This is a genomic window from Hydrogenophaga sp. (assembly GCF_041913525.1).
In the GTDB taxonomy this organism is placed as follows: domain Bacteria; phylum Pseudomonadota; class Gammaproteobacteria; order Burkholderiales; family Burkholderiaceae_C; genus Hydrogenophaga.
This window is the reverse complement of record NZ_JAYSFD010000019.1, coordinates 1-54,066: the sequence shown is the minus strand read 5'-3', so window position 1 is coordinate 54,066 and position 54,066 is coordinate 1. Positions and strand designations below refer to the sequence as shown.

Genomic DNA, 54,066 nt, shown 5'->3' with positions numbered 1-54,066 from the left:
GCGTGGTGGATGCGGACAGGGGGGAGGCGTCGTCCGGACGGCGCCGCCCGCCGCCACGCAGGAAGCGGTTGCGGTGATCGGGCTTGGGCAGGTATCGCGACAACTCGGTCAGCGCCATCTCGTAGACGCCTCGCTTGAACTCGACCACCACGTCCAGCGGCACCCAGTAATCGTTCCAGCGCCAGGCGTCGAACTCCGGATGGTTGGTGGCGCGCAGGTTGAGGTGCCAGTCTTGTGCGACCAGCCTCAGCAGGTACCAGATCTGTTTCTGGCCCTTGTAATGACCGCGCGCATCCCGACGGATGAAGCGGTCTGGCACTTCGTAGCGCAACCAGTCCCGCGTGCGGGCGACGATGGTCACGTGCTCGGGCAAAAGCCCCACCTCTTCGTGCAGTTCGCGGTACATGGCCTGTTCAGGCGTTTCACCGCGGTCAATGCCCCCTTGCGGGAACTGCCAGGAGTGGGAGCGGATGCGCTTGCCCCAGAACACCTGATTTCGCTGGTTGAGCAGAATGATGCCGACATTGGGCCTGAAGCCTTCTCTGTCAAGCATAATCAACCCCAAATTTTGAACTGTGGTCATTATGCATCGCCCCTCCCGCGAAGCGAAGTGACGATTGGCGGTAGACGGCCCTCGCAGCCCAGGGGTTTCCCCGCACCCCGCCCGGTTCAAGACCCAACGCCACCCCCTTTCACCTTCTTTTCTTGCCCTGCGCACCCAGGGCAACGCGCCTGCATGAAAGCCTCGCAATTCCTCATCAGCACCCTCAAGGAAGCCCCGGCCGATGCCGAGGTCGTCAGCCACCGGCTGATGACGCGCGCCGGCATGATCAAGAAGCTGGGTGCTGGCATCTACAACTACATGCCCATGGGGCTGCGCGTGATCCAGAAGGTGGAGCGCATCGTGCGCGAGGAAATGAACCGCGCGGGGGCCGTGGAGCTGACCATGCCGGTGATCCAGCCGGCTGAGCTTTGGCAAGAGACCGGCCGCTTCGACAAGATGGGTCCCGAGCTGCTGCGCATCAAAGACCGCCACGACCGCGATTTCGTGGTGCAGCCCACCAGCGAAGAGGTCATCACTGACATCGCTCGCCAGGAACTCCGCAGCTACAAGCAGCTGCCCAAGAACCTGTACCAGATCCAGACCAAGTTCCGTGACGAGCGCCGTCCGCGCTTTGGCCTGATGCGCGGGCGCGAGTTCATCATGAAGGACGCCTACAGCTTTGACCGCGACGAAGCAGGCGCCAAGGCGAGCTACCAGGTGATGGCCGCTGCCTACCGCCGCATCTTTGACCGCTTTGGCTTGACCTACCGCGCGGTGGCCGCCGACAGCGGCGCCATTGGTGGTGACCTGAGCGAGGAATTCCAGGTGATCGCGGCCACGGGCGAAGACGCCATCGTCTATTGCCCCACCAGCGATTACGCCGCCAACATCGAGAAGGCCGAGGCCCTGGCGCCGGCAGGCCCGCGCCCGGCTGCCTCCAACGCGCTCACCAAGACGCCCACCCCTGGCAAGAGCACCTGCGCCGACGTGGCCGAACTGCTGGGCGTGCCGCTGGCGACCACGGTGAAGTCGCTGGTGCTGGCCACCGATGAGCTGAACGAGGCGGGCGAAGTCGTCAAGACCCAGGTCTGGCTGCTGCTGCTGCGCGGCGACCACGACATGAACGAGGTGAAGGTGGGCAAGGTGCCGGGCTTGAGCGCTGGCTACCGTTTCGCCACCGTGCCCGAAATCGAGGCCCACTTCGGCTGCAAGCCGGGCTACCTGGGCCCCATTGGCCTGAAGCTGCCGGTGAAGCTGGTGGTGGACCGTGAGGTGGCGGTGATGGCCGACTGGATTTGCGGCGCCAACGAGGTGGACTTCCACCTCACCGGTGTGAACTGGGGCCGCGACCTGCCCGAGCCCGAGGTGGTGGCCGATATCCGCAACGTGGTCGAGGGCGACCTGTCGCCGGACGGCAAGGGTGTGCTGGCGATCGAGCGCGGCATCGAAGTGGGCCATGTGTTCTACCTCGGCACCAAGTACAGCAAGGCCATGAACGCCACCTTCCTTGACGAAGATGGCAAGCCCAAGGCCTTCGAGATGGGCTGCTACGGCATCGGCGTCACGCGCCTGCCGGCCGCCGCCATTGAGCAGAACCACGACGAGCGCGGCATCATCTGGCCCGACGCCATCGCGCCCTTCACCGTGGTGCTGTGCCCCATTGGAATGGACCGTTTCCCCGACGTGAAGACCGCCGCCGAGAGCCTGTACGCCGAGCTGGTGGCCGCAGGCGTGGACGTGCTGCTGGACGACCGAGGCGAGCGCCCCGGTGCCATGTTTGCCGACTGGGAGCTGATCGGCGTGCCGCACCGGGTCACCATCGGCGACAAGGGCCTGAAAGAGAGCGTGCTGGAGTACCAGCACCGCCGCGACACGGCCGCCACCAAGGTGGCCGTGGCTGAGGTCGTGGCCTTTCTGAAGGGCCGCATTCAGGCATGAGCCCAGTCGGGTGGTCTCGCCGTGATGCCCTGGCCGGGCTGGCGGCGCTGGGGCTGCCCAGCTTGGGGCAAGCGGGCGGGCAGATCGAGGAGCCGCTGGCCGACTCGGTGCGCAGCGCCCTGAGCGCCGCCATCGCCAATGACGCGCCGCCCGTGCCCGAGTTCACCGACCTGAACAAGCGCCTGGCCTACCTGCGCTGGCTGGGCGCCATGGGCGACCGGTTGAAGAAGCGCAAGCCCGATTTCCAGACCCGGGTGGAGTTTTTGCAGACGGTCTGGTACGAGTCGCGCCGCGCTGGCCTGGACACCACCATGGTGCTGGGCCTGATTCAGGTGGAGAGCGCCTTCCGGAAATTCGCCATTTCCCGCGTGGGCGCGCGTGGCTACATGCAGATCATGCCCTTCTGGGCGCGGCTGATCGGCAATGGCGACCCGGGCAGCCTGTTCCACATGCAGACCAACATCCGCTTTGGCTGCGTGATCCTGCGGCATTACCTGGACCGCGAGCGCGGCGATACCTTCCTGGCGCTGGGCCGCTACAACGGCAGCCGTGGCCGCTCGGAATACCCCAACGCGGTGTATGCCGCGCAAAAGAATTGGGTACACCCGGACGCTTGAGCGCCCGGGGTGCCCCTCATTGCAGGAAGCCGATTCGGCCCTTGCCCAGGCCGGGGCGAGGCAGGTCTTGCGGCTCTACCGTGTCGCGGTGGTCGAGGCGGGCGTTGCCGAAGGCGGTGAGCAGCGCGCGGCGCATCTCGCGCGGCGCGAGGGTGGCCAGTTGATCGAGCACGTCGTCGCTGAGTTCGGGGTCGAAGCGCTGCCCCCAGTCGTGTTCGGTCCGAATGCCCCGGTAGAGGTGCGCCGCGATTTTCCGGGCGGCTTCCAGCGAGGGCGGTGCGATCTCAAACACGTTCATGCGGTTCAGGATGGGCTCGGGAATGCCGCGCTCGTCGTTGGCGGTGGTCACCCAGATCACCTGGCTGGCGTCGATGGGCACCTCGGCGAACTCGTCGATGAAGTGTTGGGCGGTGTCGTGTTCCAGCAGGCTGTAAAGGGCGCCTAGCGGGTCGTATTGGGCGTCGGCGCTGGCCTTGTCGATCTCATCGACCACGATCACGGGGTTGGCGTACTGGCCGTCCACCAGCGCCTCGAATACCTTGCCCGGCTTGGCGCCTTTCCACTGCGATGACGAGCCCGAGAGCAGCCAGCCGGCGGTCATGCTGCTCATGGGCACCAGGTTCATGCCGGTGCCCAGCAGGTCGGCAAGCTGGCGGGCAAAGTGGGTTTTGCCCACGCCGGGCGGGCCCAGCAGCAGCATGGGCGTCACTTCGAGGCTGTCGCGGCTGTCCTGGCTGAGGGCCACGTGGCGCTTCACGTCGTCGAGCACTTCCCCAAAGTTGGGCAGCAGCTCGTACAGGGGCTCCATGTCGGGGATGCCGGATGGCTTCACGGCGAAGCGGCCGGGGCCGCGCTCCAGCATGCGCTGCCAGGTGGCCCGCAGGCCTTCGTGATCGCGCTCGTGGCCGCTGGCCTGCAGGTTGGCGAGCTTGCGCTCGACTTCGTCGGCATTGAACACGTTGCGCACCTGGGCGATGGGAAGGCCCAGGGAGGAGGGTGCGACCAGGCTGCGTGAGTGGCTCATGCGGTTCTCCGGTGACCAATGACGCTTTCATTCAAGCACAAGGTGTGCCCAGCCTCAACGTCGGGAATGCCCCGAAAAGCACCGAAAGCCGGGCGCTTGTCGCACGCTTGCCACGGGCGTGAAAAAAGCCACCCGAGGGTGGCTTGTGTGTGCGGGCGGTCTGTGGCTCAGGCCTTGGCGTCGAGCACCTGCTGCAGCTCACCGGACTGGTACATCTCCATCATGATGTCGGAGCCGCCGATGAACTCGCCCTTCACGTAGAGCTGGGGGATGGTGGGCCAGTTGCTGTAGTCCTTGATGCCTTGGCGAATTTCGTTGTCTTCCAGCACGTTCACCGTGTGGATGGCCTTGGGGTCGACGCCGCAGGCCTTGAGGATCTGCACCGCACGGCCTGAGAAGCCGCACATGGGGAAGCTGGCGCTGCCCTTCATGAACAGCACGATGTCGTGGGATTTGACCAGTTGGTCGATGCGGGTTTGCGTGTCGCTCATGGTGTCTGCGTCCTCATGGAGAAGGGACGGCGTGGCGTCCCGGAAGCTGGCGATTATCGCGCCGCTGGCCAGCGCCCGCCGGTGCAGCGCGCGATGCCCGCCAGGTCGGTGCGGCTGCTCACGTCGACAAAGCCCGCCTGACGCAGCAGGGCTTGCACGGCGGGGGCCTGGTCGTGGCCGTGTTCGAGCAACAGCCAGCCGCCCGGGTGCAGGTGGGCGGGGGCTTGGGCCACCAGGGTGCGGATGTCGTCCAGGCCGTCGGGGCCCGCGGTGAGGGCGCTGATGGGCTCGTGGCGCAGGGCGGGCAGGTGCGGGTCGCCTTCGGCGATGTAGGGCGGGTTGCTCACGGCCAGGTGAAAGCGCTGGCCGGGCACGGCGGCAAACCAATGGCCGGCGGCCAGTTGCACGGCCAGGCCCAGGCGCTCGGCGTTCTGGCGGGCCACGGCCAAGGCGGCTTCACTGGCGTCGGTGGCGGTGATCGCCAAGCCCGGGCGCTGGCTGGCCAGGGCCAGGGCGATGGCACCGCTGCCGGTGCCCAGGTCGATGGCGCTGGCGTTGTTAATGGGCAAGGGCAGCGCGTCCAGCACCTCCAGCGACCACTGCACCAGGGTTTCGGTGTCGGGGCGCGGCACCAGCACGCGGGCGTCCACCCGCAGGGGCAGGCCGAAGAACTCTTGCTCGCCGCGCAGGTAGCCCATGGGCTCGCCGTCGCGGTGGCGTTGCACCAGGGTTTGCAGCCGGGCATTGGCCGATTCGTCGAGCGCGTCCGTGTCGTGGGCCAGCAGCCAGGCGCGGTCGTGCGGGTCTCGGCCCAGCGCCATGAGCAGCAGGTTCTGGGCCTCCAGGCGCGGCATGCCTGCCTGGGCGAGCGAGTGGAGCGCGTCGGTGAGGGTCATCGGGCGGCCTGCTCCAGTTCGGCCAGCAGCTCGGCGCCGCGCGCCACGCGCAGGGCGTGGATCACGTCGTCCAGCTCGCCTTCCATCACCGCCAGCAGCTTGTAGAGCGTGAGGTTGATGCGGTGGTCGGTGAGGCGGCCCTGGGGGAAGTTGTAGGTGCGGATGCGGTCGCTGCGGTCGCCGCTGCCGATCAGGCCCTTGCGCGTGGCGGCCTCTTTGGCGGCGCGTTCGGCTCGATCTTTTTCTTGCAGCCGCGCGGCCAGCACCTGCAGGGCCTTGGCCTTGTTGCTGTGCTGGCTGCGGCCGTCCTGGCACTCGGAGGTGATACCGGTGGGCAGGTGGGTGACGCGCACGGCCGAGTCGGTTTTGTTGATGTGCTGGCCGCCCGCGCCGCTGGCGCGGAAGGTGTCGATGCGCAAATCGGCCGGGTTGAGCTGAATGGCCTGGGCCTCATCCGGCTCGGGCATCACCGCCACCGTGGCGGCGCTGGTGTGGATGCGGCCCTGGGTTTCGGTGGCCGGCACGCGCTGCACCCGGTGGCCGCCTGACTCGAAACGCAGCAGGCCGAAGGCGCCTTCGCCCTCAATGCGCAGCACCACCTCTTTGTACCCGCCCAGGTCGCTGGGCGAGGCGCTCACCACTTCCACCCGCCAGCCCTGGCGCTCGGCGAAGCGGGTGTACATCCGCGCCAGGTCGCCGGCGAACAGGGCCGATTCGTCGCCGCCGGTGCCGGCCCGAATTTCCACGAAGGCGTTGCGGTCGTCGTCGGGGTCGCGCGGCACCAGGCGCTGCTGCAGGTCGGCGTCGAGCGCGGCCATGTCTTGTTCGCACAGGGTGATCTCGTCGCGCGCCATGTCGGCCATGTCGGGGTCGCGCAGCCATTCCTGTGCGGTGGCCAGATCGGCTTCGCGCTGCAGGTAGCGATCGAACACCTCGATCAGCGCGCTGGCGTCGGCGTGCTCGCGGCTCAGGGCGCGAAAGCGGGCGATGTCGTCCACCACGTCGGGGGCGCAGAGCAGGGCGTCCAGCTCGTGGAGGCGGGCGCGTTGGCGCAGCAGGGTGTGGCGAACAAAGGGTTTCATGCGGGGCGGCCGCGGGCGGCCGATGGGCGCGCAGGCGCCTAGGAGCGCTGGCCGCGGGTGGGGTTGCCTTCGCGCAGGAAGAGGCGCGAGACGGTCTCGGCGGTGGCCGCACGGGTTGGCGCGTCGCCGGTGTGCAGCTCGGCCAAGGCGCCGTGCAGCATCTTTTGCGTGAGGCCTTTGGCCAGGGCGTCGAGCACCGCGTCCACTGGCTCACCCTTGGCCAGCAGTCGTTTGGCGCGGGCCAGCTCTTGGGCGCGCCAGGCGTCGGTCTGGGCGTTGAGCTGCTGGATCAGCGGCACGATGCCCTTGGAGGGGTCGCGCTGCTCCATCCAGTGCATGAAGCTGAGCACGCCCGCGTCAATGATGGCCTCGGCCTGCGCCACGGCGGCCTGGCGGTGGTCTTTGCCGGTCTGCACCACGGCGGCGAGGTCGTCCACGGTGTAGAGGTAGACGTCGTCCAGCTCTTTCACCTCTGCCTCGATGTCGCGCGGCACGGCCAGGTCGACCATGAACAGGGGACGGTGGCGGCGTTTTTTCAGGGCCCGCTCTACCGCGCCCAGGCCGATGATGGGCAGGGTGCTGGCGGTGCAGCTCACGATGGCGTCGAACTCGTGCAGGTGGTCGGGGATGTCGGCCAGGCGCATGACCTGCGCCCCGAAGCGCGAGGCCAGGGCCTCACCACGCTCCAGCGTGCGGTTGGCGATGGCCATGGACTTGGGCGACTTGGCGGCGAAGTGCGTGGCCGCCAGCTCGATCATTTCGCCCGCGCCCACGAAGAGCACGCGGATGTCGCGCAGGTCTTCAAACAGTTGCGAGGCCAGGCGCACGGCCGCGGCCGTCATGCTGATGGAGTGGGCGCCGATCTCGGTGGAGGTGCGCACCTGCTTGGCCACCGCGAACGAGCGCTGGAACAGTTGGTGCAGCGTGGTGCCCAGGGCGCCGGCCTCGTCGGCGGCGCGCACGGCGTCTTTCATCTGGCCCAGGATCTGCGCCTCGCCCAGCACCATGCTGTCCAGGCCACTGGCTACGCGGAAGGCATGGCGGGCTGCCTCGTCGCCCTTGAGGACGTAGGCATGGTCGCGCAACACCTGCGGGTTGACGCCACCGGTCTGGGCCAGCCAGGCCAGCGTGGGTTCCACGGCCGAAAGATCGCCCGCGCCATACAACTCGGTGCGGTTGCAGGTGGACAGCAACGTGGCCTCGGGCTGGCGCGGCAGCGACTGGCGCAAACCCTGCAGCGTGGGCTGGATCTGGTCGAGCGCAAACGCGAACCGCCCGCGCAAATCGAGCGGGGCGGTGTGGTGGTTGATGCCCAGGGTCCAGACGGCCATGACCCGGATTATAAAATCGACCGCTTATAGACGCGCCAAGGCAATCTTCGATGACACCATTGGGTTTTGTGCTGCACATCGCCGGCTTCGTGATGCCGGCCTTCGGTGTGGCCCTGGTGTTGTGGCTGGGCCTTCGCGTGCGGCGTGCCGGGCGCCAGTCGGCGGCAGTCCAACTGGGCTGGCTGTTCGCGGCCGGTTGTGTGGTGTTGCTGGCTGGGCTGGCCTACTTCGGGCGCGACGGCAAGATGGCCACCTACGCCGCGCTGGTGCTGGCGCAGGGCAGCGTGGCCTGGTGGCTGCGCGGGCGCTGAGGCTCAGTTCTCGGGCACGAAGCCGTCCACCCGGTCGGTGATGATGCCGTCCAGGCCCAGCGCCAGCAGGCGCGCGGCGCTGCTCTCTTCGTTCACCGTGTAGGCTAGGCGGCGCATGCCGGCGGCCTGCACCTGGGCCGAGGTGTCCTCGGTCCACAGGTCTTGCTGGCAGACGATGGCCGCGCAGCCCAGTTCGCGGGCCGCGTCCAGCCAACCGTCCCAGAGCTTGTGCAGCAGCAGGCCCCGGCGCAGTTCGGGCGCCGTCTCCAGTGCGCCGCGCAGTGAGTCGGGCTGGAACGAGGTGAGCAGTGGTGGCCTGTCCACCTGCGCCGCCCAGAGCCGGCGGGCCTCGGCGGCCACCGCCCGCCCGGTCTCGCGCTCCAGCCCTGGGGTGGGCTTGATCTCGATGTTCAGCCAGTGCCGGTGGGCCTGGCAGTGGCGCGCCACCGCTTCCAGCGTGGCCGGGGGCTCGCCTGCGTAGGCGCGCGAGTGCCAGGCGCCAGCGTCCAGGCGGCTCAGGGCGCTCCAGGCTTGGTCGCCGCCACGGCCGCTGCCGTTGGTGGTGCGCTCCAGCGTGTCGTCGTGCAGCAGGAAGACCACGCCGTCGGCGCTGAGCTTGGCGTCGCATTCGTACATGCGGTAGCCGTGGTGCGCGCCCAGGCGGAAGGCGGCCAGGGTGTTTTCGGGCGCGAGCTTGCCGGCGCCGCGGTGGGCGATCCAGCGGGGGTAGGGCCAGGGGGTGGTCATGGCGGTGGTGTTCAGAGGCGCTGGCCGGTGGTGGCGTCGAAGGCGTGCAGGCGGTCTTGGCGCGGGCGGACCGTCAGGGTGCTGCCCACGGCGGGCGCGCCTTCGCCTTCGTGCAGGCGCACGATCAGGGCCTCGTCGCCCAGGCGGGCGTGCACCAGGCGCTCGGCGCCCAGCAGTTCCACGGTTTCCACCTGCACGGGCCAACCGTCGCTGGCCACGTCCAGGTGCTCGGGGCGGATGCCCAGAATTTGCCCCGGCCGGTTGCCGGGCGCGTGGTGCAACAGGTTCATGGGCGGCGAGCCGATGAAGCTGGCCACGAAGGTGGTGGCCGGGCGGTTGTAGACCTCTTCGGGCGTGCCGAACTGCTCCATGTGGCCGGCGTTCATCACGATCATGCGCTGGGCCAGGGTCATGGCCTCGACCTGGTCGTGCGTGACGAAGAGGCTGGTGATGCCCAGTTCGCGGTGCAGCTTCTGGATTTCCAGGCGGGTTTGCGCGCGCAGCTTGGCGTCCAGGTTGGACAGGGGCTCGTCGAACAGGAAGATTTGTGGCTGGCGCACGATGGCGCGGCCCATGGCCACGCGCTGGCGCTGGCCGCCCGAGAGCTCGCGCGGCTTGCGCTCCAGCAGGTGGCCCAGCTCCAGGATCTTGGCGGCCTTGTCCACCCGCGTCCTGATTTCGTCCTTGGGCACCTTGGCGATCTTCAGGCCGTAGGCCATGTTGTCGAACACGCTCATGTGCGGGTAGAGCGCGTAGTTCTGGAACACCATGGCGATGTCTCGCTCGGCGGGCTCCAGCTGGTTGACCACGCGCGGGCCGATGGCGATCTCGCCACCGCTGATTTCCTCGAGCCCGGCCACCATGCGCAGCAGCGTGGACTTGCCGCAACCCGAGGGGCCGACGATGACGACGAACTCGCCATCGGCGATTTCGGCGTTCACGCCGTGGATGACCTGCAGCTCGGTCTTGCCGGTGCGGTAGCGCTTGATGACCTGGCGCAGCGAAAGTGATGCCATGTTGGTGCGGTGCTTATTTTTCGGTGTCGACGAGGCCCTTGACGAACCACTTCTGCATGAGGATGACGACGATGGCCGGCGGCAGCATGGCCAGGATGGCGGTGGCCATCACCACGTTCCATTCCACGTAGACCTCGCCAAAGATGGCGCGTTTGATGCCCAGCACCACCGGGTACATGTCTTCGCTGGTGGTCACCAGCAGGGGCCAGAGGTACTGGTTCCAGCCGTAGATGAACTGGATCACGAACAGCGCGGCGATGCTGGTGCGCGACAGCGGCAGCAGCACATCCCAGAAGAAGCGCATGGGCCCGGCGCCGTCGATGCGCGCGGCCTCCACCAGTTCGTCGGGCACGGTGAGGAAGAACTGGCGGAACAAAAAGGTGGCGGTGGCCGAGGCGATGAGCGGCACCGTGAGGCCGGCGTAGGTGTTGAGCATGCCCAGGTCTGACACCACCTCGTAGGTGGGGCCGATGCGCACCTCCACCGGCAGCATCAAGGTGACGAAAATCATCCAGAAGACCAGGTTGCGCGCCGGGAAGCGAAAGTAGACGATGGCAAACGCCGACAGCAGCGAGATGGCGATCTTGCCCACGGCGATCACCATGGCGCTCACGAAGCTCACCCACAGCATGGGCGCCACCGGCGCGATGGTGGAGCCGCCGCTGGTCTTGCCGCCGAAGAGGGCCAGGCGGTAGCTCTCCAGGACGTTGCTGCCGGGCATGAGCGACAGCGGGTTGCTGCTGGCGATCTGCTCGGCCGTCTGGGTAGAGCCGATGAAGGTGACAAAGACCGGGAACACGATCACCGCCACCCCGAGGATGAGGATGAAGTGGGCCAGCAGGGTGAGGCCGGGGCGGCGTTCAATCATGGTGCACGTTCTCGCTAATGCCGACGAGGGGGGACTCAGTACTGGACCTTCTTTTCCACAAAGCGGAACTGCACCACCGTCAGCGCAATGACGATGGCCATCAGGATCACCGACTGCGCCGCTGAGCCGCCCATGTCCAGGGCCTTGAAGCCGTCGTAATAGACCTTGTAAACCAGGATGGCGGTCTCCTTGCCCGGCCCGCCGTGGGTGGCGGCGTCCACGATGGCGAAGGTGTCGAAGAAGGCGTAGACCACGTTGATCACCAGCAGGAAGAAGGTGGTGGGCGAGAGCAGGGGGAAGACGATGGTCCAGAAGCGGTGCCAGGGCGAGGCGCCGTCGATGGTGGCGGCCTCGATCAGCGACTGCGGAATGGACTGCAGCCCGGCCAGGAAAAACAGGAAGTTGTAGGAAATCTGCTTCCACACCGCCGCCATCACGATCAGGGCCATGGCGTGTTGCGGGTTGAGCAGGTGGTCCCACGAAATGCCCAGCCAGCGCAGGGCATAGGCCACCACGCCGTAGGGCGAGGCGAACATCAGCAGCCACAACACGCCGGCCACCACCGGGGCCACGGCGTAAGGCCAGATCAGCAAGGTCTTGTAGACAGTGGCGCCGCGCACCACGCGGTTGGCCATTACCGCCAGCAGCAGCGCCAGCGTCAGGCCAATGGTGGCCACCAGCACCGAGAAGATGGCGGTGGTCTTGAAGGAGGCGAGGTAACTCTCGTCGGCGAACAGGCGGCGGAAGTTCTCCAGGCCCACGAACTCGGTGGCCATGCCAAAGGCGTCTTGCTGCAGCACGCTTTGGTAAAGCGCCTGGGCGGCGGGCCAGAAAAAGAACACCAACACGATGGCCATCTGCGGGGCCACCAGCAGCCAGGGCAGCCAGGCAGAGCGGAATCGGACGCGCTTTTCCATGTGGGAGTGGGCGGGGCGGCCCGGCAGGGGTCAAACAAGGGCGATGGACCGGCCCTCGGGTCGGCCCATCGCGTCAGGCCTTAACGGGCGACGGTCTTCTGGAATCGCTCCAGTTGCTCGTTGCCACGGCGCACGGCGGCGTCAAGCGCCTCTTTGGCGGTCTTGCGACCGGCCCAGACCTGCTCAAGTTCTTCGTCGTTGATGGTGCGGATCTGCACGAAGTTGCCCAGGCGAATGCCGCGCGACTTGTCGGTGGTCTTGCGGATCATCTGCTCCACCGACACGTCGGTGCCGGGGTTTTGCTTGTAGAAGCCCGACTTTTCGGTCAGCTCGTAAGAGGCCTTGGTCAGCGGCAGGTAGCCGGTGCGCTGGTGGCTCTTGGCGGCCTCTTCGGCTTTGGACAGGTGCGCGAAGAACTGGGCCACGCCCTTGTAATCGACGTCCTTCTTGCCTGCCATCACCCACAGGCTGGCACCGCCAATCACGGTGTTCTGAGGCGCGCCGGCGACATCGGGGTAGTAGGGCAGGGTGCCGATGCCGTTGGCGAACTTGCCGTTGCGCTTGACGTTGCCGTACAGCGCCGAGGAGCCGGTGATCATGGCGCACTCGCCCGACACGAAGGTGGCGTCGGCGGCATTGCCACGGCCCTTGTAGACGAACAGTCCGGTCTTGGCCATGTTGGCCAGGTTTTCGATGTGGCGCACGTGCAGCGGGCTGTTGAAGGTCAGGCGGGCGTCGAAGCCGCGCATGCCGTTGCCCTTGGTGGCGAATTCGGTGTTGTGCCAGGCCGAGAAGCTCTCCAGTTGTGTCCAGCTCACCCAACTGGTGGTGAAGGGGCACTTGTGACCGCTGGCCTTGAGCTTGCCGGCCGCTAAGGCCACCTCGGGCCAGGTGCGCGGGGGCTTGTCCGGGTCAAGCCCGGCGGCCTTGAAGGCGTCTTTGTTGTAGTGGAAGACGGTGGTCGAGCTGTTGAAGGGGAAGCTCAGCATGCGGCCGTCAGGCGCGGTGTAGTAGCCGGCCACCGCGGGCACATAGGCGTTGGGGTCGAAAGTGACGCCGGCTTTCTTCATGACGTCACCCACGGGGACGATGGCGCCCTTGCTGGCCATCATGGTGGCGGTGCCCACCTCGAACACCTGCAGCACGTGGGGGGCATTGCCGGCGCGGAAGGCGGCGATGGCCGCCGTCATGGACTCGTCGTAGCTGCCCTTGAAGGTCGGCACGATCTTGTAATCCTTCTGGCTGGCGTTGAAGTCCTTGGCCAGGTCGTTCACCCATTCGCCCAGGGCGCCGCCCATGGAATGCCACCACTGGATCTCGGTCTGGGCGTGCGCGGGCACGTGGGCCAGTGCCGCCAGGGCGAAGGCGGTGCTCAAGGCAAGAGAGGGTGTCTTCATGGGGGGCTCCTTGGGGTTGTCGTTGGAAAGGTCGCAGGCTATCGACCAATTGTGTGCAATCCATTACATGAAGATGGCCCTTCCATGACAACCGGGGTTTCCATGACTGGGGTGTGTGTATGGTGCGCTGCGGTACCATTCCGCGTTCTGCGCAGCAGTCCACAGCCGGCCGCCTCCATGAACGCACCCACCCCGCTTCCGCTCCTCACCGCCCACGACGAAACGCCCCGGCTTCGCGAAATTCCGTACAACTACACCTCGTTCTCGGATCGCGAAATCGTGATCCGATTGCTCGGTGAGCGCGCCTGGTCCCTGCTGGACGGGTTGCGCGGCGAGCGCCGCACCGGCCGCTCGGCCCGCATGCTCTATGAAGTGCTGGGCGACATCTGGGTGGTGCAGCGCAACCCCTATCTGCAAGACGACCTGCTCTCCAGCGCCAAGCGCCGCCAGCAACTGGTTGACGCCCTGCACCACCGCCTGGGCGAGGTGCAAAAGCGCCGCACCCCTGAAGACGACGCCGCTCGCGACGCCTTGGTGGCCGAGCTGCTGCAGGCCGCCCGCGGCGCGGTGGAGCGCTTTGCCCAGTCGTTTGACGACATGGCGGCCCTGCGCACCCGGGCCACGCGGGCCCTGCGCAAGCTCACCGCCAAGGACAACATCAAGTTCGATGGCCTCTCGCGCGTGTCGCACGTGACCGATGCCACCGACTGGCGCGTCGAGTACCCCTTCGTGGTGCTCACGCCCGACTCGGAAGAAGAAATGGCTGGCCTGGTCAAGGGCTGCGTCGAATTGGGCCTGACCATCATCCCCCGGGGGGGCGGCACCGGCTACACCGGCGGCGCCATTCCCCTGACCTGGAAGAGCGCGGTCATCAACACCGAAAAGCTCGAGACCATGACCGAGGTCGAGTGGGTGAAGGTGCCCGGCCACGACGAGCCGTTGCCCACCATCTGGACCGAGGCGGGCGTGGTCACGCAGCGCGTGTCGGACGCGGCCGAGCGCGCCGGGTTCGTCTTCGCGGTGGACCCGACCAGCGCCGAGGCCTCGTGCATCGGCGGCAACATCGCCATGAACGCCGGTGGCAAGAAGGCCGTGCTCTGGGGCACCGCGCTGGACAACCTGATCAGCTGGCGCATGGTCACGCCGCAGGCCGAGTGGCTGGAGGTCACCCGCCTGGACCACAACCGCGGCAAGATTCACGACGCCGAGGTGGCCACCTTCGAGCTGAAGTTCTTCAAGGCCGACGGCAAGACCTTCCTGCGCACCGAGACGCTGAGCATTCCCGGCAAGACCTTCCGCAAGGAAGGCCTGGGCAAGGACGTGACCGACAAGTTCCTCAGCGGCCTGCCGGGCATTCAGAAAGAAGGCTGTGACGGCCTCATCACCAGCGCGCGCTGGCTGGTGCACCGCATGCCCGACCACACCCGCACCGTGTGCCTGGAGTTCTTCGGCAACCCGAAGGACGGCGTGCCCAGCATCGTCGAGATCAAAGACTTCATGTTCGCCGAGCAGAAGCGCTCGGGCACCTTGCTGGCCGGCCTGGAACACCTGGACGACCGCTACCTCAAGGCGGTGGGTTACGCCACCAAGAGCAAGCGCGGCACCCTGCCCAAGATGGTGCTGATCGGTGACATCGTGGGCGACGACCCCGACGCCGTGGCCCGCGCCACCAGCGAGGTGATCCGCCTGGCCAACTCGCGCAGCGGCGAAGGCTTCGTGGCCATCAGCCCCGAGGCGCGCAAGAAGTTCTGGCTGGACCGCAAGCGCACGGCGGCCATCAGCAAGCACACCAACGCCTTCAAGATCAACGAAGACGTCGTGATCCCGCTGCCGCGCATGGGCGAGTACACCCTGGGCATCGAGCGCATCAACATTGAGCTGTCGCTGCGCAACAAGCTCAAGCTCTGCGAGGCACTGGAGGCCTTCTTCGAGAAGGGCAGCCTGCCCCTGGGCAAGACCGACGACGCCAACGAACTGCCCAACGCCGAGCTGCTGGAAGACCGCGTGCAGCAGGCCCTGGCGCTGGTGCGCGAGGTGCGCGCCCAGTGGCAGCAGTGGCTGGACGGCATCGAGCAGTTCTTCCCCGGCCTGCAAGACCACAGCCTGCGCGCGAGCTGGAAAACCCAGATTCGTGGGCCCCTGCAGCAGATCTTCACCGGCTCTGCCTTCGCACCCATCCTGGCCGAGTGCAATGCCATTCACAAGCGCGTGCTCAAGGGCCGGGTGTGGGTGGCGTTGCACATGCACGCCGGCGACGGCAACGTGCACACCAACATCCCGGTCAACAGCGACGACTACGAGATGCTGCAGACCGCGCACGAGGCCGTGGCCCGCATCATGGTGCTGGCGCGCAGCCTGGACGGCGTGATCTCGGGTGAGCACGGCATCGGCATCACCAAGCTCGAATTCCTCAGCGACGACGAGCTGAAGCCCTTTGCCGACTACAAGGCCAAGGTGGACCCGGAGGGCCGCTTCAACAAAGGCAAGCTGCTGCGCGGCGCCGAGCACCAGGCCCTGGTGGCCCAGGACGCCAGCGTGCGCCAGGCCGATCTGGCCCACGCCTACACGCCCAGCTTCGGCCTCATGGGGCACGAGTCGATCATCATGCAGCAGAGCGACATCGGCGCCATTGCCGATTCGGTCAAAGACTGCCTGCGCTGCGGCAAGTGCAAGCCGGTGTGCGCCACCCACGTGCCGCGCGCCAACCTGCTCTACAGCCCGCGCAACAAGATCCTGGCCACCTCGCTGCTGATCGAGGCCTTCCTGTACGAAGAGCAGACCCGCCGCGGCATCAGCATCCAGCACTGGCAAGAGTTCGAAGACGTGGCCGACCACTGCACCGTGTGCCACAAGTGCGTGACGCCCTGCCCGGTGAAGATCGACTTCGGCGACGTCACCATGAACATGCGCAACCTGTTGCGCAAGATGGGCCAGAAGAGCTTCCGCCCCGGCAACGCGGCGGCCATGTTCTTCCTCAACGCCACCAACCCCGAGACCATCAAGTTCGTGCGCTCGGCCATGGTGGACGTGGGCTTCAAGGCCCAGCGCATGGCCAACAACCTGCTCAAGGCGGTCGCACGCAAGCAGACCAGCGCGCCGCCGGCCACCCTGCGCGCCGCGCCGGTGAAAGAGCAGGTGATCCACTTCATCAACAAGAAGATGCCGGGCGGCCTGCCCAAGAAGACCGCGCGCGCCCTGCTGGACATTGAGGACAAGAACTACGTCCCCATCATCCGCAACCCGCACACAACCACGGCCGACACCGAGGCGGTGTTCTATTTCCCCGGTTGCGGCTCCGAGCGCCTGTTCAGCCAGGTGGGCCTGGCCACCCAGGCCATGCTGTGGCACGCCGGCGTGCAGACCGTGCTGCCGCCGGGCTACCTGTGCTGCGGCTACCCCCAGCGCGGCTCGGGCCAGTTCGACAAGGCCGAGAAAATCATCACCGACAACCGGGTGCTGTTCCACCGCGTGGCCAACACGCTGAACTACCTCGACATCAAGACCGTGGTGGTGAGCTGTGGCACCTGCTACGACCAGCTCCAGGGCTACGAATTCGAGAAGATCTTCCCTGGCTGCCGCATCGTGGACATCCACGAGTTCCTGCTGGAGAAGGGCGTGAAGCTCGAAAGCCAGGGCGCCTACCTCTACCACGATCCCTGCCACAGCCCCATGAAGCTGCAGGAGCCGATGAAGACGGTGAAGGCCCTGGTGGGCGACGGCGTGGTCGAGAGCAAGCGCTGCTGTGGCGAATCGGGCACGCTGGGCGTGACCCGCCCCGACATCTCCACCCAAATCCGCTTCCGCAAGGAAGAGGAAATCCGCAAGGGCGAGGCCGCTCTGCGCGCCGCTGGCGGTGTGGGTCCGCAGGACAACGTGAAGATCCTCACCTCCTGCCCCAGCTGCCTGCAAGGCCTGACCCGCTACCAGGACGACCTCAACAGCGGTCTGCTGGAGGCCGACTACATCGTCGTGGAAATGGCCCGCCAGATCCTGGGCGAGCAGTGGCTGCCCACCTACGTGGCGCAGGCCAACCAAGGTGGCATCGAACGCGTGCTGGTCTGACGCATCACCAAGGACATTGACATGGCTGGACTGAACAAAGACACCCCGACGCCGCAGGACATCACCGTGCATGGCGCCTCGCGCGTGCTGGAGGTCGCCTTCTCCGACGGCCAGACCTTCCGCATCCCCTTCGAGCTGATGCGCGTGTACTCGCCCTCGGCCGAGGTGCAGGGCCACGGTCCGGGCCAGGAGGTGTTGCAAACCGGCAAGCGCGAGGTGGGCCTGCTGGCGCTGGAGCCTGTGGGCAACTACGCGGTGCAACCCACCTTCGACGATGGCCACGACTCGGGCATCTTTTCCTGGGACTACCTCTACTTCCTGGGCTCGCGCCAAGCCGAGCTCTGGGCCGATTACGAGGCCCGCCTGAAGGCGGCCGGGGTCGATCGCGACGCCCCCATGGCACCCAAGGCCGGCGCTGGCTGCGGCCACCACTGATCACCGGACACGCCATGGCCAATACCCATTTCGGCTTCAAGACCGTCGACGAGAACGAGAAAGCGCGCCACGTGCGCAGCGTCTTTGACTCGGTGGCGCCCAAGTACGACGTGATGAACGACCTCATGTCGGCCGGTCTTCACCGCCTCTGGAAGCGCTACACCATCGCCGTGGCCAACCCGCAGCCGGGCCACCAGGTGCTCGACATCGCGGGCGGCACGGGCGACCTGTCGCTGGCCTTTGCCCGCAAGGTGGGCGCCACCGGGCGCGTGGTGCACACCGACATCAACGAGGCCATGTTGCGCGAAGGCCGCACCCGCCTGCTCGACCTGGGCGTGGTGCTGCCCACCATGGTGTGCGACGCCGAGAAGCTGCCCTTTGCCGACAACAGCTTCGACATCGTCACCGTGGCTTTCGGCTTGCGAAACATGACGCACAAGGAACTTGCGCTGGCCGAAATGCATCGCACGCTCAAGCCTGGCGGCAAATTGCTGGTGCTGGAGTTTTCCCGGGTCGCCAAACCCCTGGAAAAAGCCTATGACTGGTATTCCTTCAACATCCTGCCAAAGATCGGCAAATGGGTGGCCAACGACGAGGAAAGCTACCGCTACCTCGCAGAGTCCATCCGCATGCACCCGGATCAGGAAACGCTTCGGCAGATGATGAAGGCCGCGGGCTTCGGCCACGTGGACGTGCACAACCTCACTGGTGGTGTGGTGGCGCTGCACGTGGGCATCAAGTGCTGATTGATTGGCGTGTGTTTTTGTCTTGACGAGGAGACTCAGAATATGAACAAGTTGTGGTCGGTACTGCTGGCCGTTTCCATGGTGCTCGGCTCGAGTGAGGCCTGGGCCAAGCGCCTGGGCGGGGGCTCCTCCATCGGCAAGCAGTCCAGCAATGTGACGCAGCGAAGCACCGCGCCGAGCCAGCCGGCGCCCACCCAGGGCACCCAGGCCGCGCCTGCCCAGGCGCCGGCCACCGCCGCCAACCGCCCGGCCACCACGGCACCGGCCCAGGCGCCCAAGCGCCCCTGGGGCGCCATGCTCGGCGGCCTGGCCGCCGGTCTGGGCCTGGCCTGGCTGGCCTCGTCCTTGGGCTTTGGTGAGGGCTTCGCCCAGTTCCTGCTGATCGCCTTGCTGGTGGTCGTGGTCGCTGCCGTCATCGGCGCCGTGCTGCGCCGCCGTGCGCCCGCCGCCCAGAGTGGTGGCCTGGCCTACCAGGGCGCCGGCGCCACCCCCGCCGAGCCCGTGACCCCGCGCAGCTACAGCCCCAACAACGTGGGCAACGATGCCTCGGCCCGCCCGTGGGAGCGCAGCGCGCCTGCTGCGCTGGATAGCGGCGCCAGCACCGGTGGTTCCATGATCGGTTCGGCCCTGAGCGGCAGCCAGAGCTGGGGCGTACCCGCCGGCTTTGACGTGGACGGTTTCCTGAAGGCCTCCAAGGCCAACTTCGTGAGCCTTCAGGCCGCCTGGGACCGTGGTGACATCGCCAGCCTGCGCGCCATGATGACCGACGGCATGCTCGAAGAGGTGAAGAGCCAACTCGCCGAGCGCGAGCGCCACACGGGCGCCGCCACGAACAAGACCGAAGTCGAAATGCTGGAAGCCCAGTTGCTGGGCATCGAGGAAACCGCCGACGAGTACATGGCCAGTGTCGAGTTCTCCGGCATGATCCGCGAAGACGAGTCCGCCGGTCCGAGCCCCTTCCGCGAGGTCTGGAACATCACCCGTCCCAAGCAGGGCGCGGGCGGCTGGCTGGTGGCGGGCGTGCAAGCCCTACAGTAATCCTCACGAATGTCACCCCGGTGCCGTGCCGGGGTGCCTATCCCTCAGAATCGGGTGGTCATGAAACATGAACCACCCGATTTTTCGTCCAGTGGCGCTTCGCCTTCTTCCCCCATGTCCTCACTTTTGAACGCCCTGCGTCCCCCCGAGTGGGTGGTGGACGAGCTGCAAAACCGGGTGGTGCTGTTCCTCAACCACGTGCTCCAGCAAGAACCTGTGGCCATGGAGCGCCTCAAGCGCCAGCAGGGCAAGCCGGTGCGGGTGCGCTGGACCGATGTGCACCTGACGCTGGCGGCCACGCCCGCCGGGCTGCTGGAGCGCTGCGCGGCCGATGCTGTGCCCGAGCTCACCGTCACCCTCACCGACACCTCGCCCCTGGCCCTGGCGCAATCCCTGCTCACTGGCCAGAAGCCCGCCACCGAGATCCAGGGCGACGTGCAACTGGCGGCTGAAGTGGCCTGGCTCAGCGACAACGTGCGCTGGGACGTGGAAGAAGACCTCGCCCGCCTGCTGGGCGATGCGCCCGCCCACACCCTGACCTCGGTGGCCCGCCGTGCGGTGGAGGCGGCCAAGGCGTTTGCTGCCCGGGTGCCTCGCCCGGGACAAGGTGAAGGCAACGCCAGCGGGCCTGGCGCATGAGGCAGGTGTTTCGCGGGGCGTTCATCGTCTGGGTGGTGTTGCGACACGGCCTGGACGAACTGGTGCTGTCCAGCTTTCAGCACCCCGGCATCCGGTTGCTGGGGCGCATCGTCTCCATCGGCCGCAACCTGGACACCCCACGCGGGCAGCGCCTGCGCGAGGCCCTTGAGCGCCTGGGCCCCATCTTTGTGAAGTTTGGTCAGGTGCTGTCCACCCGGCGCGACCTGATGCCGCCCGACATCGCCGACGAGCTGGCCAAGCTGCAGGACCGGGTGCCCCCATTCCCCAGCGAGGTGGCGGTGGCCACCATCGAGCGGGCGTTCGGCAAGCCGCTGGACGAGGTGTTCAGCCAGTTCGACCGCGTGCCGGTGGCCAGTGCGTCTATTGCCCAGGTGCACTTCGCCACTTTGCGCAGCGGGCAGCACGCCGGCCGCGAGGTGGCCGTCAAGGTGCTGCGCCCGGCCATGGGCACGGTGATCGACAAAGACCTGAGCCTGATGCGCCTGATGGCCGGCTGGGTGGAGCGCCTCTCGGCCGACGGCAAGCGCCTCAAGCCGCGTGAGGTGGTGGCCGAGTTCGACAAGTACCTGCACGACGAGCTGGACCTGCTGCGCGAGGCCGCCAACGCCGCCCAACTGCGCCGCAACATGGCCGGGCTGGACCTGGTGCTGATTCCCGAAATGGTGTGGGACTACTGCCGCACCGAGGTGATGGTGATGGAGCGCATGCACGGTGTGCCCATCAACCGCGTGGACGAGTTGCGCCGCCGCGGCGTGAACATCGCCAAGCTGGCGCAGGACGGCGTCACCATCTTCTTCACCCAGGTGTTCCGCGACGGCTTTTTCCACGCCGACATGCACCCGGGCAACATCCAGGTCAGCACCGACCCGGCCACCTTCGGCCGCTACATCTCGCTCGATTTCGGCATCGTCGGCACCCTGACCGAGTTCGACAAGGAATACCTGGCGCAGAACTTCACGGCCTTCTTTCGTCGCGACTACAAGCGCGTGGCCGAGCTGCACATCGAATCGGGCTGGGTGCCGCCACAGACGCGGGTGGACGAACTGGAATCGGCCATCCGCGCGGTGTGCGAACCCTACTTCGACCGGCCGCTGAAGGACATTTCCCTGGGCATGGTGCTCATGCGCCTGTTCCAGACCTCGCGTCGCTTCCAGGTGGAAATCCAGCCCCAACTGGTGCTGCTACAGAAGACCTTGCTCAACATCGAGGGCCTGGGCCGCGAACTGGACCCCGACCTGGACCTCTGGGCCACGGCCAAGCCCTTCCTGGAGAAGTGGATGGTCGACCAGATTGGCCCGAAGCGCCTGTGGGAGCAGCTCAAGGCCGAGGCGCCGCAATACGCCAAGCTGCTGCCGGCCTTGCCGCGACTGTTTCACGACTACCTGCAGCACCGCCCGAACGACCTGCGCCGCGAGCTGGACGCTCTCATGGCCGAGCAGCGCCGCACCAACCGTTTGCTGCAAGCCATCGTGTACGGCGGTGTGGGCTTCCTGCTGGGCCTGATCGTCACCCAGGTGCTGGTCCGCGTGCGCCTCTGGTGAAGGCGCCTGGCCGCTCGGCCCCTTGAAATCGGGGGGTGAGGGCCGAATTTATAATGACCGGTTTTCTTCAACCCGCCGGCGGCCCCAGGGGCGGCCGGTGGCATCGGTCCCCCCATCCCGCATTCCAGGTTCAAGCCATGCCCATCTATGCCTACAAGTGCGAGTCCTGTGGCCATGCCAAGGACGTGCTGCAAAAAGTCTCCGACGAGCCCCTGAGCACCTGCCCTGCCTGCGGTGCAGCCAGCTTCCGCAAGCAGATCACTGCCGCGGGTTTCCAGCTCAAAGGTTCCGGCTGGTACGTCACCGATTTCCGGGGCGGCTCGGGTGGCAGCACGGGTGCCGCCGCGCCGGCCACGGCGGCCGCTGCCACCGCTGTCAGTGACGGCGCCTCGGCCTCGGCCGGCGGCGACGCGGGCCCGGCCGCCCCCGCTGGCGGCTGCGGCGCCTCCTGCGCCTGCCACTGAGCCCCGCCGATCCATGGGCGCCCTGCGCAAATGGCTGTTCTCGGGCCTGCTGGTCCTGGTGCCGCTCATCATCACCCTGTGGGTGCTCGACTGGGTGGTCGGCACCCTGGACCAGACCCTGAGAATCCTGCCCACGAGCTGGCAGCCTGACCAACTGCTGGGCATGCACATTCCCGGCCTGGGCGTGGTGTTCGCCCTGGTGGTGCTGCTGTCCATCGGCGCACTGGCGTCCAACATCATTGGCAACCGCATCGTCACCTGGTGGCACGCGCTGCTGCACCGCATTCCCGTGGTGCGTTCCATCTACTCCGGGGTCAAGCAGGTGTCCGACACCCTGTTCTCGGAGAAGGGCAACGCCTTTCGCAAGGCCGTGCTGGTGCGCTGGCCGCATGACCAGATGTGGACCATCGGTTTTCTCACCGGCACGCCCGCGGGCAATGTGCTGGAGCACCTGCAAGCCCAAGGCGGTGACGAGGCGTTCGTGAGCGTCTATGTGCCCACCACCCCCAACCCCACCGGGGGCTATTTCGTCATGGTGCGCCAGCGCGACTGTGTCGAGCTGTCCATGAGCGTGGACGAAGCCCTCACCTACATCGTCTCCATGGGCGTCATCGTGCCCGGCGGGCCGAAGAACCCGGCGGTCAAGGCCGCCATCGCCACCCCCTGATCGACCACGCGGGCCTGCCCGCGACACCCAAGAAAGAAGTACCGAAATGGCCATGCGCTCCCACTACTGCGGTCTGGTGACCGAAGCCCTGATGGGCCAAACCGTCACGCTCGCCGGCTGGGTGAACCGCCGCCGCGACCACGGTGGTGTCATCTTCATTGACCTGCGCGACCGCGAAGGCACGGTGCAGGTGGTGTGCGACCCCGACCGCGCCGAGATGTTCAAGACCGCCGAAGACGTGCGCAACGAGTTCTGCGTGCAGGTGGTCGGTCTGGTGCGTGCGCGCCCCGAGGGCACCACCAACGACAACATCAAGAGCGGCAAGATCGAGGTGCTGTGCCACGAACTGAAGGTGCTCAACCCCTCGGTCACGCCGCCCTTCCAGCTCGACGACGATCACCTGTCGGAGACCACCCGCCTCACGCACCGCGTGCTCGACCTGCGCCGCCCCTACATGCAGCGCAACCTGATGCTGCGCTACCGCGTGGCCATGGAAGTGCGCAAGTTCCTCGACGCCGAAGGCTTCGTGGACATCGAAACCCCCATGCTCACCAAGAGCACGCCCGAAGGCGCGCGCGACTACCTGGTGCCCAGCCGCGTGCACGACGGCCAGTTCTTCGCGCTGCCGCAGTCGCCCCAGCTGTTCAAGCAGCTGCTGATGGTGGCCGGCTACGACCGCTACTACCAGATCACCAAGTGCTTCCGCGACGAAGACCTGCGCGCCGATCGCCAGCCCGAATTCACCCAGATCGATATCGAGACCTCCTTCCTCACCGAGGAAGACATCCGCGCGATGTTCCAGGGCATGATCAAGACGGTGTTCCACAACACCATGGGCGTTGACCTGGGCGACTTCCCCGTGATGCCCTTCGCCGAGGCCATGCACCGCTTCGGCTCGGACAAGCCCGACCTGCGCGTGAAGCTGGAGTTCACCGAGCTCACCGACGTGATGGGCGACGTGGACTTCAAGGTCTTCAGCGCCCCCGCGCAGATGAAGAACGGCCGCGTGGTGGCCCTGCGCATTCCCGGTGGCGGCGAGATGAGCCGCAGCGAGATCGACGCCTACACCGAGTTCGTCAAGATCTACGGCGCCAAGGGCCTGGCCTGGATCAAGGTGAACGACGTGAGCAAGGGCCGTGACGGCCTGCAAAGCCCGATCGTGAAGAACCTGCACGACAAGGCCATCGCCGAGATCCTGTCGCGCTCGGGCGCGCAGAACGGCGACATCCTGTTCTTCGGTGCCGACAAGGCCAAGGTGGTGAACGACGCCATCGGCGCCCTGCGCGTGAAGATCGGCCACGGCGAATTCGCCAAGAAGACCGGCCTGTTCGAAGACCGCTGGGCCCCGCTGTGGGTGGTGGACTTCCCCATGTTCGAGTACGACGAAGAAGCCGACCGCTGGACCGCCGTGCACCACCCCTTCACCGCGCCCAAGGACGGTCACGAAGACCTCATGGACACCGACCCGGGCCAGTGCATCGCCAAGGCCTACGACATGGTGCTCAACGGCTGGGAACTGGGTGGTGGCTCCATCCGCATCCACCGCGCCGACGTGCAGAGCAAGGTGTTCTCGGCCCTGAAGATTGGCCCCGAGGAAGCCCAGCTCAAGTTCGGCTTCCTGCTGGACGCGCTGCAGTACGGCGCGCCCCCGCACGGTGGCCTGGCCTTCGGCCTGGACCGCCTCATCACGCTGATGACCAAGGCCGAGTCGATCCGCGACGTGATCGCCTTCCCCAAGACCCAGCGCGCCCAGTGCCTGCTGACCCAGGCCCCCAGCCCGGTGGACGAGAAGCAACTGCGCGAACTGCACATCCGCCTGCGCAACGTGCAGCCCGCGGCCTGACCGGCCTTTGGCTTTGCGTCAGAATGAAAAGGCACCTTCGGGTGCCTTTTTGCATTCCGTCATGGCGCTGACCCGTCCCTTCAAGATTCCCCAATCGGTGCTGGTGGTGATTCACACCCCGGCACTTGACGTGCTGCTGATCGAGCGGGCCGACGCGCCCGGCTTCTGGCAGTCGGTCACCGGCGCCAAAGACTTCGACGGTGAGCCGTTCGAGCAGACCGCCGAGCGTGAGGTCTGGGAGGAAACCGGGCTTGATGCCCGCGCGCCCGGCCATACCTTGAGTGACTGGGGGCTGGAGAACGTGTACGAGATCTACCCCCAGTGGCGCCACCGCTATGCGCCCGGGGTCACGCACAACACCGAGCACCTGTTCGGCCTGTGCATCCCCGCCGCGGTGCCGGTGCGGCTGAGCCCGCGCGAGCACCGCGACCAGGTCTGGCTGCCCTGGCGCGAAGCGGTGGATCGGTGTTTTTCCCCTTCGAATGCGGAGGCCATCACCTGGCTGCCACGGCGGCTGGGCGGTGGCATGATTTGACGATGAGCACATTGCGCGTGGCGACCTACAACATCCACAAGGGCGTGCAGGGCTTGGGCCCTGGGCGCCGGCTGGAAATCCACAACCTCGCGCACGCAGTCGAGCAGTTCGATGCCGACATCGTCTGCCTGCAAGAGGTGCGCAGCCACCACCGCAAGCTGGAAAAGCGCTTCACCCATTGGCCCGAGGTGGGGCAGGCCGGCTACCTCTCACCTGAAGGCTACGAGGCCGTCTACCGCACCAACGCCATCACCCGCCATGGTGAACACGGTAACGCGCTGCTCTCGCGCTGGCCGGTGCGCGACGTGAAGCACACGGACGTGTCCGACCACCGTTTCGAGCAGCGTGGCCTGCTGCACGCCGAGGTGGAGGTCGAGGGCAGCGCTGTGCACGTGGTGGTGGTGCACCTGGGGTTGATTCACGCCAGCCGTGAGCGCCAGGTTCAGCGATTGGGCGATTTCATTGCGCGCGAGGTACCGGGTGCCGCCCCCCTGATCGTGGCTGGCGACTTCAACGACTGGGGCGCGCAGCTGCTCAAGCCCATGGCTGATCTGGGCCTTCGCACCTTTGAAGACATCCGCCTGCCCACCTTTCCCGCGCGCCTGCCGCTGCTGCACCTCGATCGCATCTTTGTGCGCGGGCTGCGGCCGCTGTCGGCGCACGTGCCCCATGGCCGGGCCTGGTCGCGCATGTCTGACCACCTGCCCCTCATTGCAGAGTTGGGCTTGTGAGCCGCTCGATCGGACTGATGCGCCGAGGGCACCAACTGTTGTTGTTGCAAGGCGGCGCCGAGTTCTTTCCCGCCCTGGTCGAGGCCATGGACGCAGCCCGCCAGGTGGTGCACCTGGAGACCTACATTTTTGAGTTTTCCGGTGCCGCCTTGATGGTGGCCGAGGCCATGGAACGCGCCGCACACCGGGGTGTGGCGGTGCGCCTGGTGGTGGATGGCGTGGGCACGCCCCATGTGCCACTCGAGTGGCAACGGCGCTTTCGTGAAGCGGGCGTGGTGTGGCGGGTGTACTCGCCGCTGGGGCGCCTGGGGCTGCTCATTCCCAGCCGCTGGCGGCGGCTGCACCGCAAGCTGTGCACCATCGATGGCACCGTGGGCTTCTGCGGCGGCATCAACATCATTGACGACCAGGAAGACGTGGCCCTGGGCCGCCTGAATGCCCCCCGGCTGGACTTTTCCTTGCGCGTGGCCGGCCCCTTGGTGCAAGACATGGTGGACACCATGGAGACGCTCTGGTGGCGCCTGCAGGCCGCGCGCAGCGCACGCCAGCGCGAGTTCCGCGCCGCCTGGGAGGCCCTGCGCGGCTCGCGCCCGGTGGGCGATTTCACCGCCTTGCTGGAGAAGATCGGTCAGTTGGGCACTGGCACCGAAGCCGAAGAAGAGGCCGAGTCCGCCCTGCCGCCGGTGGCCGTGGACGGCGCACGCGCCTCGCTGCTGTTGCGCGACAACGTGAGCCACCGCCACGACATCGAGCGCGCCTACCTCAAGGCCATTGGCGCGGCCCGGCAAGAAATCCTCATCGCCAACGCCTATTTCATTCCCGGGCGCAAGCTGCGCAAGGCGCTGGTGCTGGCGGCCCAGCGTGGGGTGCGCGTGCGCCTGCTGCTGCAGGGGCGCTACGAGCACTTTCTGCAGTACCGCGCCGCGCGGCCGGTGTACCAGAAGCTGGTGGACGCGGGCATCGAGATTCACGAGTACGCGCCCAGTGCCCTGCACGCCAAGGTGGCGGTGGTGGACTCGCGCTGGTCCACCGTGGGCTCGACCAACCTCGATCCGCTGTCGCTGCTGCTGGCGCGCGAGGCCAACGTCACAACCACCGACCGGCGTTTCGCCGCGCTCTTGCGCCAGTGCCTGGACACCATCGTCACCACCTCGGGCCAGACGGTGGATGCGCCCGCCCTGCGGGCACGCCCGTGGCACCAGCGCGTGCTCGACCGCATCGCCTTCGGCATCATGCGCGCCACGCTCTACCTCAGCGGCCACCGCTACTGAGCCATGGCCAGCGGCGACCTGATCGTGCAGCGCCCCGAGGGCTTGTACTGCCCGCCGGGCGATTTCTACATTGACCCCTGGCGGCGCGTGGAGCGGGCGGTGATCACCCACGCCCACGCCGACCACGCCCGCACCGGCCACGGGCATTACCTGGCCACGGCCGTGTCCGAGGGCCTGCTGCGCGCGCGCCTGGGTGCCGGCATTGCCTTCCAGGGCCTGGCCTATGGCGAGGTGGTGGAACACCAGGGCGTGCGCGTCTCGCTGCACCCCGCGGGCCATGTGCTGGGCTCTGCCCAGGTGCGCGTGGAACATGGCGGGCGGGTGTGGGTGGCCAGTGGCGACTACCGGCCCACGCCGCACGGCGCCGTGCCCGACCGCACTTGCGCGCCCTTCGAGCCGGTGCGCTGCGACGTGTTCATCACCGAGTCAACGTTCGGCCTGCCCATCTACCGCTGGCGGCCCGACGCCGAGCTGTTTGGGCAGATCAACCGCTGGTGGGCCGCCAACGCCCAGGCCGGTCGCGCCAGCGTGCTGGTGTGCTACAGCCTGGGCAAGGCGCAGCGCCTGCTGGGCGGCGTGGACGCCAGCATCGGCCCCATCGTCTGCCACGGCGCGGTCGAGCCCATCAACCGCGCCTACCGCGCGGCGGGCGTGGCGCTGCCCGAGACCCTGACCGTGAGTGAGGTGACCGACAAGGCCGTGCTGCGCCGCGCCCTGGTGCTGTGCCCTGGCAGCGCCCTGGGCACACCGTGGATTCGCCGCTTCGGTGATTGCGCCGACGCCTTCGCCAGCGGCTGGATGCAGGTGCGTGGCCAGCGCCGCCGCGGCGGTTTTGACCAAGGCTTTGTGCTCAGCGACCACGCCGACTGGCCCGGGCTGCTCTCGGCCATTGGCGCCACCGGGGCCGAGCGGGTGATCGTCACCCACGGCAGCGTGCCAGTGCTGGTGCGCTACCTCAGCGAGCAGGGCCTGCAGGCCGAGGCCTTTGACACCGAGTACGGCGACGAGGCCGCCGAACCAGCGCCCGAGGCATCGCCGGCCCCATGAAGCGCTTCGCCGAGCTCTACGCCGAGCTGGACGGCACCACCTCCACCAGCGCCAAGGTGGCCGCCCTGGTGCGCTACCTGGCCGAGGTGCCGCCCGAAGACGCGGCCTGGGCGGTGTACTTCCTGGCCGGCGGCAAGCCGCGCCAGCTCATCCGCACGGCCCAGTTGCGCGCCTTGGCCACCGAGGCCGCGGGCCTGCCCGATTGGCTGTTCGAGGCCAGTTACCAGGCGGTGGGTGACCTGGCCGAAACCATCGCCCACCTCTTGCCCCCCGCCTCGCGGCCCATGGCGGCGCTTGGTTTGCACGGCTGGATGCGAGAGCGCCTGCTGCCCCTGCGCGGCGAAGCACCCGAGGTGGTGGCCCAGGCCGTGCGCGCCGCCTGGGACGAGCTGGACCCGCTGGGCCGGTTTTTGTTCATCAAGCTCGTGGGTGGCGGCTTTCGCGTGGGCGTGAGCAAGCTGCTGGTGCAGCGCGCCGTGGCCGAGCACGCCGGGCTCGACCCGAAAGAGGTGGCGGCGCGCATGATGGGCTACACCGACGCCATGCGCGAGCCCACCGCCCAGGCCTGGGCCCGCATCGTGCACGGCGAGCCAGGGGGCGAGGAGGGCGGCGAGACCGGTGGGGCTTCCTCGGGCGGTCTGCCTTACCCCTTCTTCCTCGCCCAGCCCCTGGCCGACGCCCCCGCCAGCCTGGGCGAGCGCCACGACTGGCTGGTGGAATGGAAGTTCGACGGCATCCGGGGCCAGATCGTGAAACGCCAAGGCCAGGTGTGGGTGTGGTCGCGCGGCGAAGAGCTGATGACCGACCGCTTCCCCGAGCTGGTGGCCCTGGCCAAGGGCTGGCCCGATGGCACCGTGATCGACGGCGAGATCGTGGCCTGGGACGCCCTGGCACCCAGCCTGCCGGGCAGTTCGGCCCAGGGTGCGCCCGCGCCGTTTTCGGTGTTGCAGCAACGCATTGGGCGCAAGACGCTCACGTCCAAGGTATTGGCCACCGCGCCGGTGCACTTCCTTGCGTACGACTTGCTTGAACACAAGGGAGCTGACCTGCGGGCCCAGCCGCAGGTCGAACGCCGCGCCGCTCTGGACACCCTGGCCGATGCGGTCAGCCCGCGCCTGGACTGCTCGCCGCTGGTGCTCACTGACGACTGGGCCGCCCTGGCCGCCTGGCGAGAGCGCTCGCGCGAGTGGGGGCTGGAGGGGCTCATGCTCAAGCATCGCCTGGGTCGTTACGGCACCGGGCGCGTGAAGTCGCGCCCCGGCGACGCCGAGCCGCTGGCCTGGTGGAAATGGAAGGTAGACCCCTTCACCATCGACGGTGTGCTCATCTACGCCCAGGCCGGGCATGGCCGCCGCGCCTCGGTCTACACCGACTACACCTTCGCTGTGTGGAGCCGCCCACCGCGCGACGCCGCCGAAGCCCAGGCCGTGGTGCAGGCCATCGCCGAACGCCGCCCCGCACAGCCGGGTGCTTTGCAACTGGTGGCCTTCACCAAGGCCTATTCGGGCCTGAGCGACGAGGAATTCCTGGCGGTGGACGCGGTGATCCGCCGCACCACGCTGGAGAAGTTCGGGCCGGTGCGCAGCGTGCTGCCCACCCTGGTGTTCGAGCTGGCCTTTGAGGGCATTGCGCGCAGCCCGCGCCACAAGAGCGGCGTGGCCTTGCGCTTTCCGCGCCTGCTGCGCCAGCGCACCGACAAACCCCTGCACGAGGCCAACACCCTGGCCGACCTGGAGGCCCTGCTCGGCACCGGTTCAAAGGCCACAGAAGGCGATCTGGCTCAGGGCGGGTGTTAGCATCCCCCACGACCATGACACCAGATGCCGACATGAACCCAGCAGTTCCCGCCGACGATGACCAGGGCGTGCCCGTGTCCGTCAAGATCCGCGAGCGCCTCAAGGCCGCTCGCCACCGCTTCCACTCGAACGACAACATCGCCGAGTTCATCCAGCCGGGTGAACTGGAGAAGCTGTTGGACGAGGTCACCGAGAAGATGCAAGGCGTGCTAGACGCCATGGTGATCGACACCGAGAACGACCACAACACCGGTGACACCGCCCGCCGCGTGGCCAAGATGTACCTCAAAGAGGTGTTCAACGGCCGCTACGTGAAGGGCCCGGCCGTCACCGAATTCCCCAACGCCGAGCACCTCAACGAGCTCATGATCGTGGGCCCCATCACCGTGCGCAGCGCCTGCAGCCACCACTTCTGCCCGGTGATCGGCCGCATCTGGATCGGTGTGATGCCCAACGAGCACACCAACGTCATCGGCCTGTCCAAGTACGCCCGCCTGGCCGAATGGATCATGGGCCGTCCCCAGATCCAGGAAGAGGCGGTGGTGCAACTGGCCGACCTCATCCAGGAAAAGACCCAGCCCGATGGCCTGGCCATCGTGATGGAGGCCAGCCACTACTGCATGGCCTGGCGCGGGGTGAAGGACATGGACAGCAAGATGATCAACTCGGTCATGCGCGGTGTCTTCCTCAAAGACCCCAACCTGCGCCGCGAATTCCTCTCCCTCATTCCCCGCTGAGGTCAACACCATGCTCGTTCGCCTGCTCTACGTCAGCCGCGCTGTGAACAAGGACTGCAGCAAGTCCATCGAGTCCATCCTGGACGCCTCGCGTGCCCACAACATCCACAACGGCATCACCGGTGTGCTGTGCTACGGCGGTGGCATCTTCCTGCAAGCCATCGAAGGTGGCCGCAGCGCGGTGAACACGCTGTACAGCCACATCGTCAGCGACCAGCGCCACACCGACGTGGTGCTGCTGCACTACGAAGAGATTCGTGAGCGCCGCTTTGGTGGCTGGACCATGGGCACGGTGAACCTGTCCAAGCTCAACACCTCCATCGTGCTGAAGTACTCCGAGCGCCCCGAGTTCGACCCGTACTCGGTCTCGGGCACCGTGTCGCTGGCCCTGCTCGAAGAGCTGATGGCCACCGCCAGCATCATCGGCCGCGCCTGATCGGCGCCCGTCTCCAGACCGCAGCCCGCCTTTGGTGGGCTGCGGTTTTTCGTTGCTTCGTTCGCCCGTGTCGTCCACCGCCTTTTTGCTGATCGTTCTCGCCGGCCTGATCCATGCCGGCTGGAACATCGCGGCCAAAAAGGCCAATGGCGACGCCCGCTTCGCCTTCTTCACCGCCGTGCTGATGATGCTGGTGTGGGCGCCGCTGGGCTGGTGGCTGGGCCGCGAGCAGGTGCCGCACTGGAACGCCACCGCCTGGGCCCTGGTGGCCACCAGCGGCGTGCTGCACGTGGCGTATTACGTCATCTTGCTGCGCGGTTACCGCCGCGCCGACCTCACCGTGGTCTATCCCATGGCGCGCGGCAGCGGGCCGCTGCTGTCCTCGCTGGTGGCCATCACCCTGCTGGGCGAGCGGCTTACCGTGTTGGGTGGCCTGGGCATTGTGGCGGTGGTGGGCGGTGTGTTCCTGATCGCGGGCGGGCCCGGCCTGCTGCGCGCCGCGCACGACCCGGCCGCTCGCCAGCGCGTGCACGCGGGCATGGCCTATGGCCTGCTCACTGGCGTGTTCATCGCCGCCTACACGGTGGTGGACGGCTACGCGGTCAAGGTGTTGTTGCTCTCGCCCATCCTGGTGGACTACATGGGCAACTTCTTCCGCGTGGCCCTGCTGGCGCCCGTGGCCCTGCACGACCGCCCCAGCACCTGGCGCCTGTGGCGCGAGCAGTGGCGCTATGCCTTGCTGGTGGCCGCCATCAGCCCCGTGGCCTATGTGCTGGTGCTCTACGCCATGCGCGAGGCCCCGCTGTCGCACGTGGCGCCGGCGCGCGAGGTGTCCATGCTGTTCGCTGCCCTCATCGGTGGGCGCTTGCTGGGCGAGGGCGACCGCATCGCCCGCCTGCTGGGTGCCGGCTGCATTGCTGCGGGCGTGACCGCCCTGGCCCTGGGATGACGCCCACATGACCCCTGACGACCTGCCCCTGCTGGGCTGTGACTTCACCAGCGCGCCAAGCCGACGCAAGCCCATCACGCTGGCGCGCGGCCGGCTGGACCGTGGCCGCGTGGTGCTCGACGCCCTCGACACCTTCGACACGCTCGACGCCTGGGGCGCGCACCTGGCCGGACTGCCCGCCTGGGTGGGCGGCTTTGACCTGCCTTTTGGTTTGCCGCGTGAACTGGTGCAGGCCCTCGGCTGGCCCACCGACTGGGCCGCCTGCATGGCCCACTACGCCGCGCTCGACCGCGACACCATTCGCCAGGCCTTCTCCGTTTTTTGCGATGCCCGCCCCGTGGGCGGCAAGTTCGCCCACCGCGCCACCGACGGTCCGGCCGGCTCCAGCCCGAGCATGAAGTGGGTCAACCCACCCGTGGCCTTCATGATGCACGCGGGGGTGCCGCGCCTGATTGCCGCCAACGCCACGCTGCCCGGCCTGCGCCAGGGCGACCCGGCCCGCGTGGCGCTGGAGGCCTACCCGGGCCTGCTGGCGCGCAGCGTGCTGGGCAACACCTCGTACAAAAGCGACGACAAGGCCAAGCAGACGCCCGATCGCCTGATTGCGCGCCGCACCTTGCTCAACGCCTTGGAAAACGGCCTTGCCCCCTTGCTGCAAGGCGCGGGTTTGCGCCTGCGCCTGAGCCACGCCCAACGCGATGCCCTGGCCGACGACCCCAGTGGCGACCGGCTCGACGCCGTGCTGTGCCTGCTGCAAGCCGCCTGGGCGCAGCACCAGCAGCACCAAGGTCACCCGCGCTGGGGCCTGCCCGAGTGCGACCCGCTGGAGGGCTGGATCGTCAGCGCCTGAGGCCTCGGGCACCACCTTCCTACAATGCCTGCCATGACCCAAGCCCCTGCCCCCACCGAGCTTCCCCGCCTGCCCGCCGACCTGCGCTTCGCCTTCGTGGAGGCGTCGTGGCACGCCGACATCGTTCAGCGTTCGCGCGACGCGTTTTTTGCCGAGATGGCGCGCGCCGGTTTTGGTCCCGAGTCCATCGACGTGTTCGACGTGGCCGGCGCCTTCGAGATTCCCCTGCACGTGCAGCGCCTGGCCCGCTCAGGCCGCTACGCTGCCGTGGTGGGCAGCGCCCTGGTGGTGGACGGCGGCGTGTACCGCCACGACTTCGTGGCCAGCACCGTGGTGCAGGCCCTGATGGACGTGCAACTGCAGACCGGCGTGCCGGTGATTTCCGCCGTGCAGGCGCCGCACCACTTCCACGAACACGTGGAACACCGCCGCTTCCTGCAGCAGCACTTTGCCCTCAAGGGCACCGAGGCCGCGCAGGCCTGCCTGCAGACGGTGGACGGCATCCGCCGCCTGGACGCCCAGTTCGCGGCCTGATCTCTCAAGGAGCCCGCCATGACCATTGCCCGCATCGTTGGCATTCTTCTCATCGCCGCTGGCGTGGCCGGCCTCGTGATGGGGTCTTTCAGCTACACCCAGGACACCGAGGCCGTGAAGCTTGGTCCGCTGGAACTCTCGGTCAAACAGGAAAAGACCGTGCCGGTGCCCGTGTGGGCGAGCGTGGGCGCCATCGTGGTGGGCGTGGGGCTCTTGCTGGTGGGTGGCAAGAAGGGGTGAGCTTTCACTCGATGGGGCGCTGGCCGCCACGCGCGGCGGCGCTGTCTGGCCTGCTGATGCTGACGGGGCTGGCAGGGTTGCTGGCGCTCTGGCCTGCACCGGGGCTTGCCGCTGAGGCCTACGCCGCCCGCGTCACGCGCGTGTTTGACGGCGACACCGTCTGGGTCAAGCCGCTGGCCGGTGGCCCCTACCGCAAGTTGCGGCTGGACGCTATCGACGCACCTGAGATCTGCCAACGCGGCGGTGAGACCGCGCGCGACCGGCTCGCCGCGCGCGTGCTGCGCCAGGTGGTGTGGGTGGAAGAGGGCGCGGCCGACACCTATGGCCGCGGGCTCGCTCGCCTTCAGCACCAGGGTGACGACATCAACCGCTGGCTGGTGGCCAGCGGGCAGGCCTGGGCCTATGAATGGCGGGTGGGTGAAGGCCCTTACGCCGGTGCACAGAAGCAAGCGAAAAGGGCGCGGCGGGGCGTTTTTGCCCAGGCCAATGTGGAGACTCCGCGCGATTTTCGGCGCCGCCACGGGCCGTGTCCCTTGCCCGAACGCAAGGGGCGCTGAGGCCCGGCCGTCAGCCGCGCTGCGCTGAGCAGACCGGGCAGGTCGGGTTAGCCTGCAGGGCGATCTGGTGAAAGGCCAGGTCGCGGCTGTCCACCATCAGGAGCTGCCCCACCAGGCGCGAACCCAGGCCGGCGAGCAGCTTCAGCGCTTCGGCCGCCTGCAGCGTGCCCACGATGCCCACCAGCGGCGCGAACACGCCCATGGTGGCGCAGCGCACCTCTTCCACCCCACTGTCTTCAGGGAACAGGCAGGCGTAACACGGTTGCCCGGCTTCGCGGCTGTCGTACACGCTGACCTGTCCGTCCATGCGAATGGCCGCGCCCGACACCAGCGGCTTGCGGTGCCGCACGCAGGCGCGGTTGATGGCGTGGCGGGTGGCGAAGTTGTCGGTGCAGTCCAGCACCACGTCGGCATCGGCCACCAGGCGGCTGAGCAGGGCGTCGTCGGCGCGCTCGTTCACGGTGTGCACCACCGGGTCGGGGTTGATGGCCGCAATGGCTTCGCGCACTGACGCAGTCTTGGGCTGGCCCACGCGGGCCAGGGTGTGAGCGATCTGGCGCTGCAGGTTGGTCACGTCCACCGTGTCGTGGTCCACCACTGTGATGCGGCCCACGCCGGCGCTGCCCAGGTACAAGGCGGCGGGTGAGCCCAGGCCACCGGCGCCGACGATCAGGGCGTGCCCCGCGAGCAGTCGCTCCTGACCTTCGATGCCAATGTCGTCCAGCAAGATGTGCCGCGAGTAGCGCAGCAGTTGTGCGTCATCCACGTTCGGCCTTCAGGCAAGCCGGGCGGGCCAAGCGCCCGGGCCCGGTCATCAGTTGTCTTTCTTGGCCTCGGTGCGAACCGACAGCGTCTTGCTCACCACCACCGGCTGACCCTTGAGCTGGTTGAGGGCTTGCTGCAACTGGAAGTCTTTTTCGCTGCCGAACTCGGGCACCAGGCGCTGGTTCGGGTTCTTCTTGGCTTCTTCTTCCAGGCGCTTGCGGGCGGCCTCGCGTTCCTGGTCGCGCTGCTGCTCGGCGGCGCGCTGGGCGTCGGTCATGGGCTGGTCGCCCTTGCCTTCGGGGCCATTCACCAGGTGCTTCTGCAGGTCGGCCTCGCGGGTGCGAAGGGCGGCGAACAGGTTGCCTTCGGGGGTTTCGTCCACCATCACGTCGGGCACGATGCCCTTGGCTTGAATGGAGTTGCCCGAGGGCGTGTAGTAGCGCGCGGTGGTGAGCTTCAGGCCGGTGTCGGGGCCGAGCGGGCGCACCGTCTGCACCGAGCCCTTGCCGAAGGTCTGGCTGCCCATGATGGTGGCGCGCTTGTGGTCTTGCAGGGCGCCAGCCACGATTTCGCTGGCCGAGGCCGAGCCTTCGTTCACCAGCACCACCAGCGGAATGCGCTTGTACAGGCCGTTGGTGGCCTCGGTCAGGCGCTTGACCGGGTCGCTGCCGCCGCGGCGCAGGTAGTGCTGCGGCGTGGCCTTGTAGGTGAACTTGCTGTCGGCGAGCTGGCCGTTGGTGGACACCACCGTCACGTTCTCGGGCAGGAACACGGCCGACAGCGCCACGGCGGCGTCCAGCAGACCGCCCGGGTCGTTGCGCAGGTCCAGCACCAGGCCTTTGAGCTTGGGATCGGCCTTGGCCAGTTCTTCGAGCTTGCGGGCGAAGTCTTCGGTGGTGCGTTCCTGGAACTGGGACACGCGAATCCAGGCGTAGCCCGGCTCGATGCCACGCGACTTCACGCTCTGGGTCTTGATTTCCTCGCGCGTGATGGTCACGGGGAAGGTGCGGTCTTCGTCCTTGCGCAGGATGGTGAGCAGCACCTTGGTGCGGGGCTCGCCGCGCATGAGTTTGACGGCCTCGTTGATCGTGAGGCCCTTGACCGGGGTGTCGTCGATCTTGGTGATCAGGTCGCCGCTCTTGAGACCGGCGCGGTAGGCGGGCGAGTCTTCGATGGGGGACACCACCTTGACCAGGCCGTCTTCCATGGTGATCTCGATGCCCACGCCCACGAAGCGGCCGCTGGTGCCCTCGCGGAATTCCTTGAAGGACTTTTTGTCGAAGTACTGCGAGTGGGGGTCGAGGCTGGCCACCATGCCCGAGATGGCCTCGGAGATGAGCTTTTTCTCATCCACCGGCTCCACATAGTCGCTCTTGACCATGCCGAACACGGCCGCGAGTTGCTGCAACTCTTCCAGCGGCAGCGGGGCCAGTGTGTTGCGGGCCACGGCCTGCAACTGCACCGTGGTCAACGCCCCGGCCACCGCGCCCACCGCGATCCAGCCGGCAATCTTGAGCTTGTGACTCACCTGTTTCGCCATCGAAACCACCTTCGCAAAATTCGCTCGCGCGCAAGCCAACGGGGCTTACGGTCCGGGCCAATATACACCTAGGACACAGGCCCGGGCCACGGGTTCCCTCGGGCCTGGGCGGGCCTTGTGTCTCGCCGGTTGCCGCAGGGCCTCAGGCCTTGCCCTGGGCCGCCACGGCGGCGGCCGCTCGGGCAGCGGCTTCTGCGTCGCCCAGGTAGTAGTGGCGAATGGGCTTGAGGTCGGCGTCGAGCTCGTACACCAGCGGGATGCCGTTGGGGATGTTCAGGCCCACGATGTCCTGGTCGGAGATGCCGTCCAGGTACTTCACCAGGGCGCGGATGCTGTTGCCGTGGGCGGCCACGACCACGCGCTTGCCGCTCTTGATGGCCGGGGCCAGGGCCTCGGTCCAGAAGGGCGTGACGCGCTCCACGGTGTCCTTCAGGCATTCGGTCAGGGGCACCTGCTCGGGGTTGAGCAGGGCGTAGCGGCGGTCGCTGCGCTCACAGCGCGGGTCGGTGGGCTCCAGGGCCGGCGGCGGGGTGTCGTAGCTGCGGCGCCAGACCAGCACCTGCTCGTCGCCGTACTGCTTGGCCATGTCGGCCTTGTTCAGGCCTTGCAGGGCGCCGTAGTGGCGCTCGTTCAGGCGCCAGTTCTTGACCACCGGCAGCCAGGTGCGGTCCATGGCGTCGAGCACGTACCACAGGGTGTGGATCGCACGCTTGAGCACGCTGGTGTAGGCGATGTCGAAATCCCAGCCCTCGGCCTTGAGCAGTTGGCCAGCGGACATGGCCTGCGACACGCCAGTGGGCGTGAGGTCCACGTCGGTCCAGCCAGTGAAGCGGTTTTCCAGGTTCCAGGTGGATTCGCCGTGGCGAATCAGGACGAGCTTGTACATGGTTGAGCAGCGGTGAGGAGGGAGAAATCGGGGCCGGGTGGGCCGGCTTGGCGCGGCGCGCGCCGTGGTGCAGCCGGGCATTCTAAAATCCCGCGCTTACTCGAAAGGTGCAAGACGTGAGTTTCTTTATCGACAACTGGGTTCTGATCGCCGCGGCTTTTGTGTCTGGCGCCATGCTGGTGTGGCCGGCGGTGAAGGCCGGCGGGCGTGCCGGCACGCTGGGCGTGAACGACGCGGTGCTGCTCATGAACCGCGAAAAGGCGGTGGTGGTGGACGTGTGCGAAGCCAACGAATTCGCGGCTGGCCACATCATCGGTGCCAAGCACGTGCCCCTGGGCGAGCTGGAAGCCAAGCTGCCGGGCACGGTGAAAAACAAGGCCAACCCGGTGATCTTCGTGTGCGCCTCGGGCGCCCGCTCCAACCGCGCGGTGGCCGTGGCCAAGAAGCTGGGCTATGAGAACGCCCAATCCCTCTCGGGCGGCATGGGTGCCTGGCGCGAAGCCAACATGCCCATCGAAAAAGCCTGATCATCCGGCCTGTTTCCAAGAGGTTCCGAATGGCCAAGGTCACCATTTACTCCAGCGATTTCTGTCCCTATTGCAGCCGCGCCAAGGCCCTGTTGCAGGCGCGGGGCGCCGACTACGAAGAGATCGTGGTCGACGGCAAGCCCGATGTGCGCGCCCACATGACCAAGCTCACCGGCCGCACCAGCGTGCCGCAGATCTTCATTGGCGACACCCACGTGGGCGGCTGCGACGACCTGCACGCCCTGGACGCGCGCGACGGCCTGGTGCCGATGCTGCAAGCCTGAAAGCCAGCGGCGAAGCGTCACTTTCGGGCTGACATAATCGGCCCAGTGCCCGCTGCGGGGGACGCCTCCCACAGCGGGTTTGTTTTGTCTGACCCATCGAGATTGATATGGCCGAGAACCAGGACCCCGTCTTCCAGATTCAGCGCGTTTACCTCAAGGAAGCGTCGCTGGAGCAACCCAATTCCCCGGCCATCCTGCTGGAGCAGGAACAACCCAGCGTGGACATCCAGCTGGGCGTGGAAGCCACCCCGGTGGCCGAGGGCGTGTACGAGGTCAGCGTGACCGCCACCGTGCAGACCAAGATCAAGGACAAGACGGTGTTCCTGGTGGAGGCCAAGCAGGCCGGCATCTTCGAGATTCGCAACCTGCCGCAAGACCAGATGGGCCCCATCATGGGCATCGCCTGCCCGCAGATCGTCTATCCCTACTTGCGCGGCAACGTGGCCGACCTGATCGTGCGCGCCGGTTTCCCGCCGGTGCACCTGGCCGAGATCAACTTCCAGGCCATGTACGAGCAGCAGCAGGCGCAAACCGCCGGCGGCACCCAGTAAGGCGGTGGCGCGCGTGACAGGCGCCCCCCTGAACATCACCATCCTGGGCGCCGGGGCCTGGGGCACGGCGCTGGCCATCAGCGCAGCCCGCCACGGCGCGGCCCAGGTCACCCTCTGGGCCCGCGACCCGGCCCAGGCGGCCAAGCTGGCCTCGACCCGCGAAAACCGGCGCTACCTGCCCGGCATCCCCTTCCCCGACAGCCTGCTCGTCGCCAGCGGTGAGCCTTTGCCAGCCGCCGATCTGGTGGTGGTGGGCACGCCCATGGCCGGCCTTCGGGGCTGGTTGAGCGCCCTGGCCGAGCGGCAGGTGCCGGTGGCCTGGTTGTGCAAGGGCTTTGAGCGGCCCCAGGCGGGCGGCTCGGCCGTGGGCCTGATGGGCCACGAAATTGCGGCCGAGGTGGCGCCGGGCCTGGTCACCGGCGTGCTCAGTGGCCCCAGCTTTGCGCAGGAAGTGGCGCGCGGCCAGCCCACCGCGCTGGTGGCGGCCAGCCGCCACGCGACCATGCGAGAGGCCTTGGTGACTGCCTTTCACAGCCCCAGCCTGCGCGTCTACGCCAACGATGACGTGGTGGGCGTTGAGGTGGGCGGCGCCGTGAAGAACGTGCTGGCCATCGCCACCGGCTTCTGCGACGGCCTGGACCTGGGCCTGAACGCGCGCGCCGCCCTCATCACCCGGGGCCTGGCCGAAATGACGCGCCTGGGCGTGGCCCTGGGGGCGCAGGCCGAAACCTTCATGGGCCTCTCGGGCCTGGGCGACCTGGTGCTCACCGCCACGGGCGATCTGTCGCGCAACCGGCAGGTGGGGCGCTTGCTGGCGCAGGGCCGCACCTTGGCGCAGGCGGTGGAATCGCTCGGCCACGTGGCCGAGGGCGTGTACAGCGCGCAGACCGTGGTGCAACGCGCCCGGGCGCTGGGGGTGGACATGCCCATCAGCGAGGCCGTGGTGGCCCTGCTGGACGGCGCCTTGCGCCCCGAGCAGGCGGTGGCCGCGCTCATGGGGCGCGACCCGAAGCACGAGGGCCTCTGAGGCCTCTCGCGCTCAATCGCTTTAGATCTCGAAGTTGTCGATCAGGCGCGTCTTGCCCAGGCGCGCGGCGCCCAGCACCACCAGCGGCTCACCGGCCTTGGGGGCCTGCAAGTCGGCACGGCGGCGCACGGTGAGGTAGTCGGGCTGCCAGCCACGGGCCGCCAGGCCTTCCATGGCGCGGCGCTCCAGCTCGGGCAGGTGGCGCTCCAGGCCATCGGCTGCGGCCAGGGCGTCGCGGCCCAAGGCGCGCAGGGCCAGCGAGAGTTGCACGGCCTCGGCCCGCTCGGCTTCACTGAGGTAGCCGTTGCGTGAACTGAGCGCCAGGCCATCGGGGGCGCGCTGCGTTTCGCTGCCCACGATGGTGATGGGCAGGGCGAACTGCTTCACCATGTTGCGGATCACCATCTGCTGCTGGTAGTCCTTCTTGCCAAATACCGCGAAGCGCTCGCCCTTGGCCTCGGAGAAGGCGCACTGGAAGAGCTTCATCACCACGGTGCACACGCCGGTGAAGAAACCGGGGCGGAAGTGGCCTTCCAGGATGTCGGCCAGTTCGGTGGGCGGCGTCACCTTAAAGCCTTGCGGCTCGGGGTACATCTCTTTTTCGCTGGGCGCGAACACCACGTCGCATCCCACCGACTCCAGCTTCCGGCAGTCGGCTTCGAGCGTGCGGGGGTAGGTGTCGAAGTCTTCGTGCGGCGCGAACTGCAGGCGGTTCACGAACACGCTGGCCACGGTCACGTCGCCCAGGGGCTTGGCGGTTCGCACCAGTTCCAGGTGCCCGTCGTGCAGGTTGCCCATGGTGGGCACCAGGGCGGGGGAGTGGTAGGGGCGCAGCGCCGCGCGCAGGTCATCGATGGTGTGGACGAGTTTCATGACGGCAGGGTGGGAGTTGGGGCCAGTGGGTGCCGCGGAACCGCCCTTCGACGCGCTCAGGACGGGCCGCTGGCACCGCCCCTTGAGTGGAAGAGGCGGGTGGCGCCGGTTAGCGGGTGGGCGGTGTCACCAGGCGTGCAGGGCGTCGTCAGGGAAGCTGCCTTCCTTGACGGCGCGCACGTAGGCGGCCATGGCGTCGCGCACCGAGGCGGCGCCTTCCATGAAGTTGCGAACGAACTTCGGGTTCTTGCCCAGGTTGATGCCGAGCATGTCGTGCATCACCAGCACCTGGCCCGCGCAGGCTTTGCCCGCGCCGATGCCGATGGTGTGGCAGGTCTTGAGCGAGTCGGTGATCTCGGCCGACAGGGCCGCGGGCACCATCTCCAGCACCAGCATGGTGGCGCCAGCGTCTTGCAGTTCGAGCGAGTGCCGCTTGAGTTGCAGCGCGGCCGCGTCGTCGCGGCCCTGCACCCGGTAGCCGCCCAGCGCGTGCACGGTTTGCGGCGTCAGGCCCAGGTGGGCGCACACGGGAATGCCGCGCTCCACCAGGAAGCGCACGGTCTCGGCCGTCCAGCCGCCGCCTTCGAGCTTGACCATGTGGGCGCCAGCGCGCACCAGTTCGGTGGCGCTGCGCAGAGCCTGCTCTCTGGATTCGTGGTAGCTGCCGAAGGGCAGGTCGGCGATGACCCAGGCCGTGCCTTGCACGCGGCGCAGGCCGCGCACCACGCTCTCGGTGTGGTACGCCATGGTCTCCAGGGTGACGCCAGCGGTGCTGGCCAGGCCTTGGCAGACCATGCCCAGCGAGTCGCCCACCAGAATGCACTCGACGCCCGCGGCGTCGGCCACGGCAGCGAAGGTGGCGTCGTAGGAGGTGAGCATGGTGATCTTTTCACCGCGCTCGCGCATCTCGTTCAATCGGGGAAGGCTCACCGGCTTGCGCTGTGGCAGGGGCGATGCGGACGGCAGGGTGCCATACGGGGTGGCCGTGGTCGGGTTGGGGTTGCTCATGTCCAGTGGCCCGTGTCTCGCCGGGCGTTGTCTGAGAATCCGGGGACTATAGTCCATCCCGTTATCCTTGGACCCCCCATGAAGCACCTCTCTGACTACACCGCGGCCGACCTGGCCGAGCTGGCCCGCCAAGACGTGGCGCGGGCCCTGGCCGAAGACGTGGGCACCGGCGACCTGACCGCTGCCCTGGTTGACCCCGCCCGCCCCGCACGGGCCCGCATCCTGGCGCGCGAGAGCGCTGTGATCTGTGGCACCCCCTGGGTGCAGGCCGCCGTGCACGCGCTGGACCCCAATGCCCGCCTCACCTGGCACGTGACCGAGGGCCAGCGCTGCGAGGCCAATCAGGTTGTGCTCAGCATCGACGGCCTGGCCCAGCCGCTGCTCAGCGCCGAGCGCACGGCGCTGAACTTCCTGCAACTGCTCAGCGCCGTGGCCACCAAGACCGCCACCTTCGTGCAGGCCGTGGCCGGCACGCGCGCGGCCATCGTGGACACCCGCAAGACCCTGCCCGGCCTGCGCCTGGCGCAGAAGTACGCGGTCACCACCGGCGGTGGCGTGAACCACCGCGTGGGCCTGTACGACGCGGTGCTGATCAAAGAGAACCACATCGCCGCCGCCGGTGGTGTGGCCGCGGTGCTGCAGCGCGTGCGCGAGACCGCGCCGCAGGCCCGCTTTGTGGAAATCGAGGTGGAGACCCTGGCCCAGCTCGACGAGGCCCTGCGCTGCGGCGCCACCATGGTGCTGCTGGACAACATGGACATCCCCACCCTGCAGGAAGCGGTGCGCCTGAATGCCGGTCGCGCCATCCTGGAGATTTCGGGTGGGGTGAACCTGGACACGGTGCGCGCCCTTGCAGAAACCGGGGTGGACCGCATCTCCATTGGTGCCCTGACCAAGGACGTCAAGGCCATCGATTTCTCCATGCGCTTTGAAGCGCTTTGACCCCTCACCGGAGCGCCACCATGAGCACCGCCACCTCGGGCGTCATTGACGTCGAATACGAACAACCCGCCTGCCCCACGCAACACGCCTGGGCCCGCGTGCCGGTGGAGCCCAGCCCCACCGAGCGCGCCGCGCTGAAAGACAAGATCCGCCGCCTGCTCAAAGAGCGCAACGCGGTGATGGTCTCGCACTATTACGTGCACCCCGACCTGCAAGACCTGGCCATCGAGACCGGTGGCATCGTGAGCGACTCGCTGGAGATGGCCCGCTTCGGGCGCGACCACGCGGCCACCACGCTGGTGGTGTCTGGCGTGCGCTTCATGGGCGAGACGGCCAAGATCCTGAGCCCCGAGAAGACGGTGCTCATGCCCGACCTGGACGCCAACTGCTCGCTTGACCTGGGCTGCCCCATCGAGCAGTTCAGCGCCTTCTGCGACGCCCACCCCGACCGCACCGTGGTGGTGTACGCCAACACCAGCGCGGCCGTAAAGGCCCGCTCGGACTGGCTGGTCACCTCAAGCTGCGCGCTGGACATCGTGAAGGCCCTGAAGGACAAGGGCCACAAGATTCTGTGGGCGCCCGACAAGCACCTGGGTGGCTACATCCAGCGCGAAACCGGCGCCGACATGCTGATGTGGAACGGCTCGTGCATCGTGCACGACGAGTTCAAGGCCTTCGAGCTGGCCGAGCTGAAAAAGGCCCACCCGCAGGCCAAGGTGCTGGTGCACCCCGAGAGCCCGGCCGACGTGATCGCCCTGGCCGACGCCGTGGGCTCCACCTCGGCCATTCTGAAGGCCGCGCGCGAGCTGGACGCGCCCGAGTTCATCGTGGCCACCGACAAGGGCATGATGCATTCGCTGCGCCAGCAGAACCCGGGCAAGGTCTTCATTGAAGCGCCCACCGCTGGCAACAGTGCTACCTGCAAGAGCTGCGCGCACTGCCCCTGGATGGCCATGAACAGCCTGGCCGGCGTGGCCCGCGTGCTGGAGGCTGGCCTGAACGAGATCCACGTGGACCCGGCCTTGATTCCCCGCGCCCGCGTGCCGATCGATCGCATGCTGGCCTTCACCGCCGCGCACAAGGCCGGTCACGACGCCGGCGCGCTGGTGCCCAACATCGGCGCCGCGTGAGCGGCGGCGATTCGACCGCAGCGCCCCACGCCTTCATCGACTTCGCCGCCAGTGGCCTGCCCGGCCAGCCGGGTGTGCGCCTGGCGTTTGGCCAGCCGCTGCGGGTCTGGCAGGCGCACACACCGGATGAGGTGAAGCCGGTGCTGCAAGCCGTGCAGCGCGAGGCCGCCGAGGGCCGATGGTGCGTGGGGTGGGTGGCCTACGAGGCAGCGCCCGCGTTTGACGCGGCCCTGCCTGTGCACGCGCCCGACGGGCCGCTGGCCTGGTTCGCCGTGCACGAGACACCGCTGCCGCCTGTTGCCGACGGCCTGTTTGGCGAGGTGCGCGCCCAGTGGCAAACGGCCGGCGATGCCCGCCGCTTCGCCGCCGATGTGGCCCACATCCAGCGGGCCATTGCCCAGGGCCGGGTGTACCAGGTGAACCACACCGCGCGTTGGCCGGGTGAGCTGGCTCAAGGCTCGGCCTGGCGCCTGTTCCAGGCCTTGCACCAGGAGCAGCCTGGGGGCTACGCTGCGTTCATCGACATGGGTGACGGGCAGGTGCTCAGCGTGTCGCCCGAGCTGTTTTTCGACTGGGACGGCCAGCGCATTCTGCTGCGGCCCATGAAGGGCACCGCCCCGCGCCACGCCGAGCCGCAGGCCGATGCCGCCCTGGCCGATGGCCTGCGCGCCTCGGTCAAAGAGCGGGCCGAGAACGTGATGATCGTGGACCTGATCCGCAACGACGTGTCGCGCGTGGCCGAGCCGTTTTCGGTGACCGTGTCCGAGTTGTTTGGCGTGCGCGGCTTGCCCACCGTCTGGCAAATGACGTCCGACGTGCAGGCGCAGACGCGGGCCGGCGTGGCCCTGGTCGATGTGTTCACCGCCTTGTTCCCCTGTGGCTCCATCACGGGCGCGCCCAAGCGCGAGGCCATGCGCCTGGTCCGCGAGCTGGAGCCCGATGCCCGGGGCGTGTACTGCGGTGCCGTGGGCGTGGTGCGCCCGGGTGGCGGCGCCACCTTCAACGTGGCCATTCGCACGGTGCAGGCCCGGGGCCGCTCGCTGCGCCTGGGCGTGGGCAGCGGCATCACGGCCGGTGCCCACGCCAGTGCCGAGTGGCAGGAATGGCGGCACAAGCGCTGCTTTGCCGAGCGGGCCAGTGAGCCGTTTGACTTGCTGGAGACCTTGGCGCTGCAAGACGGCCGCTTTCGCTTTGTGGACGAACACCTGGCCCGCCTAGCCCGCAGCGCGCGCCACTTCGGCTTTGCCTGCGACGCCCAGCGCGTGCGCGCCTGCCTGGCCAATCTGACCCAAGGCCGTGAGCAGGGCCTGTGGCGCGTGCGCCTGACGCTGCGCCGCGACGGCACGCCCGCCGCCACCGCCGTGGCCACCGAGCCCACGGCGGGGCCGGTGTCACTGGTGCTGGCCAGTGAGGCGTTTGAGGCGGCCGACAGCGAGTTCGTGGCCCACAAGACCACGCGCCGCGGGCATTACGACGCGGCCCTGCGCCCCGAGGGCTTTGACACCGTGTTGTGGAACGAGCGGGGCGAGCTGACCGAGTGCACGCGCGGCAACCTCGCTTTGTGCCTGGACGGGCAATGGTTCACGCCGGCCGCGGCCTGTGGCCTGTTGCCTGGCGTGGGGCGCGAGGTGGCCCTGCGCGAAGGCCGCCTGCAAGAGGCGGTGCTCACCCGTGAGCACCTGCAGCGCGCCGAGGCCCTGGCCTTTCTGAACAGCCTGCGCGGCTGGCTGCCGGCCACGCTGCTGGGTTGAGCGGGTGCCGCGTCAGCGCGCCGGCGGCACCAGGATGGTGGGCTTGGCCTCGGGCAGCAGATCGGGGTAGTCGCGGCTGAAGTGCAGGCCACGGCTCTCGTGGCGCATCATGGCCGACATCACGATCAGGTCGGCCACCTGCACCAGGTTGCGCAGCTCCAGCAGGTCGCGCGTGACGTGAAACTGCGAATAGAACTCATGGATTTCGCGCTGCAGCAGGGCGATGCGGTGCGCCGCGCGCTCCAGGCGTTTGTTGGTGCGCACGATGCCCACGTAGTCCCACATGAAGCGGCGCAGCTCGTCCCAGTTGTGCGAGATCACCACCATCTCGTCCGCGTCGGTCACGCGGCTGTCGTCCCACAGCGGCAGCTCGGGCAGGGTGGCGGCGCCGGCCTGGCGAATGGCCGTGACGGCGGCTTGCGCGAACACCATGCACTCCACCAGCGAGTTGCTGGCCAGGCGGTTGGCGCCGTGCAGGCCGGTGCAGGTGGTCTCGCCCACGGCGTAGAGGCCGGCCACTTCGGTGCGGCCGTTCAGGTCGGTGACCACGCCGCCGCAGGTGTAGTGGGCCGCCGGCACCACCGGAATGGGTTCCTTGGTGATGTCGATGCCCAGCTCGGCGCAGCGCGCCAGGATGTTGGGGAAGTGCTCGCGCAGGAACTCGGGGCTCTGGTGCGAGATGTCCAGGTGCACGCAGTCCAGGCCGTGCTTCTTCATCTCGAAGTCGATGGCGCGGGCCACCACGTCGCGCGGCGCCAGCTCGGCGCGCGGGTCGTGGTCGGGCATGAAGCGGCGCCCGCCCAGGTGTGGCGGCAGCTTGAGCAGGCCGCCTTCGCCGCGCACCGCTTCCGAGATGAGGAAGCTCTTGGCGTGCGGGTGGTACAGGCAGGTGGGGTGGAACTGAATGAATTCCATGTTGCCCACCTTGCAGCCCGCGCGCCAGGCCGCGGCAATGCCGTCGCCGGTGGCGGTGTCGGGGTTGGTGGTGTAGAGGTAAACCTTGCCGGCGCCGCCGGTGGCCAGCACGGTGTGCTGGGCCTCGAAGGTGACCACCTGGTCGGCCACGGTGTCGAGCACATAGGCGCCGAAGCAGCGGCGCTCGCCGCGCGGGCCGGCCAGGCGGCGGTCGGTGATGAGGTCCACCAGCATGTGGTGCTCGAACACCTGCACATTGGGCGTGGCCCGCACGCGCTCGATCAGCGTGGCCTGCACGGCAGCGCCCGTGGCGTCGGCGGCGTGCACGATGCGCCGGTGGCTGTGGCCGCCTTCGCGGGTGAGGTGCAGCTCGCCGTGCTCGGTGGTGAAGGGCACGCCCAGTTCGCGCAGCCAGGCCACGGCGGCGGGTGCGTGCTCCACGGTGAACTCGGTGGCCTCGCGGTCGCACAGGCCGGCGCCGGCCACCAGGGTGTCTTCCACGTGCGAGGCGTAGCTGTCGCCCTCGGCCATCACGGCGGCGATGCCGCCCTGCGCCCAGTTGCTGGAGCCGTCGGTGAGGGCGCGCTTGGTGATCACCGCCACGCGGTGGGTGGGGGCCAGGTTCAGGGCCGCGGTCAGGCCAGCCAGGCCGCTGCCGATGATGAGAACGTCGAAGCGGTGCAGTGCAGTCATGGAGATGGGGGGAGGCTAGCTCGGGGTGTAGGCCAGGCGCACATAGATGGGCGCGAAGGCCTCGGCCTGGGTGAGCTCAATGAGGGTTTCTTTGGCGAGTTCGAGCATGGCGATGAAGGTCACCACCAGCACTGGCGTGCCTTGCGAGACGTCGAACAGGTCGCCGAACTCGACGAACTTGCGGCCTTGCAGCTTGCGCAGCACGATGCTCATGTGCTCGCGCACGGAGAGTTCTTCGCGGCTGATCTTGTGGTGCTGCACGAGTTTGGCGCGCTTGAGGATGTCGCGCCACGCACTCTGCAGATCGCCCACGTCCACGTCAGGGAATCGCGGCGCCAGGGCCTGTTCCACATAGACCTGGGCGCGCAGGAAATCGCGGCCGTACTGGGGCAGCTCGGTCAGGCGCTGCGCGGCCAGTTTCATCTGCTCGTATTCCAGCAGGCGGCGCACCAACTCGGCGCGAGGGTCTTCTGCCTCTTCGCCCTCGGGGGTCTTCTTCGGGGGCAGCAGCATGCGCGACTTGATCTCGATCAGCATGGCCGCCATCAGCAGGTACTCGGCCGCCAGTTCGAGGTTGCTGGCCCGGATTTCGTCGACGTAGGCCAGGTACTGTCGCGTGACCGCGGCCATGGGGATGTCGAGGATGTTGAAGTTCTGCTTGCGGATGAGGTAGAGCAGCAGGTCCAGCGGGCCCTCGAAGGCCTCGAGGAAGACGCGCAGCGCGTCGGGCGGGATGTAGAGGTCTTGCGGCAGCTTGAACAGCGGCTCGCCGTACAGGCGGGCCAGCGCCACGTGGTCCACCACCGTGGGCAACACCTCATCGAGGCCCGGCGGCGCTTCGTCGAGCGAGTGGACCTCGGTGTTGCTCATGCCGCCTGGCTCACTTCAGGAGCGCGTCGGTCTGGTAAACGTAGGGCTTCTGCGGCACGCGGGCGGCTTGGGCGTCGGCCTGGAAGTCGCGGTCGATGGCCTTGTCCCACAGCAGGGCACGGCCTTCGCGCTGGGCCTTGTCGAGCTCGGGCTTGGTGGCCTTGAGCTTCTCGATGAACTGCGTCGCGTCGGAGGTGTAGTGCGGGCGGGCAAAGAACGACATGGCGAGGGGCTGGGTGGGTGAAAACCCGGCATTTTACGGCGCGGCGGTTGTCCAGCGGGTCAGTCGCCCGATGAAGCCGGTGCGCTGCAGCAGCGACAGCGGCTGGGGCTGCAGCCCTGTGATGGCCAGGCTGCCGCCCTGGCGGTGCACCGCCTTGTGCAGTTGCTCCAGCGCGTCCAGCCCGGTGGTGTCCAGGGCAATGAGCTGGTGGGCGTCGATCGTCACGTCCAGTGGCGTGGCCGATGCCTCAACGGCCGCCACGATGGGGTCAATCTTGGTGACCGCGCCAAAGAACAGCGAGCCGTAGAGCCGCACGGCCAGGCCCTGGTCGGTGCGGCCGGTGATGTCGGCGCGGAAGATGTCGCTCTGGCGGCGCACGAACAGCACCACCGCCAGCACCAGGCCCAGCTCCACCGCCACCGTCAGGTCAAACACGATGGTCACGGCAAAGGTGGACACCAGCATCAGCCGGTAGTGGTGGCTGAAGTGGCGCAGGCGGCCGAACTCGCGCCACTCGCCCATGTTCCAGGCCACGAACAGCAGCACCCCGGCCAGCACCGCCAGCGGAATGTGGGCCGCCAGCGGCGCGGCGATCAGCACCACCGCCGCCAGCGTGAGCGCGTGCACCACGCCCGCCACCGGCGTGGCCGCGCCCGAGCGGATGTTGGTGACGGTGCGCGCAATGGTGCCGGTGACGGGCATGCCGCCAAAGAAGGGCACCACCAGGTTGGCCACGCCCTGCGCCATCAGCTCCTGGTTCGGGTCGTGCTTGGGGCCTTCGAACAGTTGGTCGGCCACGCGCGCGCACAGCAGCGATTCGATGGCGCCCAGCAGCGCGATGGTGAGCGTGGGCGTGACCAGCAGGCGCACCGTCTCCCACGAGAAATCGGGCAACTCGAAGGCCGGCAGCGATTGGGGAATGCCACCAAAGCGCGTGCCGATGGTCTCCACCGGCATCTTCAGCGCCCAGGCCAGCAGCGAGAGCGTCACCAGCGCCACCACCGGGGCCGGCAGGCGCGAGGTGGCGCGCAGGGCGCTGGTGGTGTCCAGGCCTTCGAGCTGGCGCCGAAAGCGCGAGTCCACCGCCCACAGGCGCGGCCACACGAACAGGCCCAGCACGCACAGCGCGCCCAGCAGCAAGGCCCAGGGGTTGAAGCTGTCGCGGTGGGCCACCAGGGCCTGCAACTGGCCGAACACGCTGCCCGGCATCTTGGCGATCTCAAGCCCCAGCAGGTCGCGCAGTTGTGACAGCGCGATCAGCACCGCGATGCCGTTGGTGAAGCCAATCACCACGCTCACCGGCACGTAGCGCACCAGCACGCCCAGCCGGAACAGGCCCAGCAGGAACAGCAGCACGCCCGCGCTGGCCGTGGCGATGAGCAGGTTGGCCACGCCGTAGCGTTCGACGATGCCGTACACGATGACGATGAAGGCCCCGGCCGGCCCGCCAATCTGCACCGAGGTGCCGCCCAGCGCCGCCACCAGAAAGCCGCCGATGATGGCCGTCCACAAACCCGCCTGGGGCGGCAGGCCGCTGGCGATGGCGAAGGCCATGGCCAGGGGCAGCGCCACGATGCCCACCGTGGCGCCCGCGCCGATGTCGCGCATCAGCAGCTCTCGCCGGTAGCCCCGCAGGGCCGTGGCGGCGCGCGGGCGGAAGGGGGCGAGCGGGGGCAGTCCAAAGGCCATTCGGGCATGTTACCCCTGGCAACAGGCCGCCTGGCTGACACGGCACAGGGGCGCAGGTCGGGACTTACACTGACCTTTTTGCATTCGCGGAGGACGTGGACCATGCGACAACAACAAGGCTGGTGGTGGCGGGCGCTGCGCCCGGTGCTCGCGGTGCTGGGCGCGGTGGGTTTCGTGGGCGCCTGCGACCTGCAGAACATCGCCGAGCTGGAGCCGGGCGTGTCCACCGAGGCCGACGTGCGCGAGCGCTTCGGCCCGCCCGAGGCGGTGTGGGACGGTGACGACGGCGCGCAGGTGTACGAGTACAGCCGCCAGCCGGCTGGCCACGTGAACTACATGATCACCATCGGCCCCGACGGCCGCATGATCGCGCTGGAACAGGTGCTGACCGAAGAGAACTTCGCCAAGGTGCAGCCCGGCATGCCCATGGAGCAGGTGCGGCGGATGCTGGGCAAGCCGATGAAGGTGTCCACCTACCCGCTCAAGCGCGAGACGCATTACGACTGGCGCTACCTCGACGACAACCGCGTGGAATCGCGCGTGTTCACCGTGGTCTTCAACCCCGACCTGCGCGTGGTGCGCACCGGCTCCGAGCCCGACCCCGATCTCATCAAGAACCGCTGACGCGCGGCGCCCGTGCCCAGCAAAAAGCCGCCCGAGGGCGGCTTTTTCCGTGGCGGATGGTGCGCATCGCTGTAGGGTTGAAGCCGAAGGATCCAGTGCGGCAGGGCCGATGCCCCGGCCTGGTCGTGGGGACGCACGGCGCCCAGGACGGCAGCGAGTCAGGGAGGTGTTTGTGCCAGGCAAAGCGCAGACGCTCTTGCGGCCCTTGGCAGTGAAGCTGGACACGCTGGACCTTTTTGCTTTCCAGCCACCGCAATACATCTCCTCACTCTTCTCGTGCCAGCGACACTCCCCGCCCCGCAGCGGCCTGGATGTGCGCCACGAATCCATCTCCCTCGGGCCGATACCGCACCACCAAAACGGCCTGCACCGCGGCTGCATGATCGAACCCGACCAGAAGTTCGAGCTTGCCCTGGACCAGTTGGTCAAGAATTTGCTCGATATCGCTGCGAATCGGCGAGGTGGAGATAGCCGACTGAATCAATGGTTTGCACTGCGCCCACAGCTCGGGTACACGGTGCGCCAGGACGACAGCGACCGAGCCGTAAATCACGAGGATCGGCCCTCGTCAGAGGCCAACGTTCGCAGAAAGGCAGCCACCGGCGCCAGTACCGCTTCGGGGTCCGCCGCTGCGTCCATGAGGCCGAACACGTGATCCTTTCCCGGAACGGGCAGCAGATCGGCCTTCACACCGTTCCGTGCAGCGGCACCGATCCACCGTCCCGCGTCACGGAAATCCACCTTCTCGTCGGCATCTGCGTGCATGACAAGCACGCGACCGCCCGTGGGCCAGCGGCGCAGAAGCTCGGCCGCCCCCACGTCCGAGAAAGCGCGGATTAGGGCGCGGTCGGCTTGCCGCAGGGCGATGGCGGGTGAATCCGCCGGGCCGCTGATGAATCTCTCATAGTGATCTGCCTGGCTTCGCCAGGCTGCACGATCGCGCATCTGCGGCTCGCGCGGCCCGGCCACCTGGCAGAAGGCCTGCCGCAGGATGGTCTTGCGCAGGCCCCGCGCCGGGCATGCGGCCAGTATCACCACCGGCAAGGGGTGCAAGGCCGGTGCGATATCGGCCGCAACCAGCCCTCCCAGGCTGTGACCCGCGATCACCAGTGCCGGCCCGGACTTGGCCCGGTGCCGCTCGATCAAGGCCAGCAGCGCGCGCCGGTGATCGAGGTGGGTGACCGACGCATCCGACCTGCGCGCCACCGACAGAACGTCATACCCCTCGCGCGAGAAAAAGCGTATCCATGGGAGATAGCCCAGGTTCTCACCCAGGCGCGTGAAGCCTCTCGCGTCATATTCGCCCGAGCCTCCGATGAGCACGAACAGACCACGCGAGCGCCCCTGGGCGGGCGTCCTAAGACCTGTCAGAGGGGCACCAGTGGCAAGCAGGGCGTCGGCATCCGCCAGTTCATCCCGGAATCGAATGCCCGGCTCGGCAACGGCATCGACGGTGGCCGGGGCGCACAGTCGATCACGCCAGCGCATCATTTGCGTCCGGTCGTCCCCGGCCAGCGGCTTCAAGCTCAGCGAAGCCCCCTGGGCCATCAGCTCCAGGCATTCCGACTGGCCGGGCCCGGGCCAGCGGTAACGCAGGCCCAAGGCCGGGCAGGTCAACGTGTCAGCCTCTTTCTCCAGACGCAGGCCGAGCGTTCGATTGAGCTCCGGGATCAGCACCGCATACGTCGTGCCATCGCCCGGCCTCAACCGCTGCACGGCATGGCGCATCAGCAGCAGCAAGGCCGCGAAGTTGTTGTGCTCGATCACCGCGTGCACGACGGGTCCATCAATCAGCACCGGTTCACCGGAATCCGTCGTCAGCCATCGCCGGCCGAGCGCATCGAAGCGGTAGGCCAGGGTCCGGCCATCGCTAGTCTCGGACCGGAAGCCCATCACCGTCCCCTCTGCACCGAACCGGGTCACGCTGCTTGACGAACTGGCCTGGCCCGGTGAACGGGCCGTGCCGATGGTGCAAGCCACCAGCGCAAGGGGCAACGGGGTGTCCGGCCCTCGCTCGCACCAGGCGAACGAGGTGGCGACGTTCGCTCCGTTCAGATCGAGCTCGAAACGGAACTCCTCCACCTGGCCCGGCGCTGCTTGCTCTGGAAGAGGCCGGTGATTCAAGTCAGACATGCTTCACGCTCCAACTTGGCAGCCACCTCCCTACCGACCACGACACTATGCTTTCGAAGCACGGCGATTGCAGCAGGCTGACGCACCAGGTCTTCACAAGCCTCGCACATCGAGGCATAGCGTTCACGTGTGGTCACTGTCCGGCTGCGGTCGAGGGCTTGCGCCAACTGCAGGAGCCGATATGGCCCAATCGCGGAAATTGCATTGACCAGCAGATCCAACGCAGCTTCTCGTGCCACGGAGCTCGGACTCTGAGTAAGAACTTCACCGAAGTCGAGTACCTCGTTGCCAGCGGCCTCGATGCCACAACAAGCCACCAGATGACCGCTAGGTGCGAGCGCAGCTGAACGGATGGCCCAAGGGCAGGCCATGTCAAGCTGCGCCTGTGATGACGGATAAAACAGGTCGTCATCTCCCACATGCTCGCGCGCGCGTCCAATGCGCTGCAGAAGCCCGTTCGAGAGCATGTAGGTTGATCCGTCTTTGCTTACAGCGCGCGGCTGTGTCTGGCTGCCCTGATCGTCGAATCGCACTTCAATGTCAGGCTCATTCAGTTCCCTACGGATGAAATCCGGCGTGATCTTGCTCTGTGGTCCATAACAATTGGCGATTGCGACGTTGAGAAATCCCTGTCCTTTGCTCGCTCTCCACGCGCGCACGATGTTGTCGAACGAGATGAAGGGCAGATGGAAATCGTCTGCGCTCAGATTCAACTCCGCAAGGCCTGCCTCCCGCAACGTGCGCACCATCTTACGTGCGGCATAGTCACTCGTTGCCCAGGACGCATTGGTGACCATTCTTGTGGGGATACCACGAGCATCACAGTGAGCGATAGCGTCCAGTAGGCTTCCCTTCATGAGCGTTGGCTCTCCTCCTGCAAAGACCACGACCTGCAATCCTGATACCTCATGCAGGTCGTCGATGACACGGGTCATCGTCTCCAGAGAAAGACGGCCCCGTCGTTGTGGTGAGGAATGAACCGTGCAGTGCCCGCATGCGGCGGTGCAGGTGTTTGTGGTCAGGACGGTGAGCATGGTGGGGAACAATGGCTTCACATAAATCTCCCTGATGTTCTGTCAAAGAGGGCAGACACAACGCCCGCCCTCTGCTCACTTGCTTACAGAAGGCCTCCCGCCTGAAGTCCCCTCGATTTCCTGAGCCAGTCAGAAGTAGAGGTTGGGGAACAGTTTGACACGGTACTCGACCGGTGGGATTCGGCCGAGGGCTTGATGGGGTCGGTGGTGGTTGTAGCCGTGTAGCCAATCTGACCTGCCCCCCATAAGGCGTACCAGTTGAAGGTTAGTAGAGTCCGTTTAC

General features: G+C 67.6%; 56 protein-coding genes (1 of these 56 only partly in view). 32 read left to right on the top strand and 24 right to left on the bottom strand.

Features of this window, described 5'->3' with window-relative positions; genetic code table 11:
* A protein-coding gene (locus tag ACE3RQ_RS17675; RefSeq protein WP_374523402.1) for an RNA pyrophosphohydrolase crosses the window boundary here: on the bottom strand, positions 1-553 show its 5' portion. It extends 83 nt beyond the left edge of the window; the window shows 553 of its 636 coding nt (coding positions 1-553); its start codon is at positions 551-553; its stop codon lies beyond the left edge, outside the window.
* A 183-nt stretch (positions 554-736) separates the two neighbouring features.
* Here ACE3RQ_RS17675 and ACE3RQ_RS17670 point away from each other — a divergent pair, with 183 nt between their 5' ends.
* Positions 737-2,482, top strand: a complete 1,746-nt coding sequence (locus tag ACE3RQ_RS17670; RefSeq protein WP_374523392.1) for a proline--tRNA ligase — start codon at positions 737-739, stop codon at positions 2,480-2,482.
* The gene (locus ACE3RQ_RS17665) at positions 2,479-3,099 is read left to right on the top strand and encodes a lytic transglycosylase domain-containing protein (RefSeq protein WP_374523391.1); all 621 of its coding nucleotides are present in this window, start codon (positions 2,479-2,481) and stop codon (positions 3,097-3,099) included. Before ACE3RQ_RS17670 ends, ACE3RQ_RS17665 begins: the two co-directional genes overlap by 4 nt.
* 16 nt (positions 3,100-3,115) lie before the next feature.
* Here the strand turns inward: ACE3RQ_RS17665 and ACE3RQ_RS17660 are convergent, their stop codons facing one another.
* The 5 genes from ACE3RQ_RS17660 to hemA form a co-directional block, all read right to left on the bottom strand.
* On the bottom strand, positions 3,116-4,123 hold the full coding sequence (locus ACE3RQ_RS17660; RefSeq protein WP_374523390.1) for an AAA family ATPase: 1,008 nt from the start codon (positions 4,121-4,123) through the stop codon (positions 3,116-3,118).
* A gap of 167 nt (positions 4,124-4,290) precedes the next feature.
* Complete coding sequence (grxD, locus tag ACE3RQ_RS17655) at positions 4,291-4,614, bottom strand: Grx4 family monothiol glutaredoxin (protein ID WP_374523389.1); 324 nt, start codon at positions 4,612-4,614, stop codon at positions 4,291-4,293.
* A gap of 53 nt (positions 4,615-4,667) precedes the next feature.
* Entirely contained in the window at positions 4,668-5,510 is an 843-nt protein-coding gene (prmC, locus tag ACE3RQ_RS17650; protein WP_374523388.1) for a peptide chain release factor N(5)-glutamine methyltransferase, read from the bottom strand.
* Positions 5,507-6,592 (bottom strand): peptide chain release factor 1, encoded by a 1,086-nt coding sequence (gene prfA / locus ACE3RQ_RS17645; protein WP_374523386.1) that lies wholly within the window; start codon positions 6,590-6,592, stop codon positions 5,507-5,509. The genes prmC and prfA overlap by 4 nt, the downstream gene beginning before the upstream one ends.
* Positions 6,593-6,630: 38 nt before the next feature.
* Entirely contained in the window at positions 6,631-7,923 is a 1,293-nt protein-coding gene (gene hemA, locus ACE3RQ_RS17640; protein WP_374523385.1) for a glutamyl-tRNA reductase, read from the bottom strand.
* Positions 7,924-7,973: 50 nt separating this feature from the next.
* On the opposite strand from hemA, the gene ACE3RQ_RS17635 reads away from it, so the two are divergent.
* Entirely contained in the window at positions 7,974-8,234 is a 261-nt protein-coding gene (locus tag ACE3RQ_RS17635) for a hypothetical protein (protein ID WP_374523384.1), read from the top strand.
* 3 nt (positions 8,235-8,237) lie between these two features.
* On the opposite strand, the gene ugpQ is transcribed toward ACE3RQ_RS17635, so the two are convergent.
* The 5 genes from ugpQ to ugpB form a co-directional block, all read right to left on the bottom strand.
* Positions 8,238-8,981, bottom strand: a complete 744-nt coding sequence (ugpQ, locus tag ACE3RQ_RS17630) for a glycerophosphodiester phosphodiesterase (RefSeq protein WP_374523383.1) — start codon at positions 8,979-8,981, stop codon at positions 8,238-8,240.
* Positions 8,982-8,992: 11 nt separating this feature from the next.
* Positions 8,993-9,997: a sn-glycerol-3-phosphate import ATP-binding protein UgpC gene (locus tag ACE3RQ_RS17625; RefSeq protein WP_374523382.1), complete on the bottom strand. Its 1,005-nt coding sequence runs from the start codon at positions 9,995-9,997 to the stop codon at positions 8,993-8,995.
* 13 nt (positions 9,998-10,010) lie between these two features.
* Positions 10,011-10,865 (bottom strand): sn-glycerol-3-phosphate ABC transporter permease UgpE, encoded by an 855-nt coding sequence (gene ugpE / locus ACE3RQ_RS17620; RefSeq protein WP_374523381.1) that lies wholly within the window; start codon positions 10,863-10,865, stop codon positions 10,011-10,013.
* 35 nt (positions 10,866-10,900) lie between these two features.
* Entirely contained in the window at positions 10,901-11,782 is an 882-nt protein-coding gene (ugpA, locus tag ACE3RQ_RS17615; RefSeq protein WP_374523380.1) for a sn-glycerol-3-phosphate ABC transporter permease UgpA, read from the bottom strand.
* 80 nt (positions 11,783-11,862) lie between these two features.
* On the bottom strand, positions 11,863-13,179 hold the full coding sequence (gene ugpB, locus ACE3RQ_RS17610) for a sn-glycerol-3-phosphate ABC transporter substrate-binding protein UgpB (RefSeq protein ID WP_374523379.1): 1,317 nt from the start codon (positions 13,177-13,179) through the stop codon (positions 11,863-11,865).
* A 177-nt stretch (positions 13,180-13,356) separates the two neighbouring features.
* On the opposite strand from ugpB, the gene ACE3RQ_RS17605 reads away from it, so the two are divergent.
* From ACE3RQ_RS17605 to ACE3RQ_RS17505, 21 genes are all read left to right on the top strand, one after another.
* Complete coding sequence (locus ACE3RQ_RS17605; protein WP_374523378.1) at positions 13,357-17,241, top strand: DUF3683 domain-containing protein; 3,885 nt, start codon at positions 13,357-13,359, stop codon at positions 17,239-17,241.
* 21 nt (positions 17,242-17,262) lie between these two features.
* Entirely contained in the window at positions 17,263-17,676 is a 414-nt protein-coding gene (locus ACE3RQ_RS17600; protein WP_374523377.1) for a gamma-butyrobetaine hydroxylase-like domain-containing protein, read from the top strand.
* Positions 17,677-17,690: 14 nt separating this feature from the next.
* Positions 17,691-18,422, top strand: a complete 732-nt coding sequence (gene ubiE / locus ACE3RQ_RS17595; RefSeq protein WP_374523376.1) for a bifunctional demethylmenaquinone methyltransferase/2-methoxy-6-polyprenyl-1,4-benzoquinol methylase UbiE — start codon at positions 17,691-17,693, stop codon at positions 18,420-18,422.
* Between the two features lie 42 nt (positions 18,423-18,464).
* A complete protein-coding gene (locus ACE3RQ_RS17590; protein WP_374523375.1) occupies positions 18,465-19,460 on the top strand; it encodes a Tim44 domain-containing protein in 996 nt (331 codons plus the stop codon).
* Positions 19,461-19,574: 114 nt separating this feature from the next.
* Entirely contained in the window at positions 19,575-20,099 is a 525-nt protein-coding gene (locus ACE3RQ_RS17585; RefSeq protein WP_374523374.1) for a hypothetical protein, read from the top strand.
* A complete protein-coding gene (gene ubiB, locus ACE3RQ_RS17580) occupies positions 20,096-21,661 on the top strand; it encodes a ubiquinone biosynthesis regulatory protein kinase UbiB (protein WP_374523373.1) in 1,566 nt (521 codons plus the stop codon). Before ACE3RQ_RS17585 ends, ubiB begins: the two co-directional genes overlap by 4 nt.
* Positions 21,662-21,798: 137 nt before the next feature.
* The gene (locus ACE3RQ_RS17575; protein ID WP_374523372.1) at positions 21,799-22,125 is read left to right on the top strand and encodes an FmdB family zinc ribbon protein; all 327 of its coding nucleotides are present in this window, start codon (positions 21,799-21,801) and stop codon (positions 22,123-22,125) included.
* Between the two features lie 13 nt (positions 22,126-22,138).
* On the top strand, positions 22,139-22,792 hold the full coding sequence (locus ACE3RQ_RS17570; protein ID WP_374523371.1) for a DUF502 domain-containing protein: 654 nt from the start codon (positions 22,139-22,141) through the stop codon (positions 22,790-22,792).
* Between the two features lie 46 nt (positions 22,793-22,838).
* On the top strand, positions 22,839-24,635 hold the full coding sequence (aspS, locus tag ACE3RQ_RS17565; RefSeq protein WP_374523370.1) for an aspartate--tRNA ligase: 1,797 nt from the start codon (positions 22,839-22,841) through the stop codon (positions 24,633-24,635).
* A 61-nt stretch (positions 24,636-24,696) separates the two neighbouring features.
* Positions 24,697-25,170 (top strand): dihydroneopterin triphosphate diphosphatase, encoded by a 474-nt coding sequence (gene nudB / locus ACE3RQ_RS17560; RefSeq protein WP_374523369.1) that lies wholly within the window; start codon positions 24,697-24,699, stop codon positions 25,168-25,170.
* Between the two features lie 2 nt (positions 25,171-25,172).
* Positions 25,173-25,901, top strand: coding sequence for an endonuclease/exonuclease/phosphatase family protein (locus tag ACE3RQ_RS17555; RefSeq protein ID WP_374523368.1), 729 nt, complete (start codon positions 25,173-25,175; stop codon positions 25,899-25,901).
* A 17-nt stretch (positions 25,902-25,918) separates the two neighbouring features.
* On the top strand, positions 25,919-27,172 hold the full coding sequence (gene clsB, locus ACE3RQ_RS17550; RefSeq protein WP_374523401.1) for a cardiolipin synthase ClsB: 1,254 nt from the start codon (positions 25,919-25,921) through the stop codon (positions 27,170-27,172).
* A gap of 3 nt (positions 27,173-27,175) precedes the next feature.
* Positions 27,176-28,219, top strand: coding sequence for a ligase-associated DNA damage response exonuclease (locus ACE3RQ_RS17545; protein ID WP_374523367.1), 1,044 nt, complete (start codon positions 27,176-27,178; stop codon positions 28,217-28,219).
* Positions 28,216-30,015, top strand: coding sequence for an ATP-dependent DNA ligase (locus tag ACE3RQ_RS17540; RefSeq protein WP_374523366.1), 1,800 nt, complete (start codon positions 28,216-28,218; stop codon positions 30,013-30,015). Before ACE3RQ_RS17545 ends, ACE3RQ_RS17540 begins: the two co-directional genes overlap by 4 nt.
* Positions 30,016-30,047: 32 nt before the next feature.
* Positions 30,048-30,752, top strand: coding sequence for a GTP cyclohydrolase I (gene folE, locus ACE3RQ_RS17535; protein ID WP_374523365.1), 705 nt, complete (start codon positions 30,048-30,050; stop codon positions 30,750-30,752).
* A gap of 10 nt (positions 30,753-30,762) precedes the next feature.
* Positions 30,763-31,188, top strand: coding sequence for a BLUF domain-containing protein (locus tag ACE3RQ_RS17530; protein ID WP_374523364.1), 426 nt, complete (start codon positions 30,763-30,765; stop codon positions 31,186-31,188).
* 67 nt (positions 31,189-31,255) lie between these two features.
* Positions 31,256-32,137, top strand: a complete 882-nt coding sequence (locus ACE3RQ_RS17525) for an EamA family transporter (RefSeq protein ID WP_374523363.1) — start codon at positions 31,256-31,258, stop codon at positions 32,135-32,137.
* Positions 32,138-32,144: 7 nt separating this feature from the next.
* Positions 32,145-32,987: a DUF429 domain-containing protein gene (locus ACE3RQ_RS17520; RefSeq protein ID WP_374523362.1), complete on the top strand. Its 843-nt coding sequence runs from the start codon at positions 32,145-32,147 to the stop codon at positions 32,985-32,987.
* 24 nt (positions 32,988-33,011) lie between these two features.
* Positions 33,012-33,521: a 6,7-dimethyl-8-ribityllumazine synthase gene (locus ACE3RQ_RS17515; RefSeq protein WP_374523361.1), complete on the top strand. Its 510-nt coding sequence runs from the start codon at positions 33,012-33,014 to the stop codon at positions 33,519-33,521.
* A gap of 18 nt (positions 33,522-33,539) precedes the next feature.
* The gene (locus ACE3RQ_RS17510) at positions 33,540-33,761 is read left to right on the top strand and encodes a hypothetical protein (RefSeq protein WP_374523360.1); all 222 of its coding nucleotides are present in this window, start codon (positions 33,540-33,542) and stop codon (positions 33,759-33,761) included.
* On the top strand, positions 33,758-34,318 hold the full coding sequence (locus ACE3RQ_RS17505) for a thermonuclease family protein (protein WP_374523359.1): 561 nt from the start codon (positions 33,758-33,760) through the stop codon (positions 34,316-34,318). Before ACE3RQ_RS17510 ends, ACE3RQ_RS17505 begins: the two co-directional genes overlap by 4 nt.
* 10 nt (positions 34,319-34,328) lie before the next feature.
* On the opposite strand, the gene ACE3RQ_RS17500 is transcribed toward ACE3RQ_RS17505, so the two are convergent.
* The 3 genes from ACE3RQ_RS17500 to gpmA all read right to left on the bottom strand — a co-directional run bounded on the left by ACE3RQ_RS17500 (position 34,329) and on the right by gpmA (position 37,509).
* The gene (locus ACE3RQ_RS17500; RefSeq protein ID WP_374523358.1) at positions 34,329-35,084 is read right to left on the bottom strand and encodes a ThiF family adenylyltransferase; all 756 of its coding nucleotides are present in this window, start codon (positions 35,082-35,084) and stop codon (positions 34,329-34,331) included.
* 48 nt (positions 35,085-35,132) lie between these two features.
* A complete protein-coding gene (locus ACE3RQ_RS17495) occupies positions 35,133-36,611 on the bottom strand; it encodes a S41 family peptidase (RefSeq protein ID WP_374523400.1) in 1,479 nt (492 codons plus the stop codon).
* A 154-nt stretch (positions 36,612-36,765) separates the two neighbouring features.
* Complete coding sequence (gene gpmA / locus ACE3RQ_RS17490; protein ID WP_374523357.1) at positions 36,766-37,509, bottom strand: 2,3-diphosphoglycerate-dependent phosphoglycerate mutase; 744 nt, start codon at positions 37,507-37,509, stop codon at positions 36,766-36,768.
* A gap of 116 nt (positions 37,510-37,625) precedes the next feature.
* Here gpmA and ACE3RQ_RS17485 point away from each other — a divergent pair, with 116 nt between their 5' ends.
* From ACE3RQ_RS17485 to ACE3RQ_RS17470, 4 genes are all read left to right on the top strand, one after another.
* Positions 37,626-38,036 carry a rhodanese-like domain-containing protein gene (locus tag ACE3RQ_RS17485; protein ID WP_374523356.1) on the top strand — a complete coding sequence of 137 codons (411 nt, stop codon included), beginning with the start codon at positions 37,626-37,628 and terminating at the stop codon, positions 38,034-38,036.
* Between the two features lie 29 nt (positions 38,037-38,065).
* Entirely contained in the window at positions 38,066-38,320 is a 255-nt protein-coding gene (gene grxC / locus ACE3RQ_RS17480) for a glutaredoxin 3 (protein WP_374523355.1), read from the top strand.
* Between the two features lie 107 nt (positions 38,321-38,427).
* Complete coding sequence (secB, locus tag ACE3RQ_RS17475) at positions 38,428-38,871, top strand: protein-export chaperone SecB (RefSeq protein ID WP_374523354.1); 444 nt, start codon at positions 38,428-38,430, stop codon at positions 38,869-38,871.
* 28 nt (positions 38,872-38,899) lie between these two features.
* Positions 38,900-39,898 (top strand): NAD(P)H-dependent glycerol-3-phosphate dehydrogenase, encoded by a 999-nt coding sequence (locus ACE3RQ_RS17470; protein ID WP_374523399.1) that lies wholly within the window; start codon positions 38,900-38,902, stop codon positions 39,896-39,898.
* A 21-nt stretch (positions 39,899-39,919) separates the two neighbouring features.
* Here the strand turns inward: ACE3RQ_RS17470 and panC are convergent, their stop codons facing one another.
* Both panC and panB read right to left on the bottom strand, forming a co-directional pair.
* Positions 39,920-40,771, bottom strand: a complete 852-nt coding sequence (gene panC, locus ACE3RQ_RS17465) for a pantoate--beta-alanine ligase (protein ID WP_374523353.1) — start codon at positions 40,769-40,771, stop codon at positions 39,920-39,922.
* A gap of 126 nt (positions 40,772-40,897) precedes the next feature.
* The gene (gene panB, locus ACE3RQ_RS17460) at positions 40,898-41,779 is read right to left on the bottom strand and encodes a 3-methyl-2-oxobutanoate hydroxymethyltransferase (RefSeq protein WP_374523352.1); all 882 of its coding nucleotides are present in this window, start codon (positions 41,777-41,779) and stop codon (positions 40,898-40,900) included.
* A gap of 78 nt (positions 41,780-41,857) precedes the next feature.
* Between panB and nadC the strand changes: the two genes are divergently transcribed.
* The 3 genes from nadC to ACE3RQ_RS17445 are packed head-to-tail and all read left to right on the top strand — an operon-like array spanning position 41,858 to position 45,602.
* Entirely contained in the window at positions 41,858-42,721 is an 864-nt protein-coding gene (nadC, locus tag ACE3RQ_RS17455; protein ID WP_374523351.1) for a carboxylating nicotinate-nucleotide diphosphorylase, read from the top strand.
* Positions 42,722-42,741: 20 nt separating this feature from the next.
* Positions 42,742-43,851, top strand: coding sequence for a quinolinate synthase NadA (gene nadA, locus ACE3RQ_RS17450; protein ID WP_374523350.1), 1,110 nt, complete (start codon positions 42,742-42,744; stop codon positions 43,849-43,851).
* Positions 43,848-45,602, top strand: coding sequence for a chorismate-binding protein (locus ACE3RQ_RS17445; RefSeq protein WP_374523349.1), 1,755 nt, complete (start codon positions 43,848-43,850; stop codon positions 45,600-45,602). Before nadA ends, ACE3RQ_RS17445 begins: the two co-directional genes overlap by 4 nt.
* Before the next feature lie 12 nt (positions 45,603-45,614).
* Here ACE3RQ_RS17445 and nadB read toward each other — a convergent pair whose 3' ends face one another.
* From nadB to ACE3RQ_RS17425, 4 genes are read right to left on the bottom strand one after another with little or no spacing between them, the layout of a single operon-like run.
* Positions 45,615-47,210 (bottom strand): L-aspartate oxidase, encoded by a 1,596-nt coding sequence (gene nadB, locus ACE3RQ_RS17440; protein WP_374523348.1) that lies wholly within the window; start codon positions 47,208-47,210, stop codon positions 45,615-45,617.
* Between the two features lie 15 nt (positions 47,211-47,225).
* Positions 47,226-48,080 carry a ScpA family protein gene (locus ACE3RQ_RS17435; protein WP_374523347.1) on the bottom strand — a complete coding sequence of 285 codons (855 nt, stop codon included), beginning with the start codon at positions 48,078-48,080 and terminating at the stop codon, positions 47,226-47,228.
* Between the two features lie 10 nt (positions 48,081-48,090).
* Positions 48,091-48,303 (bottom strand): DUF3460 family protein, encoded by a 213-nt coding sequence (locus tag ACE3RQ_RS17430; protein WP_374523346.1) that lies wholly within the window; start codon positions 48,301-48,303, stop codon positions 48,091-48,093.
* A 33-nt stretch (positions 48,304-48,336) separates the two neighbouring features.
* Entirely contained in the window at positions 48,337-49,992 is a 1,656-nt protein-coding gene (locus tag ACE3RQ_RS17425) for a SulP family inorganic anion transporter (protein WP_374523345.1), read from the bottom strand.
* Between the two features lie 102 nt (positions 49,993-50,094).
* On the opposite strand from ACE3RQ_RS17425, the gene bamE reads away from it, so the two are divergent.
* On the top strand, positions 50,095-50,616 hold the full coding sequence (gene bamE, locus ACE3RQ_RS17420) for an outer membrane protein assembly factor BamE (RefSeq protein ID WP_374523344.1): 522 nt from the start codon (positions 50,095-50,097) through the stop codon (positions 50,614-50,616).
* Positions 50,617-50,881: 265 nt separating this feature from the next.
* On the opposite strand, the gene ACE3RQ_RS17415 is transcribed toward bamE, so the two are convergent.
* The 4 genes from ACE3RQ_RS17415 to ACE3RQ_RS17400 all read right to left on the bottom strand — a co-directional run bounded on the left by ACE3RQ_RS17415 (position 50,882) and on the right by ACE3RQ_RS17400 (position 54,029).
* Positions 50,882-51,169 carry a hypothetical protein gene (locus ACE3RQ_RS17415; protein ID WP_374523343.1) on the bottom strand — a complete coding sequence of 96 codons (288 nt, stop codon included), beginning with the start codon at positions 51,167-51,169 and terminating at the stop codon, positions 50,882-50,884.
* Complete coding sequence (locus tag ACE3RQ_RS17410) at positions 51,166-52,749, bottom strand: alpha/beta hydrolase family protein (protein ID WP_374523342.1); 1,584 nt, start codon at positions 52,747-52,749, stop codon at positions 51,166-51,168. Before ACE3RQ_RS17410 ends, ACE3RQ_RS17415 begins: the two co-directional genes overlap by 4 nt.
* A complete protein-coding gene (locus ACE3RQ_RS17405; RefSeq protein ID WP_374523341.1) occupies positions 52,737-53,783 on the bottom strand; it encodes a radical SAM protein in 1,047 nt (348 codons plus the stop codon). Before ACE3RQ_RS17405 ends, ACE3RQ_RS17410 begins: the two co-directional genes overlap by 13 nt.
* Positions 53,784-53,912: 129 nt before the next feature.
* Positions 53,913-54,029 carry an integrase core domain-containing protein gene (locus ACE3RQ_RS17400; protein WP_374523340.1) on the bottom strand — a complete coding sequence of 39 codons (117 nt, stop codon included), beginning with the start codon at positions 54,027-54,029 and terminating at the stop codon, positions 53,913-53,915.
* Positions 54,030-54,066: the final 37 nt, after the last annotated feature.

What these genes read in the sequence shown, in the direction of transcription:
- ACE3RQ_RS17510 (WP_374523360.1), top strand. Translation starts at nt 33,540, where the DNA reads ATGACCATTGCCCGCATCGTTGGCATTCTTCTCATCGCCGCTGGCGTG.
- grxD (WP_374523389.1), bottom strand. Translation starts at nt 4,614, where the DNA reads ATGAGCGACACGCAAACCCGCATCGACCAACTGGTCAAATCCCACGAC.
- grxC (WP_374523355.1), top strand. Translation starts at nt 38,066, where the DNA reads ATGGCCAAGGTCACCATTTACTCCAGCGATTTCTGTCCCTATTGCAGC.
- ubiB (WP_374523373.1), top strand. Translation starts at nt 20,096, where the DNA reads ATGAGGCAGGTGTTTCGCGGGGCGTTCATCGTCTGGGTGGTGTTGCGA.
- ubiE (WP_374523376.1), top strand. Translation starts at nt 17,691, where the DNA reads ATGGCCAATACCCATTTCGGCTTCAAGACCGTCGACGAGAACGAGAAA.
- nudB (WP_374523369.1), top strand. Translation starts at nt 24,697, where the DNA reads ATGGCGCTGACCCGTCCCTTCAAGATTCCCCAATCGGTGCTGGTGGTG.
- ACE3RQ_RS17410 (WP_374523342.1), bottom strand. Translation starts at nt 52,749, where the DNA reads ATGTCTGACTTGAATCACCGGCCTCTTCCAGAGCAAGCAGCGCCGGGC.
- ACE3RQ_RS17570 (WP_374523371.1), top strand. Translation starts at nt 22,139, where the DNA reads ATGGGCGCCCTGCGCAAATGGCTGTTCTCGGGCCTGCTGGTCCTGGTG.
- ACE3RQ_RS17435 (WP_374523347.1), bottom strand. Translation starts at nt 48,080, where the DNA reads ATGAGCAACACCGAGGTCCACTCGCTCGACGAAGCGCCGCCGGGCCTC.
- folE (WP_374523365.1), top strand. Translation starts at nt 30,048, where the DNA reads ATGAACCCAGCAGTTCCCGCCGACGATGACCAGGGCGTGCCCGTGTCC.
- bamE (WP_374523344.1), top strand. Translation starts at nt 50,095, where the DNA reads ATGCGACAACAACAAGGCTGGTGGTGGCGGGCGCTGCGCCCGGTGCTC.
- ugpQ (WP_374523383.1), bottom strand. Translation starts at nt 8,981, where the DNA reads ATGACCACCCCCTGGCCCTACCCCCGCTGGATCGCCCACCGCGGCGCC.
- ACE3RQ_RS17625 (WP_374523382.1), bottom strand. Translation starts at nt 9,997, where the DNA reads ATGGCATCACTTTCGCTGCGCCAGGTCATCAAGCGCTACCGCACCGGC.
- ACE3RQ_RS17545 (WP_374523367.1), top strand. Translation starts at nt 27,176, where the DNA reads ATGGCCAGCGGCGACCTGATCGTGCAGCGCCCCGAGGGCTTGTACTGC.
- nadC (WP_374523351.1), top strand. Translation starts at nt 41,858, where the DNA reads ATGAAGCACCTCTCTGACTACACCGCGGCCGACCTGGCCGAGCTGGCC.
- ACE3RQ_RS17605 (WP_374523378.1), top strand. Translation starts at nt 13,357, where the DNA reads ATGAACGCACCCACCCCGCTTCCGCTCCTCACCGCCCACGACGAAACG.
- ACE3RQ_RS17515 (WP_374523361.1), top strand. Translation starts at nt 33,012, where the DNA reads ATGCCTGCCATGACCCAAGCCCCTGCCCCCACCGAGCTTCCCCGCCTG.
- nadB (WP_374523348.1), bottom strand. Translation starts at nt 47,210, where the DNA reads ATGACTGCACTGCACCGCTTCGACGTTCTCATCATCGGCAGCGGCCTG.
- ACE3RQ_RS17600 (WP_374523377.1), top strand. Translation starts at nt 17,263, where the DNA reads ATGGCTGGACTGAACAAAGACACCCCGACGCCGCAGGACATCACCGTG.
- panC (WP_374523353.1), bottom strand. Translation starts at nt 40,771, where the DNA reads ATGAAACTCGTCCACACCATCGATGACCTGCGCGCGGCGCTGCGCCCC.
- nadA (WP_374523350.1), top strand. Translation starts at nt 42,742, where the DNA reads ATGAGCACCGCCACCTCGGGCGTCATTGACGTCGAATACGAACAACCC.
- clsB (WP_374523401.1), top strand. Translation starts at nt 25,919, where the DNA reads ATGCGCCGAGGGCACCAACTGTTGTTGTTGCAAGGCGGCGCCGAGTTC.
- ugpE (WP_374523381.1), bottom strand. Translation starts at nt 10,865, where the DNA reads ATGATTGAACGCCGCCCCGGCCTCACCCTGCTGGCCCACTTCATCCTC.
- ACE3RQ_RS17665 (WP_374523391.1), top strand. Translation starts at nt 2,479, where the DNA reads ATGAGCCCAGTCGGGTGGTCTCGCCGTGATGCCCTGGCCGGGCTGGCG.
- ACE3RQ_RS17400 (WP_374523340.1), bottom strand. Translation starts at nt 54,029, where the DNA reads ATGGGGGGCAGGTCAGATTGGCTACACGGCTACAACCACCACCGACCC.
- prfA (WP_374523386.1), bottom strand. Translation starts at nt 6,592, where the DNA reads ATGAAACCCTTTGTTCGCCACACCCTGCTGCGCCAACGCGCCCGCCTC.
- panB (WP_374523352.1), bottom strand. Translation starts at nt 41,779, where the DNA reads ATGAGCAACCCCAACCCGACCACGGCCACCCCGTATGGCACCCTGCCG.
- ACE3RQ_RS17430 (WP_374523346.1), bottom strand. Translation starts at nt 48,303, where the DNA reads ATGTCGTTCTTTGCCCGCCCGCACTACACCTCCGACGCGACGCAGTTC.
- gpmA (WP_374523357.1), bottom strand. Translation starts at nt 37,509, where the DNA reads ATGTACAAGCTCGTCCTGATTCGCCACGGCGAATCCACCTGGAACCTG.
- hemA (WP_374523385.1), bottom strand. Translation starts at nt 7,923, where the DNA reads ATGGCCGTCTGGACCCTGGGCATCAACCACCACACCGCCCCGCTCGAT.
- ACE3RQ_RS17530 (WP_374523364.1), top strand. Translation starts at nt 30,763, where the DNA reads ATGCTCGTTCGCCTGCTCTACGTCAGCCGCGCTGTGAACAAGGACTGC.
- ACE3RQ_RS17590 (WP_374523375.1), top strand. Translation starts at nt 18,465, where the DNA reads ATGAACAAGTTGTGGTCGGTACTGCTGGCCGTTTCCATGGTGCTCGGC.
- ugpB (WP_374523379.1), bottom strand. Translation starts at nt 13,179, where the DNA reads ATGAAGACACCCTCTCTTGCCTTGAGCACCGCCTTCGCCCTGGCGGCA.
- ACE3RQ_RS17660 (WP_374523390.1), bottom strand. Translation starts at nt 4,123, where the DNA reads ATGAGCCACTCACGCAGCCTGGTCGCACCCTCCTCCCTGGGCCTTCCC.
- ACE3RQ_RS17555 (WP_374523368.1), top strand. Translation starts at nt 25,173, where the DNA reads ATGAGCACATTGCGCGTGGCGACCTACAACATCCACAAGGGCGTGCAG.
- ugpA (WP_374523380.1), bottom strand. Translation starts at nt 11,782, where the DNA reads ATGGAAAAGCGCGTCCGATTCCGCTCTGCCTGGCTGCCCTGGCTGCTG.
- secB (WP_374523354.1), top strand. Translation starts at nt 38,428, where the DNA reads ATGGCCGAGAACCAGGACCCCGTCTTCCAGATTCAGCGCGTTTACCTC.
- ACE3RQ_RS17585 (WP_374523374.1), top strand. Translation starts at nt 19,575, where the DNA reads ATGTCCTCACTTTTGAACGCCCTGCGTCCCCCCGAGTGGGTGGTGGAC.
- ACE3RQ_RS17405 (WP_374523341.1), bottom strand. Translation starts at nt 53,783, where the DNA reads ATGCTCACCGTCCTGACCACAAACACCTGCACCGCCGCATGCGGGCAC.
- ACE3RQ_RS17670 (WP_374523392.1), top strand. Translation starts at nt 737, where the DNA reads ATGAAAGCCTCGCAATTCCTCATCAGCACCCTCAAGGAAGCCCCGGCC.
- ACE3RQ_RS17635 (WP_374523384.1), top strand. Translation starts at nt 7,974, where the DNA reads ATGACACCATTGGGTTTTGTGCTGCACATCGCCGGCTTCGTGATGCCG.
- aspS (WP_374523370.1), top strand. Translation starts at nt 22,839, where the DNA reads ATGGCCATGCGCTCCCACTACTGCGGTCTGGTGACCGAAGCCCTGATG.
- ACE3RQ_RS17575 (WP_374523372.1), top strand. Translation starts at nt 21,799, where the DNA reads ATGCCCATCTATGCCTACAAGTGCGAGTCCTGTGGCCATGCCAAGGAC.
- prmC (WP_374523388.1), bottom strand. Translation starts at nt 5,510, where the DNA reads ATGACCCTCACCGACGCGCTCCACTCGCTCGCCCAGGCAGGCATGCCG.
- ACE3RQ_RS17520 (WP_374523362.1), top strand. Translation starts at nt 32,145, where the DNA reads ATGACCCCTGACGACCTGCCCCTGCTGGGCTGTGACTTCACCAGCGCG.
- ACE3RQ_RS17540 (WP_374523366.1), top strand. Translation starts at nt 28,216, where the DNA reads ATGAAGCGCTTCGCCGAGCTCTACGCCGAGCTGGACGGCACCACCTCC.
- ACE3RQ_RS17425 (WP_374523345.1), bottom strand. Translation starts at nt 49,992, where the DNA reads ATGGCCTTTGGACTGCCCCCGCTCGCCCCCTTCCGCCCGCGCGCCGCC.